This window comes from Streptomyces sp. NPDC004435, from assembly GCF_042873895.1.
In the GTDB taxonomy this organism is placed as follows: domain Bacteria; phylum Actinomycetota; class Actinomycetes; order Streptomycetales; family Streptomycetaceae; genus Streptomyces.
Window position 1 is genome coordinate 1 of record NZ_JBIAMB010000012.1, and the last position, 55,310, is coordinate 55,310.

The following is a 55,310-nucleotide window of genomic DNA, read 5'->3' on the forward strand; positions in this document are numbered from 1 at the left end:
TGCAGGGGGGACCCTGTGGGAGAGTAGGACGCCGCCGAACAATTATTGGCCTCAACCCCCGGACTCTGTCCGGGGGTTGAGGCATTTTTGCGTTCTGGGGCAGCTCTAGGCTGGGCTCATGCGCTATGACCTCGTCATCTTCGACAACGACGGTGTGCTCGTCGACAGTGAGCCGCTGTCCAATCGCCTGCTCGCCGGCTACCTCACCGAGCTCGGGCACCCCACCACATACGAGGACTCCCTCCGCGACTACATGGGGGCCGCCCTCCACCGGGTGCACGACCTCGTGCGGGAACGGACCGGGGAACGGCTGCCCGAGGACTTCGACGACGCCTTCCACGCACGGGTCTTCGCCGCTTTCCGGGAGGAACTGGAGCCGGTTGAAGGGGCGGTGGAGGTGCTCAAGCGGCTGGTGGCCGACGGGGTGCCGTACTGTGTGGCGTCCTCCGGGAGCCACGAGCGGATCCGGGTCGGCCACCGGAAGACCGGGCTCGACGCCTGGTTCCCCGAGGAGGTCGTCTTCAGCGCGGAGGACGTGGGGCGGGGGAAGCCGGCGCCGGACCTCTTCCTGCACGCGGCCGCTCGGATGGGCGTCCCGCCCGAGCGGTGTGTCGTCGTCGAGGACAGCCGGCTAGGCGTCCAGGCGGCCGTCGCGGCCGGGATGGACGTCTACGGGTTCACGGCGATGACGCCCGAGGACCGGCTCGCCGGCGCCCGCGGGTTCTTCTCCGGGATGGACGAACTGCCCGGCATTTTGGGTCTGTGATCCATCTACCCATCGGTAGGTGACGGGCCTACGCTGTGCCGCCATGACCGATGCGCGGCTGCGGCGGGGGCGGTCCTCCCTGGCCTTCAGTTTTCTCGTCCAAGGCGTGGCCTTCGCCCTGCTCGTGACCCGGATCCCCGGGATCCAGGACCGGTACGGGATCTCCGACGGGCTGCTGCCGCTCTTCCTGGCGGCCGTGCCGGTCCTCGCCGGCGTGGCCAGCGTCGCGACGGAGAAGCTCGTCACGCGGGTGCCGCCCTCGGTGGTTCTCCGGTGGTCGCAGCCCGTCGTCCTCCTGGCGCTCCTGGCCGTGGGGGCGGGGGAGGAGCTGTGGACGGCGGCCGTCGCGCTCGGGGTGTTCGGCCTCGCGGTCGGCGCGCTCGACGCGTCCATGAACATGCTCGGGGTGAGCCTCCAGCGGGCGTACGGGCGGAGCATCATGCTCGGCTTCCACGCCGCGTACAGCCTCGGCGGGATCGCCGGGGCCTCGCTGGCCTGGGTGGGGGCGCACTGGCAGCTGTCGCTGCTCTGGTCGTATCTGCCGGTGGTCGTGGTGCTGGCGCCGGCGGCGTTCCTCGGCAGCCGGTGGTACGTGGACGGCGGCCCGACGGGGCCGGGCGGCGAGGCGGCCACGAAGGGCGGCGCGCCGGTGTTCCGGCTGCTGCTGCCGCTGTGCCTGGTGATGACGTTCGCTTACATCGGGGACTCGACGGTCTCCAACTGGTCGGCGAAGTACCTCCAGGACGTGCTCGGAGGGTCGGAGGCGGCGGCGACCGTGCCGTACAACGCGTACATGGTGACGACGCTGCTCGGGCGGGCCGTCGGTGACCTCGGGGTGCGGCGCTTCGGGGCGGCGACGGTCGTGCGGGCCGGGGCGGTGCTCGCGGCCTGCGGGTTCGCGCTGGTGGCCGTGGCGCAGTCGGTGTGGGTGGGGGTCGCGGCCTTCACGGTGCTGGGGCTCGGGCTGAGCGTGATCGTGCCGCAGACCTTCGCGGCGGCCGGGCGGCTCTTCCCCGGGAACAGCGACGCCGCCGTCGCACGGCTCAACGTCTTCAACTACGTCGGCTTCCTCGTCGGCTCGCCGCTCGTGGGGGCGCTCGGGGACGCGTGGAGCTACCGCGGGGCCATGCTCGTGCCGATGGCGCTCGTGCTGGTGACGGTGGTGTACGCCACGTCGTTCGGTTCGCGCGAGGCCCGATACGGTGGCGGGCATGAGCGGCCGCGCACTGTTGATGTGGGATGAAGCTGTCACGGGGTACGACTTCGGGCCCCAGCACCCGATGGACCCGGTGCGGCTCGCGCTGACCATGGGGCTGGTCCGGGCCTTCGGGCTCGACCGGGCGGTGGACGTGGTCGCCGCCAAGCCCGCCGGGGAGTCGACGCTGCGGCTCGTGCACCGCGAGGACTACGTGGCCGCGGTGAAGGCGGCCTCGGCCGACCCGCGCCATGCCGACCAGGCGTACGGGCTCGGGACGGTCGACGACCCGGCGTTCGAGGGGATGCACGAGGCGTCCGCGCTGATCGCCGGGCAGTCGGTGGCGGCGGCGGAGGCCGTGTGGCGGGGCGAGGCCGAGCACGCCGTGAACTTCGCCGGCGGGCTGCACCACGCGATGCCGGGCGGCGCGGCCGGGTTCTGCATCTACAACGACGCCTCACTGGCGATCGCCCGGCTGCTCGAACTGGGCGTGGAGCGGATCGCGTACGTGGACGTCGACGTGCACCACGGCGACGGGGTGCAGGCGGCGTTCTGGGAGGACCCGCGGGTCCTGACCGTCTCGCTGCACGAGCACCCGCGGACGCTGTTCCCGCAGACCGGCTGGCCGGAGGAGACCGGGGCGTCCGGTCCCGGCGAGGGCGGCGCGGTGAACGTGGCACTGCCGGCCGGGACCGGCGACGAGGGCTGGCTGCGGGCCTTCCACGCCGTCGTGCCGGAGCTCCTCGCCGACTTCCGGCCGCAGGTGCTGGTGACCCAGCACGGGGCGGACACCCACTTCGACGACCCGCTGGCCCACCTGGCGGTGTCGCTGGACGCCCAGCGGGCCGTGCAGGAGGCGTGTCACGAGCTGGCGCACGCGTACGCGGACGGCCGCTGGGTGGCGCTGGGCGGCGGCGGATACGCCGTGGTGGACGTCGTACCGCGGTCCTGGACGCATCTGGTCGGGATCGCGGCGCACGCGCCCGTGGCGCCGGAGACGGTGATCCCGTCCTCGTGGCGGGACGAGGTGTACGCGCGGACGCGGCAGCTGGGGCCGGGGCGGATGACCGACGGGCGGTGGCCGGTGGACTTCCGTGAGTGGACCGCCGGTTACGACCCCGCCGACCGGCTCGACCAGGCCGTGCTCGCGACCCGGAAGGCGGCGTTCCCGCTGCGGGGCCTGCTCGCCTAGGTCGTCGGGTTACGCCAACTGTGCGGTAGGACAACGGTTCTGACGTTGCGGCAGCAGCGATCCGGCAGCATCGGGAGGGTGTTGAGTACCGGGGCGCTGCGGGCGCATCTGTTGGCGGCGGGGTTGGCGGGGACGGTGGCGACGTCGCGGGAGGAGAGCCTGCGGAGCTACCGGCTCTTCGCCGCGCGGGATCCGCGGGTGACACTGGGGCTCGTGCCGGCCGGAGGCTGGGACGAGGCCGAGCTGCTGCGCCTGATGGCCGAGAAGTGCGGGGTGTCGGGGGATCCGGCCCACCGCTCGGGGCCGGACGTGATCGATCCGGAGCGGACGCTGAGCGGGCTCGACGCCTTCGCCGGGCGGCTCGCCTCGGTGGCCGCGCGCCGGGCTCCGGTGCTGTTCGGAACGGGCCATCCGCATCGACTGCTCGGTTTCTACGCCGCTCTCGCAGACGCCTTGTCGGCGGCGGGATGTGATGTCCTCACCCCCGCGCTGGGGAGATGTGTCGACATAACGACCCGGTTCGGTCTACGCACGTACCTCCTCGACTACGTACACGGCGTCGCGTTCGTACGGGAGGCGGGACCGTCGGAGGGCGGGCGCGAGCCGGGGGCGCACTCGCACTCGGCGCTGCCCGTGCGGGCCGTGCTGGAGAGCGCGGCGGAGGCCGGCGGGCCGCTGCCCGAGCTGGTCGTGGGGGACCACGGCTGGGTCTGCGGTGCTGGTCAGCTGGGTATCGAGACGATCGGGGTGGCCGACACGGACGATCCGGCGCTGTTCGTGGGGGAGGCCGAGGGGCAGGTGGCGGTGGCCGTCCCGCTCGATGACGGGGTGCCCTCGGCGTACTACCGTCCCCTCACGCGCTATGTACTCAATCGAGCGTGTCTGTCACGGTAAACGGGCGATAGGGGCTCCTCTTCCCCACTCGTACCACCCGCCCCTAGTCTGATTCGTGAGCGTTCGACGACGAAGAGTCACCGGAGGGGAAGCCGGTGGGCGTCGCGGCGGAAGGTACAGGTGGGTCATGGCTGCTGGCGATCGGCCTCTCAACGAGGTCAAGTTCCTGACCGTGGCGGAAGTCGCCGCGGTGATGCGCGTTTCGAAGATGACCGTGTACCGCTTGGTGCACAGCGGTCATCTGCCGGCGATCCGGGTGGGCCGGTCCTTCCGGGTCCCGGAACAGGCGGTTCACGCGTACCTGAGGGAGTCGTACGTGGGGGTGGGGACCGCGTAGCGGGCGCGCGGTCGTCCTGCGGCCGAACGGCCGGTGAAGCCCGGTCCGGCCCTCGGATTACTCGTGCGGTGCCAGGGGCGGTAGGCTGACCCCTCGTAGGTCGTGTGGGCCCAGACGCCCCGCACCAGTGAGATGAAGTGAGCGAGGGTAGTCGTGGGCTCTGTTATCAAGAAGCGGCGCAAGCGGATGGCCAAGAAGAAGCACCGCAAGCTGCTCAAGCGCACGCGCGTTCAGCGTCGCAACAAGAAGTAAGAGCGGCGACCGCGCGAGCGGTCATCCGTGCGTGACCTGGCGTGGCCCCTCACCGGCATCGGTGAGGGGCCACGTCGTCATTGCGCCGCAATACGCAGGCGCTACGGTGGCGGCTACGGGAAGACGGACGGAAGTTCGGACGGAAGGCGCTGATCTTGGGCAAGGTCGTGCTCGTCACCGGTGCAGCCCGGCATCTGGGGGGCCGTTTCGTGCGGCGGATCCAGCGGGACCCGGAGGTGGAGCGGGTGGTGGCCGTGGACGTGGTCGAGCCCGGGCATCCCCTGGGGGCCGCCGAATTCGTCCGGGCGGACATCCGCAGACCGGCCATCGCCAAGGTGCTCGCGGAGCACGAGGTGGACACGGTGGTGCACCTCGACGTGACGGGGACGGCGCTGGGCGCGGGCGGCCGGACGGCGGTCAAGGAGACCAACGTCATCGGCACCATGCAGCTCCTCGGCGCCTGCCAGAAGTCGCCCCGGGTCGGCCGGCTGGTGGTGAAGTCCAGCACGACCGTGTACGGCTCCGCGCCGCGCGATCCGGCGGTCTTCACCGAGACGACCCCGGCGAAGTCGCTGCCGAGCGGCGGGTTCGCGAAGGACGCGGTCGAGGTCGAGGGGTACGTACGGGGCTTCGCCCGGCGGCGGCCGGACGTGGCGGTGTGCGTGCTGCGGTTCGCGAACATCCTGGGGCCCCGGGTGCAGTCCCCGCTGACCGAGTACCTGTCGCTGCCCGTGATGCCGACCGTCCTGGGGTACGACCCGCGGCTGCAGTTCGTCCACGAGGACGACGTGATCGACGTGCTGCGGCTGGTGGCGCACGAGCCGCGCCGGGCGTCGCTGAACAGCGGGACCTTCAACGTGGCGGGCGACGGGGTGCTGCTGCTGTCGCAGTGCGCGCGGCGGCTCGGGCGGCCCACGGTGCCGCTGCTGCTGCCCGCGGTGACCTGGGTGGGATCCGCGCTGCGGACGGTCGGGCTGACCGACTTCGCGCCCGAGCAGATCCGGCTCCTCACCCATGGGCGGGTCGTGTCGACCACGCAGCTGCGGGAGGTGCTGGGCTTCCGGCCGCGGTACACGACGGCGGAGGCGTTCGCGGACTTCGCGGCGAGCCGGGGGCCGGGGCTGCTGCCGCCGGCGGCGCTCGCGGGGGCGGTGGACCGGCTGGCAGGCCGGGTCGCCCCGGAGACGTATCCGATTCCTTCCCACGACGGATCCTGAGGAGCGGCGACAGCGATGGCGGACGCCAAGGTGATTCCCTTCGACGACGACCGGTCGCGGGCCCGGCGCAGGCCGGCCCGGGCCGAGGAGCCGTCCGAGGCCGGTACGGGTACGGCGGCGGTGCGGGCACTGCCGGGTGCGCGGGAGGTGCCGGACGAGGCCGCTGTCGCGCCTGAGACCCCTGAGGCCGCTGAGGCCGCCGCGGGCCCGGTGAGCGGGGGCGGGGGCGTGGCGTCGGGGCGGGCCGACTGGGAGCGGCGGCTCGCGGGCGGGCTGGCGTTCCTGCGGCGCCGGGTGACGGGCGAGTACGAGGTCGACGAGTTCGGCTACGACGCCGAGCTGACCGACCAGGTGCTGATGTCGCTGCTGCGCCCGCTGTACGAGAAGTACTTCCGGGTGGAGGTGAAGGGCGTCGAGAACATCCCGGAGAAGGGCGGGGCGCTGATCGTCGCGAACCACTCCGGGACGCTGCCGCTGGACGGGCTGATGATGCAGGTCGCGGTGCACGACCGGCATCCGGCGGGCCGGCATCTGCGGCTGCTCGCCGCGGATCTGGTCTTCGTGCTGCCGGTCGTCAACGAGCTGGCGCGGAAGGCGGGGCACACGCTGGCGTGCGCGGAGGACGCGGAGCGGCTGCTGCGGGCCGGCGAGGTCGTCGGGGTGATGCCGGAGGGCTTCAAGGGGATCGGGAAGCCGTTCTCGGAGCGGTACAAGCTTCAGCGGTTCGGGCGGGGCGGGTTCGTCTCGACGGCGCTGCGGGCGGGGGTGCCGATCGTGCCGTGCTCGATCGTGGGCGCCGAGGAGATCTACCCGATGATCGGGAACGCGAAGACGCTGGCGCGGTTGCTCGGGCTGCCGTACGTGCCGCTCACGCCGACCTTCCCGTGGCTGGGGCCGCTGGGGATGCTGCCGCTGCCGACGAAGTGGACGATCCAGTTCGGCGAGCCGATCCCGACGGACTCGTATCCGCCGGAGGCGGCGGAGGATCCGATGCTGATGTTCAACCTGACGGATCAGGTCAGGGAACAGATCCAGCACACGCTGTACAAGCTGCTGGTTCAGCGGAGGTCGGTCTTCTTCTAGGTGCCGGGTCTGCTCCGGGCTCCTGTGGTCGTCCGGGCATGGAAGAAGGGGCGCCCCCCGTCCGTGGGGGCGCCCCTTCTCCTTGTCAGCGAGCGTCCTCGCTGTCGATGCCGAGACCTGGAAGGAGGCCCGGCAGGAGTGGCGGGATGGTGACGTCGGGGGGTGTCGGGGTGGGGTGACTCTCCTCGGGAGTGGGTGCCGTGTCCGCGGGGGTGGTCGGGAGGAGGCCGCCGGTGTTGCCACCGAGGAGTCCGTCGTCCTCGGGGGAGGTGGTGCCCGTCTCGGCGCCCGGGCTCGGGGTGGTGCCGGTGCCGGTGGTGGGGTCGCCTCCCTGCCCGGTGCCCTGGGTGGTGCCGGAGGGCCGGGGGGTGGTGGTGGCCGGTTGGCCGCCCTGGGTGGGGGCGTCCTGGGTGGCCGGGGGCTGCTGGGTGTCGGTGCCCTGATGGCTCTGCCGGGCCGTGGGGCTGCTGCTGGAGCCGCCGGGGTCGACCGCGCCCGTCTGGGGGGTGCGGGGCAGCATCGACTGGAGCGGCTCGACCTCCTGGTCTATGGCGTCGAAGACGCCGCTGACCTCTTGGCCGACGTCGGTGAGCTGGACGGGGAGACGGTCGCGGAGGCCGTTCCAGGTGTCCCGGTGGCCCTGGGCGAAGGAGTTCAGCCGGGCCATCGGGGCGATCTCGCCGTCCCGGTCGTACGCCTGGCGGAGCAGCCGGTGCCCTTCCTCGGCGTCGTGCTTCATGCCGCCGAGGGCGCGCCGGATCTCGCTCAGGGACTCGTGGTCGAGGTCGCCGGCGCGGGCGCGCTCCATGAGCCGGCGGGCCTCGCTGAGCCGGGTGGACGCCTGGTCGAGGTAGATGCCCCCGCGGTCGGCGTCGTCGTCGGCCATGCCGAGCTTGAGGTCCTCCATGCCCCGCTTGAGTCCGTAGAGCGAGTCACCGGGGAGGGCGTCGGAGCTGGCGGCGGCGACGCCGCCGAAGGCTCCGGCCGCCACACCGACGGTGAGGCCGCCCGCCGCGAGCCCCTTGGTCCAGCGGGAGCGGGGGCGGAGCTTTCTCAGCGGGGAGGCCCGGTGGGCGCCCCTGGTGGTCCGCTGCTCCGGGACGGTGGGGCCCCCGGCGGCCGTCCCCTGGGCGAACATCGCCTCCATGGCGGCGACGAGCTGGGCTCGCTGCACCACCTTGACCTCGGGGTCGAGCTCTGGTTTCGGCAGTTCGCCGAGACCGCTCGCCAAGGCCAACAGCCGTCCCTGGTCGCCCGTGTCGGCCGGGGCGTCGGGCCGGTCGGCCGCCTCGCCCTCGGGCGCCCGGTCCTCCAGGGCCTGGGCGAAGGCGTTCGCCCGCCGGTGCACGTTCGCGATCACTGGCGGCACCTCCTCTCGTCATGACGGTCGACTCCCCAAGGGGTCCGGAAGGTTGCCCTCCTTGAGCAGATCCACACGAACGAGTGAGGATCTGCGGGCAGGGCGTGACCACAGGGAGCCTGCATTTCGCACAACGAGCGGCGCGGCACTTGGGTTACGCGCGAAGGATGATCGGACCAGTGCGTCATCGAAGCGTCACCGACTGTGATGTGGGACGGGCAGTGGTGGCGTGGGGGGATGTGTACGGGTGAGGGGGTCAAGAGGCTTCACGGGGTGGGGACGGGGACGGTGGGGACGGGGAGGGGTGGCGGCGGTCGGCGGCCCGGGTCAGCGGGCGTCTTCGGGCAGGAGTCGGGCCAGGGTGCGGACGGCCCGGTACTGGAGGGTCTTGATGGCGCCCTCGTTCTTCCCCATGACCCGCGCGGTCTCGGCGACCGAGAGGCCCTGGAGGAAGCGGAGGGTCACGCACTCCTGCTGCTGGGGGTTGAGACGGCGGACGGCGTCGAGGAGCGCGGCGTTGGAGAGGGACTCCAGGACGGAGTCCTCCGGGCTGCGCTCGACCTCGTTGGCGTCGAGCATCTCGCCGGTGGTGACCTCCAGCCGGAAGCGGCTGGACTTGAAGTGGTCGGCGACCAGGTTGCGGGCGATGGTGACGAGCCAGGCGCCGAAGTCGCGGCCCTGCCAGGTGAACGTGGAGATCCGGCGCAGGGCGCGCAGGAACGTCTCGCTGGTGAGGTCCTCCGCCGTCGCCTTCCCGCCGACGCGGTAGTAGATGTAGCGGTAGACGGTGTCGCTGTACTGGTCGTACAGCCTGCCGAACGCGTCGGCCTCGCCGGCCTGGGCGCGTTCGACCAGATCCATCATGCGGGCGCTGTCGCTGTCCGCGGTGGGGCGTCGGGCGGTGGCCGGGCTTCCGGCCCCGCCGCGCGCGCTCCGTCTGCCGACGGCGGCACCGCCGTCGGCGAGGGCATAGCAAGGACCGGCCGGTGCCGGTGCGGCGAAGGCGAAGGCGGGCGCAGGACCGACGTACGCGGTGGGGACGAAGCCACGCAAGTGGTCGAGGACCGTTGCGCGCAGCGTAGCCAGGCCCGAGGCGTCAACCCCGACGTGTGGGTACACGGGACTCCCAGAGGCAGAGCTTCCATCACGTGCAGTGCGGAGCCGTTCACTCGTCGTGGCGACGGGAGGGTTCCGCTGTGCGTCTGAGGAGAATAACGCTTCGTACAGGCAGCGCTACACCCAGTTGCCTAAATCATCGATTACGTCGCTTCAGTTATAGGTTGCCGCCGCATCAAGTAGCACTTGGTGACCGGTTATTGATCGAGTGGCTTCCGAGTGTGACTGCGTCGGCGTTGCGTTGTGCTCATGTGCGGTAGGGGAGAGTGAGGCGGGCCGCTCGTGGGTAAGGGCGCGGGAATGCCCGGGAGTCGAGGGGTGTGCGGCTGTTCGAGCACGGACGGGTGAGCCCCTCTGGTCCGTGGTTGTCGCAGATGATCGCAGCCGAAACGTATCGGCACGGGCCTGGCGCACCGGAGGCGCAGGGGAGTTCGGTTCCGCGGGCGGGGTTCCGCGGGGCCGGGGGCCGGGGCGTGGCGCCTCGGGCCCGGGGTCAGCGGCGGCGGCGGTGGAGGGCGACCGCGGCGGCGGTGCCGCCGGCGACGGCGCCGAGTCCCGCGGCGGCCGGGATGCCGATCTTCGCCGCCTTGCGGCCGGTCCGGTAGTCGCGCAGCCGCCATTCGCGGTCCCTGGCGTGCTTGCGCAGCTTGGTGTCCGGGTTGACCGCGTACGGGTGCCCGACGAGCGAGAGCATCGGGATGTCGTTGTGCGAGTCGCTGTACGCGGCGCAGCGGGCGAGGTCCAGGCCCTCGGCGGCGGCCAGGGCCCGTACCGCCTCCGCCTTGGCCGGGCCGTGCAGGAGCTCGCCGACGAGCCGGCCCGTGTAGACGCCGTCCACCGACTCGGCGACCGTGCCGAGGGCGCCGGTGAGGCCGAGGCGGCGGGCGATGATCGTGGCCGTCTCGACCGGGGCGGCCGTCACCAGCCAGACCTTCTGGCCCGCGTCGAGGTGGGCCTGGGCCAGGGCGCGGGTGCCCGGCCAGATCCGGTCGGCCATGTACTCGTCGTAGATCTCCTCGCCGATCGACATCAGTTCGGAGACGCGGTGGCCCTTGACGATGGAGAGCGCGCTGTCGCGGGCCTCCTGCATGTGCTCGGGGTCCTCGACGCCGGCCAGCCGGAACCAGACCTGCGCCCAGGCAAAGCGGGCGAGTTCGCGGCGCTGGAAGAACTTCCGCTTGTACAGGCCGCGGCCGAAGTGGAAGATCGCGGCGCCCTGCATCACGGTGTTGTCGAGGTCGAAGAAGGCGGCGGCCCGTACATCGCCGACGACCGGGAACTCGGGCTCCTCCGGAGCGGTTTCCGAGGCCGCCTCGATGGCGGCGGCCTCCTCCTCCCGCTCCTGTTCCAGCTGGAGCGAGGTCTTGCGGGCCGCCTCCGCGGCGGCCTCGCCTGCCAGGACGCTGCGCGCGGTGGCGGAGCGCCTACGGGGGGTGAGCCATCCCAGAGCGGCCATGTCTGGAGCATAGCCAGTCTGTTCGGTACTTCCCGACTTGTGGGGATGCCGTCGTGTGAACAGTGCGGGTCACCGCCGTGACGGGGCGGGACAATGGACGGCATGTTCGGACGTGCCAAGAAGAAGGACGCGGCGAAGGACCCGGCCGCGCGGACCGTGACGCTGATCGGGAAGCCGGGGTGTCATCTCTGCGACGACGCCCGGGCGGTGATCGAGGCGGTGTGCGCCGAGACCGGGGCGCGCTGGGAGGAGCGGGACATCCTCCAGGACGAGGCGCTGTACAAGGAGTACTGGGAGCAGATTCCCGTCGTCCTGGTGGACGGGGAGCAGCACACCTTCTGGCGGGTGGACGCGGAGCGGCTCCGGCGCGAACTGGGTGTGTGACCGAAAGCCGGTTACCATCATGGACGTTTTGTTGGCATTCGGGGGCCACGTCGTGAGGAGTGTGTGCGGCTTTGCCCCCTTCGGCTTCTCCACGCGTCGCGGCGTGCGACGGTTCCACGGCGGCGAGAACCGGTCGCGTGACCCCGGTCACTTTGGCCGGACAAAACGGACACCATCTTTGTGCACGCGTTCACAAAGACATAGCCTGCATTCGACGGGGCGGTCTTGGGACATATGGCCGCCTGCAGCCCCGCTCATCCCGCAGGAGCACCGTGGCAACTGGCCGAACTCACCGACCGGCGACCCGTAGCCGAGGAATTCCCGAGGCCACCGTCGCCCGCCTTCCGCTGTATCTGCGCGCCCTGACCGCGCTGTCGGAGCGCTCCGTACCCACGGTCTCCTCCGAGGAGCTCGCGGCCGCGGCCGGAGTCAACTCCGCGAAGCTGCGCAAGGACTTCAGCTACCTCGGCTCGTACGGCACCCGCGGTGTCGGCTACGACGTCGAGTACCTCGTCTACCAGATCTCGCGCGAGCTCGGCCTGACCCAGGACTGGCCCGTCGTGATCGTCGGCATCGGTAACCTCGGAGCCGCGCTCGCCGGCTACGGCGGCTTCGCCTCCCGGGGCTTCCGCGTCGCCGCGCTGATCGACGCCGACCCCGCGATGACCGGCAAGCCGGTCGCCGGGATCCCCGTCCAGCACAGCGACGACCTGGAGAAGATCATCGCCGAGGACGGCGTCTCCATCGGCGTCATCGCGACCCCGGCGGGCGTCGCCCAGGCGGTCTGCGACCGCCTCGTCGCCGCCGGCGTCACCTCCATCCTCAACTTCGCCCCGACCGTGCTCTCCGTGCCCGACGGCGTCGACGTGCGCAAGGTGGACCTCTCCATCGAGCTGCAGATCCTCGCCTTCCACGAGCAGCGGAAGGCCGGCGAGGAGCCGGGCGAGGAGTCCGCCCCGCAGGCCGCCGCGCCCGCGGCGCCGCCGGCCGCGACCCGTACCACCGCCGCGAGCGGCCGCAAGGGACCCGACGGGGACGCCCCCGCGGTGATGCCGGCATGAGCCTCCTCGTCGTCGGCCTGAGCCACCGCAGCGCTCCCGTCTCCATCCTGGAGCGGGCCTCGCTGGCCCCGGACACCCAGGCCAAGCTGCTCCAGGACACCCTCGCCGCCGAGCCGGCCGCCGAGGCCACCGTCCTCGCCACCTGCAACCGCATCGAGCTGTACGCCGACGTGGACAAGTTCCACGCGGGCGTCGCCGAGCTCTCCACGCTCCTCGCCCAGCACAGCGGCGTCGGCCTGGAGGAGCTCACCCCGTACCTCTACGTCCACTACGAGGACCGGGCCGTCCACCACCTCTTCTCGGTGGCCTGCGGCCTCGACTCCATGGTCGTCGGCGAGGGCCAGATCCTCGGCCAGATCAAGGACGCCCTCGCCCTCGGCCAGGAGCTGCACACCGCGGGACGGCTCCTCAACGACCTCTTCCAGCAGGCCCTGCGGGTCGGCAAGCGCGCCCACAGCGAGACCGGCATCGACCGGGCCGGGCAGTCGCTCGTCACCTTCGGCCTGGAGCAGCTGGCCCAGGGCGCCGACGTCGAGAACTGGGCGCGGGGCAAGCGCGCCCTCGTCATCGGCGCCGGCTCCATGTCCTCGCTGGCCGCCGCGACGCTCGCCCGCGCCGGCGTCGCCGAGATCGTCATCGCCAACCGCACCCTCGCCCGCGCCGAGCGGCTCGCCGAGATCCTCGCCGAGCCCGGAGGTACGGGCGTGACCGCGCGCGCGGCCGAGATGGTTGCCGTCGGCGACGAACTGGACCGGGCGGACGTCGTCGTCTCCTGCACCGGCGCCACCGGCATCGTCCTCTCCGGCGACGCGGTCGAGGCCGCCGCCGGCGGCCGCGACGAGACCCTCCACCTGCTCGACCTCGCCATGCCCCGCGACATCGACGCCGCCGCCCACCGGATCCCCGGTGTCCGGCTCGTCGACATCGAGTCCCTGGCCGACGCCTCCGCCGACGCCCCCATGGCCTCCGACGTCGACCAGGTCCGCTCCATCGTCGCCGACGAGGTCGCCGCCTTCGGCGCCGCCCAGCGCGCCGCCCACATCACCCCGACCGTGGTCGCCCTGCGCACCATGGCCGCCGACGTGGTGGCCAGCGAGGTCGCCCGCCTGGAAGGCCGCCTCCCCGGCCTCGACGACAAGCAGCGCGCCGAGATCACCCAGACCGTGCGCCGCGTCGTCGACAAGCTCCTGCACGCGCCGACCGTGCGGGTCAAGCAGCTCGCCAGCGAGCCCGGCGGCGCCGGGTACGCGGACGCGCTGCGGACACTCTTCGACCTCGACCCGGAGACGGTCGCTTCCGTCTCCCGGGCCGACCTGAATGACGCCGACGTCAAGAACCGAGGGCGAGTATGACCGAGAGGGCACTGAGGCTCGGGACCAGGCGCAGCAAGCTCGCCATGGCCCAGTCCGGGCACGTGGCCGACGCGGTCCGGCAGCTGACCGGCCGGCCCGTCGAGCTCGTGGAGATCACCACGTACGGGGACACCTCCCGCGAGCACCTCGCGCAGATCGGCGGCACCGGCGTCTTCGTCGCCGCCCTGCGCGACGCGCTGCTCGACGGCGAGGTCGACTTCGCCGTCCACTCCCTGAAGGACCTGCCGACCGCCCAGCACCCCGAGCTGGTGCTGGCCGCGATCCCGCGGCGCGAGGACCCGCGCGACGTCCTCATCGCGGGCGACGGCCTCTCGCTCGACCGGCTGCCCGCGGGCGCCCGCGTCGGGACCGGCTCGCCGCGCCGCATGGCCCAGCTGCACGCGTACGCCCGCAGCCACGGCCTCGACCTCACCTGCGTCCCGATCCGCGGCAACGTCGACACTCGCGTCGGCTACGTCCGCAAGGGCGAGCTGGACGCCGTCGTCCTCGCCGCGGCCGGACTCAACCGCATCGGCGGCACCGAGGAACTCCTCGGCGGCCTGTCGGCCCAGCACCTCTCGGTCGACTCCGTGCTGCCCGCCCCCGGCCAGGGAGCCCTGGCCGTCGAATGCCCGGCGTCGAACTCCGACCTCGTCGCCGCGCTCTCCGCCCTCGACGACCCGCTCACGCGGGCCGCCGTGACCGCAGAGCGATCCCTGCTCGCCGCCCTGGAGGCCGGCTGCAGCGCACCCGTGGGAGCGCTGGCCGACATCCTCGCCGACGGCCCCGGTCACGGGCAGGTTGTCACCGAAATGCGCCTGCGCGGCGTCGTCGGCACCACCGACGGCTCGACGCTGGTGCAGCTGTCCACCACCGGTCCCGTCCCCACCTCGCACGACGAGGCGGCGGCGCTCGGACGCGAACTCGCGGCCGAGATGCTCGCCAAGGGTGCGGCCGGTCTTATGGGGGAGCGAGCACTTTGAGCCCCACCAGCCCGACCACCAGTCCCGTGTCCCCCGTCTTCGCGGGCCACGGCCACGTCACCTTCCTCGGCGCAGGCCCAGGCGACCCCGGACTCCTGACCCTCCGGGCCGTCGAGGCCCTGGCAGGAGCGGACGTCCTGATCGCCGAGCCGGAGGTCCTCGAAGTCGTCCGCGGCCATGCGCGCGCGGGCGTGAGCACGCCTGAGCTGACGGTTGTTGACGAGGCGTCAACAGCCGCCGGTGTCCCCGTGTTGAGGGATGCGGCCAATCTTGTCATGGAGGCCGCGCGCGGCGGCAGGCGGGTCGTCCGTGCGGTGACCGGCGACCCCGGTCTCGACGGGAACGCGGGCGCCGAGATGCTCGCCTGCGCCGCCGAGGGCATCCCCTTCGAGGTCGTCCCCGGCGTCGCGACCGCGGTCGGCGTCCCCGCGTACGCCGGTGTGCCGCTGCGCGACGCGCAGGGCACCGACGTCCGCTTCGTCGACGCCCGGACCGCCGACGACCGCTGCTGGGCCGAGGTCGGCGCCTCCGACGGCACCGTCGTCGTCTCCACCTCCCTCGACGCGGTCGCCGCGGCCGCCGGTGAGCTGGTGGCCGCGGGCCGCAAGCCGGACACCCCGCTCACCGTCACCATCGCCGGTACGACGACCCGCCAGCGGACCTGGAGCGCGACCCTCGGGACGATCGCCCAGGTCTTCAAGCAGGGCAAGGTGCTCCCCTCGCCCGAGGGCCACCGGCCGGTGATAGCCGTGGTCGGCGAGCGCAGCGCCCCGGCACAGCGCGATCAGCTCTCGTGGTTCGAGTCCAAGCCGCTCTTCGGCTGGCGGGTGCTCGTGCCGCGCACCAAGGAGCAGGCCGCGTCGCTCTCCGACCAGCTGCGCTCGTACGGCGCCGTGCCGCACGAGGTGCCGACCATCGCGGTCGAGCCGCCGCGCACCCCGCAGCAGATGGAGCGGGCCGTGAAGGGGCTCGTCACCGGACGGTACGAGTGGATCGCCTTCACCTCGGTTAACGCGGTGAAGGCCGTGCGGGAGAAGTTCGAGGAGTACGGGCTCGACGCCCGCGCCTTCGCCGGCATCAAGGTCGCGGCGGTGGGCGAGCAGACGGCCGCCGCGCTCGTCGACTTCGGTGTGAAGCCGGACCTCGTGCCGAGCGGCGAGCAGTCCGCGGCGGGTCTCCTGGAGGACTGGCCGCCGTACGACCCCGTCTTCGACCCGATCGACCGCGTCTTCCTGCCGCGCGCCGACATCGCGACCGAGACGCTGGTCGCCGGGCTGATCGAGCTCGGCTGGGAGGTCGACGACGTCACGGCCTACCGGACCGTGCGCGCGTCGCCGCCGCCGGCGGACACGCGCGAGGCGATCAAGGGCGGCGGTTTCGACGCGGTGCTCTTCACCTCGTCGTCGACCGTGCGGAACCTGGTCGGCATCGCCGGCAAGCCGCACAACGTGACCGTCATCGCCTGTATCGGCCCCGCCACCGCCAAGACGGCGGAGGAGCACGGTCTGCGGGTCGACGTGCTGTCGCCCGAGCCGTCCGTGCACAAGCTGGCCGAGGCGCTGGCGGAGTTCGGCCTGCGGCGCCGGGCAGCGGCCCTGGAGGCGGGCGACCCGGTCACGCGGCCGAGCGAGCGGCGTCCGGGGGCGCGGAGGCGGCGGACCACGTAGGGCGTGGGCCCCGTGGGGTCGGAATTGTGGCGCGGGTCCTCTTCGGAGGGCCCGCGCCTTCGCGTTGCGGGCGAGGGGGCGGGTGGCCGGCGGGGACGGGGTGTGGGTTTGGGGGGGGCGAGGGGGCGGGTGGCCGGCGGGAACGGGGGGTCGGTATGGGGGGCACGGGGCCGGTGGTCGGCGGGGACGAGGTGTCGGTATGGGGGGCGCGGGGGCGGGCGGCGGCAACAGGGTGTCGGTAAGTGGGGCGCGGGGGCGGGCGTAGATTCGGGGGATGAACTCGTATGGAAGCTTTCCCGGGGCCCGGCCGCGCCGGCTGCGGACGACGCCCGCCATGCGGCGGATGGTGGCCGAGACCCGCCTCGACCCGGCCGATCTGATCCTGCCCGCGTTCGTGCGCGAGGGCGTCAGCGAGCCCGTGCCGATCGGCGCGATGCCCGGCGTCGTCCAGCACACCCGGGACAGCCTGCGGAAGGCCGCGGTGGAGGCCCTGGAGGCGGGCGTCTCCGGGATCATGCTCTTCGGCGTGCCGGAGGACGCCAAGAAGGACGCGCTCGGTACGGCGGGCACGGATCCGGACGGGATCCTCCAGGTCGCCATCAGGGACGTGCGGGCCGAGGTCGGCGACGAGCTCGTGATCATGTCGGACCTCTGCCTCGACGAGTACACCGACCACGGCCACTGCGGCGTCCTCGCCGAGGACGGCCGGGTCGACAACGACGCCACCCTGGAGCGGTACGCGGAGATGGCGCAGGTCCAGGCCGACGCCGGCGTCCACGTCGTCGGACCCTCCGGGATGATGGACGGCCAGGTCGGGGTGGTCCGCGACGCGCTGGACACCATCGGCAAGGAGGACGTGTCGATCCTCGCGTACACCGCGAAGTACTCCTCCGCCTTCTACGGCCCGTTCCGCGAGGCCGTCGGCTCGTCCCTCACCGGCGACCGCAAGACCTACCAGCAGGACCCCGCCAACCTCCGCGAGTCGATGCGCGAGCTGGCGCTGGACCTGGAGGAGGGCGCGGACATGGTGATGGTGAAGCCGGCCGGCCCCTACCTGGACGTGCTCGCGAAGGTCGCCGAGTCCGTGGACGTGCCCGTCGCCGCGTACCAGATCAGCGGCGAGTACGCGATGGTCGAGGCCGCGGCCGAGAAGGGCTGGATCGACCGCGACAAGGCGATCCTGGAGACCCTCACCGGCATCCGCCGCGCCGGCGCCCAGATGATCCTCACCTACTGGGCCACCGAGGTGGCGCAGAAGCTCGGGTCGGCTCGCCGCTGACCGGCGGGCGGCGCACCCTGGAGAGGTACCCGACAGGTACCTCCCGGAGGTGGTCCTCATGATGAACACGCTCGTCGGCTGGCATGTCGACATGGAGTTCAAGGAGGAGGGGGACCGGACGCGGGCGGCGGCCATGGTCCGGCTCTCGGACGGCTCCGAGTTCCGGGCCCACGGCACCGCCCACCGCCACCCCTCCGATCCGGAACAGCTGCGGGTCGGCGAGGAGATCGCCGGGGCCCGCGCCCTGATGGACCTGGCCTCGCAGCTGCTCCAGAAGGCGCACGCGGAGATCGACGAGGCGTCCGGGCGGACGTCGTACCCGATCAACCGGTAGCGCGTGGCGGGTCCGGGCCTCAGTACTGGAGGGCGTCCTCCAGCTCCCGCTGCCAGTACGAGACGGCGGCGCCGTCATCCACGTACGTGCCCTTCGGCGCCGTCACCGTCTCCATGCTGTCCGCGGTCAGGTTCACCTTGATCGTGCGGACGGTCATGCCGTGGGTGTCCCCGCCCGGCTCCCCGGTGAGGATCAGGGACGCGTAGGCCGACTCCCCGGGCAGCAGGGTCACCACGGCCTGCGGCTTGCTCTCCTCCACGATCCTGATCGGCGCCTGGCTCCCGTCGAAACCGACCAGGGGCGCGCCCATCGCGTCGCAGCGCCCGCCGCCGGTGTTCGTGATCGTCAGCGCCAGGTGGTTGATCGGGCGGGTGACCTTGCTCGCCACGACCTTCACGTCCGAGGCGGTGCAGGGGCGGCTGGCCGGGGCGTCGTCGCCGTCGGCCGGGGGGCGGGGCTTCGCCGTGGTGGTGGGTGTGGAGGGGGCGGGCTTCCCGGGGGTCGTGGTCCGGGTCGGCTCGGGGGTCGGGGTGGGCGTCTGGGAGGGGGCTCCGGTGGGGTTTCCGCCGGTCGGGGGCGGGGTCGGCTCGGCGGTCGTCGGCGTCGCCGCCGGCGCCGTGGTGCTGTGCTGCGGCTTCTCCGGGGACTTGGCCGTCGGTTCCTGGTCGGTGGACTGGCAGGCGGTGAGGGCGAGCGCCGCGGCCAGTGCGGCGGCGGGCAGGGCGAGGCGGCGGACGGACGTGCGCATGGTGGTTCCCCCGTGAGCGAGTCGGATGGGTCGGATGGGTCGGGCGGGCGGGCCGGGCGGGCCGGTCAGCGGCCGTCGAGCAGGGTGATCACGATCGCGGTGCAGACGATCAGCACCGTCAGTGCCAGGGCGTCGGTGACGCGGCTGTTCGGCATGGCTCCATGCTGCGAGCCGGTGTGACCCGGTGTCGACCGGCGCGGGACAATGAGGAACGCTGGAACGCTTCCACCCCCGGTGACCTGGGGAGACGTACCTCGCCCGGAACGCGTTCCTGGGACGCCGACAGTGACGGGGGAGCGACGGATGGACACCGGGGACCGGCTCGCGGGGCTGCTCAAGGAGCTCAAGGAGCGGTCGGGGCTGAGCTACGGCGCCCTCGCCAAACGCCTCCACGTCAGCACCTCCACCCTCCACCGGTACTGCAACGGCGACGCCGTCCCGACCGACTTCGCGCCCGTGGAACGGCTCGGCCGGCTCTGCGGAGCCTCACGGGAGGAACTCGTCGCCCTCCACCGCGCCTGGATCGTCGCGGACGAGACCCGGGGGCGGAGCGGTGAGCCGGCGGAGCGGGGTGGGGGAGAGCACGTCCCCGGCGAGGCTGTGGGGGGAGGTGAGGCTGCCGTGGTGGGTGAAGTCCCTGCGGCCGCCGTGGTGGATGAAGCCCCTGCGGTCGCCGCGGTCGGTGAGCCCGCTGAGGCCGTAGAGGCAGGTGAAGCCGCTGGGGCCGTCGAGGTCGACGCGCACGCCGAGCACGTCGTCGTGGTGACGGCGGGGACTTCGAGGACTTCGAGGGAGCTCGCGCCGCGCTCCCGCGTGCGGCTGAAGAGCGCCCTCGCGGCCGTGGCCGTCGTCGCCCTCGCCGTACCGGCGGCCTTCCTCGTGTCGCGGGACGGGGAGAAGGAGCCGCGCGCGGGCTCCGCCGCGCCCTCCGCGCCCGCTCCGCTGAACGCCGGCATCAGCTCGTACAACTGGGCCGAGCCCTGCGGCCAGTACTACGTCCTCGACCAGAAGCCGGAGCACGTGCCTCCGCCGCCTCCGCCGCAGGACACCCGCGGATGGGCCCGCGCGCTCGGCGGGACCGACGGCGGGCACATGCAGCTCCAGGTCACCGTCACCGGACGCACCCGGGAACCGGTCGTCCTGTCACGGCTCCACGTCCGGGTCGTCGACCGCGACGAGCCGGCCGAGCAGGCCGTGTACTCCATGGGCGACGGCTGCGGCAGCGGGATCACCCCGCAGACCTTCGCCGTCGACCTGGACACGCCCCGGCCGTACGTGAAGCCGATCGCCGGACAGGACGGGGACCTGGTGGTGCCCGCGAAGGACTTCCCCTACCAGGTCGCCACCGGGAACGCGCAGGTCCTCAACCTGGACGTGCACACCGAGGAGCACGCCGTCGCCTGGTACCTGGAGCTGGACTGGAGCACCGGTGACAGGAAGGGGACGGTACGGATCGACGACGGCGGACAGCCCTTCCGCACCACCGCGATCGAGGGCCGTACGGTCTACGGCTACTGGCCCGACAAGGGCGAGTGGGTCGCACAGCGGTGACCCACCCGCCCCGGCGGCGTCAGAGGCGCTCGGGCGTCCGGATGCCGAGCAGCGCCATGCCCTGGCGGAGCGTGCGGGCCGTCAGGTCGCAGAGGAAGAGGCGGTTCTCCACCTGCGCCGGGGTGTCCGCCTTGAGCACGGGGCACTCCGAGTAGAACGTCGTGTACAGCGAGGCCAGCTGGTACAGGTAAGAGGCCAGCTTGTGCGGGGCGTACTCCGCGGCGGTCTCCTCGATCGCCTCGCCGAAGCCGTCGACGTGCAGACCGAGGGCCCGCTCCGACGCGGCCAGCTCCAGCTCCGGGTGGGCCACCGGCTTCGCGTCCCCGGCCTTCCGCAGGATCGACTGGATACGGGCGTACGCGTACTGGAGGTATACCGACGTGTCGCCGTTGAGCGACACCATCTGGTCCAGGTCGAACTTGTAGTCACGGGCCGCCGAGGTCGACAGGTCCGCGTACTTCACCGCGCCGATGCCCACCTGGGCACCCCGCTCGGTGATCTCGTCCTCGGTGAGGTCCTGGGCCTTCTCGCGGACCACGGCCGAGGCCCGGTCGATCGCCTCGTCCAGCAGGTCCACCAGCCGGACCGTCTCGCCCTCACGGGTCTTGAACGGCTTGCCGTCCTTGCCGAGGACCGTGCCGAAGGCCAGCTGGACGGCCTTCACGTCGTCGTTCAGCCAGCCGGCCCGCCGGGCCGTCTCGAAGATCATCTTGAAGTGCAGCGACTGGCGGGCGTCCACCACGTACAGCAGCGTCGTCGCCTTCAGGCCCTGCACCCGGTCGCGGATCGCGGACAGGTCCGTCGCCGCGTAGCCGAAACCGCCGTCGGACTTCTGGACGATCAGCGGGACCGGGTTGCCGTCCGGGCCCTTGATGTCGTCGAAGAACACGCACAGCGCACCCTCGGAGCGGACCGCGACGCCCGACTCCTCCAGCAGCCGGCAGGTCTCCTGCAGCATGGCGTTGTAGCCGGACTCACCGACGATGTCGGGGTCGCGGACGTCCATGCCGAGCTTGTCGAAGACCGAGTAGAAGTAGATCTTCGACTCGTCGACGAACCGCTGCCACAGGGCGAGCGTCTCCTCCTCGCCGGCCTGGAGGTTCACCACGCGGGCGCGTGCCCGGGTCTTGAACTCCTCGTCGGCGTCGAACAGCGCGCGGGACGCCTTGTACAGCCGGTTCAGGTTCGACATGGCCTCCTCGCCGGAGACCTCCGCGTCCTCGCTCTTGTGGTCCAGCTCGTGCGGGTGCTCGATCAGGTACTGGATGAGCATGCCGAACTGGGTGCCCCAGTCGCCGATGTGGTGGCGCCGGATCACGGTCTCTCCCGTGAACTCCAGGATCTCCACCATCGCCGCGCCGATCACCGCCGAGCGGAGGTGGCCGACGTGCATCTCCTTCGCCACGTTCGGCTGCGCGTAGTCGACGACCGTCGTGCCCGCCGCCTCGTTCAGCGGCACGCCCAGGCGCGCGTCGGCGGCGCGAGCCGCCAGCGTCTCGACGATCGCCGCGTCCGACACGGTGATGTTCAGGAAGCCGGGGCCCGAGACCTCGATCTCCTTCAGCACGTCGTTCGCCGGGATCGACTCGACGACCTTCGTCGCCAGCTCACGCGGATTGCCCTTGAGCCGCTTGGCCAGGGCCAGGATGCCGTTGGCCTGGAAGTCGGCCCGGTCGCTTCGTCGCAGCAGCGGGTCGGCGGAACCGGCCTCCGGCAGGGCTGCCGAGAGACCTTCCGCGAGGCGCTGCTGCACGGTCGAAGCGAGGGAAGGGACCGAGGCCATGAGCTTCCGTTCCTGTTGTGTGGTGTCCGGGTTTCCCGGTGGTCTATATCGCTGGTCAAGTGTCCCATGGGCGGGCAAGGTGTTTTCCCCGCCCGTCCACGACTGTGGACAACCCCGACGAGCGGAATCACGCCTGTGGACAACCCCCGAGCCCCCGGTTCCGTCTGGGACAATGACTGACGTAGGGCCTTGAAGGCTCCGAGGGACTTCCCGCAAGGATCTGGAAAGAAGGACGTACCGACCGTGGCTCAGAGCAGCACCGAGACCGACTGGGTCTCCCGTTTCGCGGACGAGGTCATCACCGAGTCGGAGCGACGTGCGCCTGGCAAACCGGTCGTCGTCGCCTCCGGCCTGTCCCCCTCCGGCCCCATCCACCTCGGCAACCTCCGCGAGGTCATGACCCCGCACCTGGTCGCCGACGAGATCCGCCGCCGCGGGTACACCGTCCGCCACCTCATCTCGTGGGACGACTACGACCGCTACCGCAAGGTGCCGGGCGGCATCGAGGGCATCGACGAGTCCTGGGCCGAGCACATCGGCAAGCCCCTGACCTCCGTCCCCGCCCCCGCCGGCTCGCCCCACGCCAACTGGGCCGAGCACTTCAAGGCCGCCATGGTCGAGGCACTGGCGGAGCTCGGCGTCGAGTACGACCCGATCAGCCAGACCGAGCAGTACACCTCCGGCGTCTACCGCGAGCAGATCCTGCACGCCATGCGCCGCCGAGGCGACATCGACGCCATCCTCGACCAGTACCGGACGAAGAAGGCCCCCAAGAAGCAGTCCCAGAAGCCGGTCGACGAGGCCGAGCTGGAGGCCGCCGAGGGCTCCGGCGCGGCCGCCGAGGACGACGGCTCCGGCGGCGGCGCCGGCTACTTCCCGTACAAGCCCTACTGCGGGCAGTGCGAGAAGGACCTCACCACCGTCACCGCCTACGACGACGACACCACCGAGCTCGCCTACACCTGCACCTCCTGCGGCTTCGCCGAGACCGTGAAGCTCAGCGAGTTCAACCGCGGCAAGCTCGTGTGGAAGGTCGACTGGCCCATGCGCTGGGCCTACGAGGGCGTCATCTTCGAGCCCTCCGGCGTCGACCACTCCTCGCCCGGCTCCTCCTTCCAGGTCGGCGGCCAGATCGTCACCCTCTTCGACGGTGTCCAGCCCATCGGCCCCATGTACGCCTTCGTCGGCATCAGCGGCATGGCCAAGATGTCCTCCTCCAAGGGCGGCGTGCCCACCGCCGCCGACGCCCTGGAGATCATGGAGCCGCAGCTGCTCCGCTGGCTCTACGCCCGCCGCAAGCCCAACCAGTCCTTCAAGATCGCCTTCGACCAGGAGATCCAGCGGCTCTACGACGAGTGGGACAAGCTGGAGGCCAAGGTCGCCGACGGCACCGTGCTGCCCGCCGACGCCGCCGCCCACACGCGTGCCGCCCGCACCGCGGCCGGCGAGCTGCCGCGCACCCCGCGCCCGCTCCCGTACCGCACGCTCGCCTCGGTCGCCGACATCACGGCCGGCCACGACGAGCAGACCCTCCGGATCCTCACCGACCTCGACCCGGAGTCCCCGGTCACCTCGCTCGACGAGGTCCGGCCGCGCCTCGACCGCGCCGAGAACTGGATCACCACCCAGGTCCCGGCCGACCAGCGCACCATCGTCCGCGAGGAGCCCGACACCGAGCTCCTCGGCTCCCTGGACGACGAGGGCCGCGAGTCCCTGCGCCTCCTCCTGGAGGGCCTGGACAGCCACTGGTCCCTCGACGGCCTGACCACGCTCGTCTACGGCGTCCCGAAGGTCATGGCCGGCCTCACCCCCGAGGCCAAGCCCACCCCGGAGCTGAAGGTCGCCCAGCGCGCCTTCTTCGCCCTCCTCTACAAGCTCCTCGTGAGCCGCGAGACCGGCCCCCGCCTCCCCACCCTCCTCCTCGCCGTCGGCGCGGACCGGGTGCGGAAGCTGCTCGGCGCCTGACCCGGCGAAGCCGAAGGGCCGCCCCCGTGATCGGGGGCGGCCCTTCGGCTTCGCACGTGCGGTGCGTGTGATGCGTGCGGTGCGTGTGATGCGCGGGTCGTGCGGGTCGTACGGGTGGTGCGGGTGGTGCGGGTGGGTCAGGAGGGGTCGTACTCCTGCATCTCCTCGCGGACGCGCTCCTGCACCTCAGGGGTGACCAGCTGGAGCAGGTCCGACTGGGGCTCCGGGAGCTGCTGGAAGCCGTACGCCTCCGCCACCATCTGATCCAGCTCGAACGGGGTCGGGAAGCGCTCGTACTCCTGCACGAAGCCGTACGTCACCTTGTAGGCGATCTCCCGGAACTCCTCCATCTGCGGGTCGGGCGGCTGGAGCGGATCGGGCTGCTGGAGCACCCCGTACAGCTCCGGACGCGTCGCCGTCTCGGGCTCCGGCTGCTGCCCTTCGGCTCCGGGGACGTCCTCGGGAGCGTCGGCGGGGAGCTGCTCCTGAGCCTGGGTCGGCACCTGTGCCTGTACCTGGCCCGGCACTTGCGCCTGGCCCGGCACCTGCGCCTGAGCCTGGTCCAGGGCCTGTTCCTGTGCCTGCTCCGCCGTCTGCGCGGTGTACGAGCCCCCGTACCCCTCCGGGGTGACCTGAGGGGCGTCGAACCACGGGCTCTCGTGGTTCGGGTGCGGAGGCTCCTGTGCCCGCTGGGCCTGCGGCTGCGGCTGCGGCTGCGGCTGCTGTTGCGGTTCGGGCTGGGGCTGCGGCTGCTGGACGGGGGTCGCCTGCGGCTGGGGGTGTGGCTGCGGCCCCTGGGCGGGCTGGGCCGCCGGGAGCTCCTGGAGGACCTGCGACGGCGCCTGGACCGCCTGGACCATGGTCAGCGGCTGCGGCTGCGCGTGCGGCTGCTGCGCGGCCTGCGCCGTGATCTGCGCCTGGTTCGGATGCGGCGGGATCAGGACCGGCTCCACCCCCGCGGCCGCCAGCCCCGCCGGAGCCGTCTCCGCGAGCGGGACGCCGTACCGGGCGAGCCGCAGCGGCATCAGCGCCTCCACCGGCGCCTTGCGCCGCCAGCCGCGGCCGAAACGTGCCTGCAGCCGGGCCTGGTAGATCAGCCGCTCCTGCTCCAGCTTGATCACCTGGTCGTACGAGCGCAGCTCCCACAGCTTCATCCGCCGCCACAGCCGGAACGTCGGCACCGGCGACAGCAGCCAGCGGGTCAGACGCACGCCCTCCATGTGCTTGTCGGCGGTGATGTCCGCGATCCGGCCCACCGCGTGCCGCGCCGCCTCGACCGCGACCACGAACAGCACCGGGATGACCGCGTGCATGCCCACGCCCAGCGGGTCGGGCCACGCCGCCGCGCCGTTGAACGCGATCGTCGCCGCCGTCAGGATCCACGCCGTCTGCCGCAGCAGCGGGAACGGGATCCGCAGCCACGTCAGCAACAGGTCCAGGGCGAGCAGCACACAGATGCCCGCGTCGATGCCGATCGGGAAGAAGTACGAGAACGTACCGAAGCCCTTGTGCACGGCAAGCTCGCGCACGGCCGCGTACGAACCCGCGAAACCGATCCCCGCGATGATCACCGCGCCGCCGATGACGAGCCCGATGAGTATGCGGTGTGTGCGTGTCAGCTCCATCGCGGCCACCCGCGATCCCCTCCCGTGATTCGACGTTCGCGGGCCCCAGAGTGGCACACGTGAGCGAAGCCCGACCCTCTGGGGAGGGACGGGCTCCGCTCGGACACACCTGTCTGTGCTGATTTGTGGCACTACCCGTGCGGCCGACCGAGGTTGGTGGCCGCGTACGACGGGAACGATTACCTGTTGGCCGCGTACGACGGGGTACGGCTGATTGTCGGCCGCGTACGACAGGTGCGACTACCTGTCGGCCGCGTACGACGGGGTACGGCTACTTGTTGGCCGCGGCCACCGCGGCGACCGCTTCCTTCGCCGCCTTCGTCGCACCTTCGACGATCTTCTTCGTCTCCGGCGTCGGCGCGCCCGCGTACCCGGCGCCGTTGTACGACAGCAGGACCAGCACGTTCCCGGTCCGGGCCACGACCGAGGCGTACACGAAGTCCTCGTCGGTCTTCTTCACCGTGTACGTGACCGTCTTCGCCTCGTCGCCGATGCCCTTCGCCGTCACGGTGCTCACCTTCTTCGCACCCGTGGTGGCCTGGATCTTGCCGAGCTCCTTGGTGAAGTTCTCCTGCGCGCGGGCCTGGCCGCTGCCCAGCGACACCTCGGAGTCGTACCGGTAGAACGACACGTCCAGCCAGCGGTACTGCGAGCCCTTGACGCCCTTGTCCTCCAGGCCGTTCCAGGAGCAGCCGCCGCGCTGCGACAGGTCGGAGGAGGCGGCCGCCGTCCCCTTCGCGGCCTTGGCCTTCGGCACCAGCGAGGCCGTCGTCTTCGCCACGATCGCCTTGCACGCCGACGGCAGCTTCGAGAACTTCGCCGGCTCGACCGTCGGGGTCGGCGAGGGGGTCGCCGACGCGGTCGCCGTCGCCTTCCCCTGGCCCGCACCGGCGTCACCGGCCCCGTTCCCGCCGCCGCTTCCCGAGTCCGAGGAGCAGCCGGCGACGACGAGCATCACCGGGACGGCTGCGGCGGCGAGAATGCGGGTGAGTCGCGGAGCTGATCGCTGCATGGTTCCTTCAGTCGCTTGTCGTACGGCCGGTGCCGGCCGGCGGCCCTGGCGGCCCTGGGTACGCCGACACGTTACGTGGTCCCCCGCCGCCCGGGGGGTCGCGCGGGACGCGCGGGCAGCCGGCTACTCCTCCAGCCGGTCGGCCAGCAGCCGGGCCAGATTCTGCGCCCTGTCCTGCAGTTCCTTGCTGTCCGGGGCGGCCGCCGCCCCGGTCGTACGCTGCCGGTACTCGACCGTCACGATCACGTTCGATGTGCGGAACACCACGCTCACGACCCGCTGCTGGCCGTCCCCGCCGGGCTTCCCGAGCGTGTCGTCGACGAACGCGATCTCGCCGAGCCCGCCCAGCGTCCGCGGTTCGAGACCGGTGGTCGCCGGGGCGGAGGGGGTGCCCGTGGCGCCGGTGCCGGGGGCCCCGGTGGGCGACGCAGTTCCCGTCCCCGCCGCGCCTGTTCCCGTCGTCCCCGCCGTCGCCGCGCCCGTGGTGGGTGTGGCGGGATCGGCGGAAGTGGACGGTGAGGTGGGAGGGGACGTGGAGGGCGGGGCGGAAGGCGAGGTGGGGGTGGCGGGCGGTGTCTCCGGTACGGCGATCCCGGCCGCGAGCTGCTTGCGCGTGTAGACCTCCTGCGCCCGTGCGGCGTCGCTGACCGTCGGGTCGTACGAGACCACCCGCTCCACGTCGAGCACCAGCCGGTGCGCGCCGTTCTCGGCGTCCGCGTTCCAGGTGCAGCCGACGCGCCGGTCGGTGTCGTACGTGACGGCGGGCGTGCCGCGGAAGACCTTGGCGCGGTCGGCGTCGGTCATCGCGGTGGTGCCGGGCAGCAGTTCGCGCAGCGTGGCGTGCGGAACGGCGCGGCAGGGCTCGAAGAGCGTGCGGTAGCGGCCGGGCGGCGCGACGGGCGCGGCGGCGACGCCCGCCTTCGCGTCGAGGGCGACGTCCTCGGTGGGGTCGGCGGCCGAGCAGCCGGTCAGGGCGCCGAGCGTGACGGCGAGACCGGCGCCGAGGCCGAGGAGGGTGCCGGGAGCGCTGCCGGGTGAGTACCTCTTTCGCTGCACCGTCCCAGGCTCCCTTCTCCCGAGGTCATTCCCGAAAACCCTTTGCCGCCCCCTGAAGGCGGATGGACACAATGTCTATCGCACGCGCAGCCGTTGATGCCGGTCCGCCGTCACCTGTACGGGCTTTGGCTCCGGTTTTTGCGTTATCAGACTTTTCGGGGGAATCGAGGAAGTATGTCGTATGTAGAGGTACCGGGTGCGCAGGTGCCCATCCGGATGTGGGCCGATCCTTCCACGGTGGAGGGCGGCGCGATGCAGCAGCTCCGGAACGTGGCGACGCTGCCGTGGATCAAGGGCCTGGCGGTCATGCCGGACGTGCACTTCGGCAAGGGCGCGACGGTCGGCTCGGTCATCGCCATGAAGGACGCGGTCTGTCCCGCGGCGGTGGGCGTGGACATCGGCTGCGGGATGTCGGCCGTCAAGACCTCCCTGACGGCGAACGACCTCCCGGGTGACCTCTCCCGCCTCCGTTCGAAGATCGAGCAGGCCATCCCGGTCGGCCGCGGCATGCACCGCGACGAGGTCGACCCGAAGCGCCTCTACCAGTTCCCGAACTCCGGCTGGGACGACTTCTGGTCGCGCTTCGACAGCGTGGCGGACGCGGTGAAGTTCCGGCGCGAGCGGGCGGCTCTGCAGATGGGAACGCTCGGATCCGGCAACCACTTTGTGGAGCTTTGTGTCGACACATCCGGTTCGGTGTGGCTCATGCTGCACTCGGGCTCCCGGAACATCGGCAAGGAACTCGCCGAGCACCACATCGGTGTGGCGCAGAAGCTGCCGCACAACCAGGGGCTCGTCGACCGCGACCTCGCGGTCTTCGTGTCCGAGACCCCGCAGATGGCGGCCTATCGGCACGATCTCTTCTGGGCGCAGGAGTACGCGAAGTACAACCGCGCCATCATGATGGCGCTCTTCCAGGAGGTCGTCCGCAGGGAGTTCCGGAAGGCGAAGGTGTCCTTCGAGCCGGTGATCTCCTGCCACCACAACTACGTGGCGGAGGAGCGGTACGACGGGATGGACCTGCTCGTGACCCGTAAGGGCGCGATCCGGGCCGGCTCCGGGGAGTTCGGGATCATCCCCGGCTCGATGGGCACCGGCTCGTACATCGTGAAGGGTCTCGGGAACGCGGCCTCGTTCAACTCGGCCTCGCACGGTGCCGGCCGGAAGATGAGCCGGAGCGCGGCGAAGCGGCGGTTCTCGACGCGTGACCTGGAGGAGCAGACGCGGGGCGTGGAGTGCCGCAAGGACTCCGGCGTCGTGGACGAGATCCCGGGGGCGTACAAGCCGATCGAGAAGGTCATCGAGCGGCAGACCGACCTCGTCGAGGTCGTCGCCAAGCTCAAGCAGGTCATCTGCGTGAAGGGCTGAACGACTGAACGACTGAACGACTGAAGGGCTGAAGGGCCGAGGGGTTGAAGGGTGCGGGGCGCGGTCGTGGCGGCGCCCCGCACCCTCGCGTTCGGTCGGCGGGCATTCCCGACGGTCGGCCGGGTGTGAGGGTGCGCGGGTGCGCGGGTGCCGTGTGGGTGATCGGGTGGGATCACCCGTTCGTCTCTACGGCTCGCGGTGGAGCTTGGTGTTGGAGGCCTGGGCTCGGGGGCGGACGACCAGGAGGTCGATGTTGACGTGCGGGGGGCGGGTGCAGGCCCAGGTGATGGTGTCGGCGACGTCGTCGGCGGTGAGGGGTTCGGCGACGCCGTCGTAGACCTTGGCGGCGCGGTCGGTGTCGCCGCGGAAGCGGGTGGTGGCGAACTCCTCGGTTTTGACCAGGCCGGGGGCGATCTCGATGACGCGGACCGGGGTGCCGACGATCTCCAGGCGGAGGGTCTCGGCGATGACACGGGCGCCGTTCTTGGCGGCCACGTAGCCGGCGCCGCCCTCGTAGGTGGCGTGGCCCGCGGTGGAGGAGAGGACGACGACGGTGCCGTCGCCGCTCGCGGTGAGCGCGGGCAGGAGGGCCTGGGTCATGTGGAGGGTGCCGAGGACGTTGACGTCGTACATCCGGCGCCAGTCCTCGGGGTCGCCGGTGGCGACGGGGTCGAGGCCGAGGGCGCCGCCGGCGTTGTTGACGAGCACGGCGAGGGTGCGGAAGGCGGTGGCAAACTCGTCGACGGCGGCGCGGTCGGTGACGTCGAGGGCGTAGGCGGTGGCCTGGTGGCCGGCCTCGGTGATCTCGGCGGCGAGGGCCTCGATGCGGTCCTTGCGCCGGGCGGTGAGGACCACGCGGTAGCCGGCGGCGGCCAGCTGCCGGGCCGTGGCGGCGCCGATGCCGCTGCTCGCTCCGGTGATGACGGCGATGGGGGCGGACATGGCGGAGGCTCCTCGCACAGGTGGTCGGGCGGTGTGGTGGCCAGGATAGGCGGCGTCGCGGCGGACACGCGGGCTGAAGGATTGTCAGTGAATGGGATGATGTGTGGGTATTTTCTGCCTATGCGTGCGATCTCTGAGGGTGTGCTCGGTGCCGTGCTCGCGGCGCTGGTGGTGCTGGGTACCGGGACAGCCGCCGGAGCGGCCGGCGAAGCGGCCGGCGGCCCGGGTGGCCGGACGGTCGGGGTCGCGGCGGCCGGGGGTGAGGCGGACATGGGGGAGGCGGACAAGGGCCAGGCGGATCTCGCCCATCACGGTCACGTGTCCCTGTGGGGCGGGCGGGTCGGGGTGTGGCTGGTGACGGAGAACCACGGGCCGTCCGACGTCGCGGACGCCACCGTGCGGCTGGCCTTCTCCGTGCCCATGGCGGGGGGCCAGGTGCTGCCCCCGGGCTGTCTGTGGAGCGGCGCCCGGGTGGTGTCCTGCCGGACGGGTGCCCTCCCGGACGGGGGTGCGGCCGGTGAGCTGGCGCTGGATCTGCGGGCGGCGGGGCTGCCGCAGGAGCTGACGGTGGAGGTGAGCACGGCCTGGCGCGCCGGCGGGCCCGACGGGAACCCGGTCAACGATCGGCACCGGGTGCTGGTGCTCGCCACCGGGGATCCGTACGTCTTCTGATCCTGGGAGCGGTGGGGTGGTCACCGGCTGCTCCAGAGGACGTAGCCGTCGGGGCGGACGAGGGTCGTGGTGCGGCGGTCGGGGTCCGTCCAGGTGGCCCGGACGGTGCGGGCGGCGGTGGTCGGTGCGAGGGGCGGCAGGGCCGGGGTGGTGCCCTCGGGGGCGATGAGGACGAACTCGCCCGTGCGCAGCAGCTCGTGCAGGCGGCCCTCGCGAAGCGTCACGTCGGGGGCGCGGCGACCGGAGGTGCGGCCGCCGCCGGGCACGGGGGCGTAGGTGATGCCGAGGCCGCTGATCATGCCGAGGGCCTTGGCGGAGGCCGGGCGGAGGGTGTTGAGGGCGGTGGTGGCCAGGGCTCGCAGGGCGCGGGTGACGGGGGTGTGGGCCATGGCGAGGCGGATGAGGGCGCCGCTGCTGCGCAGGACCATGGCGCCGACGGGGTGGCGCTCGGTCTGGTAGCTGTCGAGGAGGGCTTCGGGGTCGGGGGCGTCGCCGCGGTGGACGGCGATGAGCTTCCAGGAGAGGTTGGCTGCGTCCTGGAGGCCGGTGTTCATACCCTGGCCGCCGGCGGGGGAGTGGACGTGGGCGGCGTCGCCGGCGAGGAACACGCGGCCGACGCGGTAGGCGGGGACCTGGCGCTCGTCGCTGTGGAAGCGGGAGATCCAGCGGGCGTCATGCATGCCGTGGTCGGTGCCGAGGGCGCGCTGGGCGAGGGAGCGGACCTCTTCGAGGTCGACGGGCTCGCTGTCGGGGACCTGGCGGGTGCGGTCCCAGCCCATGACGCGGTACCAGCCGTCCCCGAAGGGGGCGATGAAGGCGAAGGCGCCGCCGGAGCCGTTGACGGTGAGGGATCCGGCGGGTTCGTCGGTGAGCCGGACGTCGGCGAGGACGATCGAGCGGATGACGCTGTCGCCGGGGAAGGGGAGGCCGAGGCTGGTGCGGACGGTGCTGCGGTGGCCGTCGGTGCCGACGAGGTGGCGGGCGCGGAGGGTGAGGGGGGTGCCTTCGGGGCCGGTGAGTTCGGCGGTGACGCCGTCCTCGTCCTGGTGGAGGGCGTGCACGGCGGTGTCGTGGCGGAAGGTGACGCCGGAGTCGATCGCGCGCTGTTCCAGGAGGCGCTCGACCTCGTACTGGGGAGTGATGAGGAGGTGGTCGAAGCGGGAGGGGAGGCGGCGGAGGTCGAGGGAGAGGTTGCCGAAGAGCCGCATCCGGGTGAGGGGGGTGCCGGTGGTCTCCAGGGCGTCGGCGAGGCCGCGGGTGTCGAGGAGTTCGAGGGTGCGGGCGTGGACGCCGAAGGCGCGGGTGAGGTTGGAGCGGCCGGCGGGGCGGCGCTCGACGAGGGTGACGTCGAGGCCGGCGGCGGCGAGGTCGCCGGCGAGGAGGAGTCCGGTGGGGCCGGCGCCGACGACGATGACGTCGGTGTCGGTGGGGGTGGTGCCGTCGGTGGTGCGGTGGGCGGTGGTGCTCATGGCTGGCCTCCGATCGGTCAACGCTTGTTTGCCTACGCTTGTTGGCAACGGTAGGGCGCCCCGCCGCGACGTGTCAACACCTGTTGGCCTACACTTGTGGGCATGACGACCGCACGCCGCTCCGACGCCACCCGGGCCGCGATCCTGGAGGCCGCCCGCGAGCGCTTCGCCGCCGACGGGTACGAGCGCGCCACGATCCGGGCCATCGCCCGCGACGCCGGGATCGACCCCTCGATGGTCATGCGCTACTACGGCAACAAGGAAGGGCTCTTCGCCGCCGCCTCCGAGTTCGACCTGGCCCTGCCCGCCCTGGGCGCGCTGCCCTCCAAGCACATCGGCGCGGTGCTCGTGAACCACTTCCTCGACCGCTGGGAGCGCGACGACGTGCTCACCGGGCTGCTCAGGGTCGGCGTCACCAACGACGCGGGCGCCGACCGCATGCGGGCGATCTTCGAGGCGCAGCTCGGGCCCGTCACCCTCGGCGTCTGCCCCAGGCCCGAGGAGGCCCCGGTGCGGGCCGCGCTCGTCGCCTCCCAGATCCTCGGCATGGCGCTCGCCCGCTACGTGCTCCGCCTGCCGCCGGCCGCCGAGATGAGCCGGGACGAGCTGGTGGCCTGGCTCGCGCCGACCGTCCAGCGGTACCTCACCGCCGAGACCCCCTGAGTCCGGGGGCCGGGCGTCAGGAGGTGGCGGCGCCGAACTCGCGTACCGCCTCGTCGACGATCGCCTCCAGGCGGGCGTGGTGCGCGCCCCGCCAGTAGACCCGCTCGCACTCCTCGCACCGGGCGAACACGTCGTACGTCTTCTCGGTGCCCCGCTCAAGGCGCTCGCGCACCTCGTCCTTGCCGGTGTCCGTCAGGAGGCCGTTGCAGGCGGTGCAGCGGGTCCAGGGCGCCAGCCGCGGCGCGAACCGCTCCAGGACGTCACGGAGCTGGTCGTCCGGCCGGTCGCTGTACACGTACGCTCCCGCCCACAGCTCGCGGCGGCGCAGCAGCCCCCGGTCACGGGAGAGCATGACCCGCCGCTCCCGGGCGGAGAGCGCGGCGAGCGCCGGGTCGCCGATGTCCTCGTTCTCGTAGGCGGCGTCCACCCCGAGCAGCCGCAGCCGCCGGGCCAGGGTGCCCAGGTGCACGTCGAGAAGGAACCGGAGGGGCGCGCCGGGCACCGGCTGCGGGCGGGCGACGTCCTCGACCTCGACGCGCTCGCCGGCCGACGGCACGTGCGCGTGCGCCACGGGGCGGCCGTCGACCAGGAGCCGACCGGCCTCCGTGAGCGGGACGCCGAGGGACTCGACGACATGGCCCAGCGAGGAGACCCCGTCGGTGGTCAGCGCCGTGCGCCCCGAGCGCCGCTCGGCGGCGACGAAGACGGCCAGGCCGGGGGCGAAGCTGATCTGGATCTCCGGTCCGTTCACGGGGACAGGATCGCACCGGGCCCCGGCGGCGGGCCACGCATTTCCCGGCCTGGCTCGGCCGTGCCGCAGGACCGCCCGGCGGCCTGAGCCGCGTGGCGCCGATAGCGGGAGACGCCCGGGCGCGGCTGGGCTACCGTCCCCGCATGAAGATCATCGACCTCGAACCCGGCGACCCCCGGCTGGAGAGCGACCTCCTGCCGGTCCTCGTCGAACTGCGACCGCACCTCACGCCCGCCCTCTTCCAGGAGGTGTACGCGCGCGGCCACGCGCAGGGCCTGCGCTTCTCCGCCGCCTACGCCGACGACCGGTGCGTCGGCGCGGCCGGCTGGCGGCTCGTCTTCAACACCAGCTCGCTCGGCAACCTGTACGTCGACGATCTGGTGACCGCCTCCGACGCCCGCTCCACCGGCGTCGGCCACGCGCTCATCGCCCACCTGGAGGATCACGCCCGCGCGGCCGGCTGCCACGAGCTGAACCTCGACTCCGGCACCCACCGCACCGGCGCCCACCGCTTCTACCTGCGCGAGCGCTTCGACATCGCGGCCTTCCACTTCGTGCGGCCGCTCACCGATCCTCGGTAGCGCCGAGGTCGAGCCTCCAGTCGTTGCAGCGCATCGGGCGGCCCGGCGGGTACTCGAAGTCCTGCTCCCCGAGCAGATCGAACCCCGCCTTGCGGCACACCGCGTTCGAGGCGGCGTTCCCCACCGAGGGGAAGGCGTGCAGATGGCGGTGGAGGCCGGCGGCCCGGGCCTGCTCCGCCACCGCGCGCGTGGCCAGGGTCGCGACGCCACGCCCCTGGAAGCCGGGCAGGACCGCCCAGCCCGTCTCGTACACCGGCTCGCCGTTCCAGGTGGTCGCCCAGAAGCCGATGCTGCCCGCGACGCGCTCGTCAGGCACCAGCACGACCCGGAACATCCGGCCCTTGCCCGAGGTGTCGGCGCTCAGGTCGACGTACCGTCGGTGGCGCCGCTCCAGCTGCTCCTCGGTCTCCGGACCGCCCAGGTGCTCCATCAGCTCGGGCGCGTTCAGCGCGCGCAGCAGTCCGGAGTCCTCCTCGGACCAGGCTTCGAGACGTACGGACGGGGTGGCGGCGGACTTCCCGGGCTGCTCGGTCATGCGCGCACGCTACGTCACGGCACCGACAGCCCCCGGGCGTACGCGGTCGGGGAGAGGCCCACGGTGGCGGTGAAGTCCCGGACGAGATGGGCCTGGTCGCTGTAGCCGAGTTCGGCCGCGAGGTCCGCCCAGTCCGGCGCCGCGTCCCCCTCGGCCCGCTCCAGCGCCTCGTGCAGGCGATAACGCAGGATCACCCACTTCGGGCCGACCCCGACGTGGGAGGCGAAGAGCCGCTGGAGGGAACGGGGCGAGAGCCCCGAGAGCCGTGCGAGCCTGCCCACACGCAGGACCGTGCGGTCGGTGCGGACCAGCTCCACCAGCTCCATCGCCTGGCCGGCGGCGGGGTCCGGGGCGGGCCCGTGGGCGAGGAGGAAGGCGTCGAGCGCCGCCACACGCGCGTGGTCGTCGTCCGGCGAGAGGACGGGGGAGAGTACGGCGTCGAGCACGGTCCCGCCCCCGGCGCCGTCGCCCGCGGGGGCGCGGGTGTCCGGGAACGCCTCGTGCAGGGGGACCCTTCGCCCCGTCCAGGCCGAGACCGGCCGCGCCGGGGCGAAGGGGCGGAAGCCGCCGGGCCGGAACTGCACCCCGCAGACCCGCCCCTCCCCTTCGAGCCTCTTCGTGAACAGCCCCAGCCCGATCCCCGAGACCTCGGCCGACGCGAGGGCGGCCCGCGGACCGGCACCCAGCGGGCCGTAACGCTGGAAGACCACGTTCATCGACGGGTGCGGGACGACATGGGTGGTGTACGGCTCCGGCAGCGCCCAGTCGATCAGCCAGTAGTGCTCCAGGTACGGGCGCAGTTCCGGCGCAGGGAGGTGCCGGCGGAAGCGGACCCGGGAGAACAGCTCGCCGGGGGCGACGATGCCCCGGGCGTCCCGGCGCGGTGCGGGGTCGGGCATGGTTTCGATCTTAGAGGTGCGCGGGCGGCCGGACGTCTGGCGAGCGGGCCGGACGACCTTTGGCCTGTGCTGTCCCTAGGGGCCGGAGATCCGGGCCGGGCCGGGGTTCGTGGCGCGTTTCTTCAAGACCAGGCCGGGGAGTTCTCATAGCGTCGGGGCCATGACGTACGACGACAATCACCCGGGCTCCGACGACACGACCGCTCGCACCGACGAGTCGCACCTTGCCTTCGAGAAGAGAGATGCCTCCCTCGGCGTTCTGCTCCGCGCCGCGTCCGACCGGGCCGTCCCCCTGGTCGCGGGCACGGACGACGCCTCGCTCGGCGCGCCTACGCCCTGCGCCGAGTACGACGTCCGCGCCCTGCTGAACCATCTGTTCGCGGTGGTGGTCAACTTCCAGGCGCTCGCGGCCAAGGAGGCGGCCGACTTCTCCGCGACCCCGGACCGGCTCGCGGAGCCGGAGTGGCGGGAGCGCTTCGCGGCGGAGACCGGGAAGCTGGTGGAGGCGTGGGCGGCGCCGGGTGCGGAGGAGGGGACCTCGGGGGCGATGGGGCTGCCGGCCAGGACGGTCGGGTCGATGGTGCTGCTCGACCTCACCGTGCACGCGTGGGACCTGGCGAGGGCGACCGGGAGGGAGTTCGAGCCTGCCCCGGAGGTGGTGGCCGGGTTGGTGGACGAGGTGGAGGGGATGGCGCCGATGGCCCGGAAGATGAACGTGTTCGGTGACGCCGTCGAGCTCCCGCCCGGCGCGAGCACCTTCGAGCGGCTGCTCGCGACGACGGGCCGCGACCCCCGCGTCGGCCCGACGGCCTGACGTCTCCCCGGGCGGCGGGGCGGGGGAGGACTCACCGGGCGGCCCGGGGGTCTCTGGCGGGGCGGGACACGCTACGGATTCCTCTGGCGGGAGACGGGCGCGAAGCCTTCCGAGCGGGTGAGACGGGCTGTGGGGCCTTGGCCGGAGAGGGCGAAGGCTCTCCCGGGCGGGCGGAACAGGCTACGGGCCCCTTGGCCGGCGGGGGCGGAGTGTGTCTGGCCCGGCGGGGTGGGCGAAGGTGTTTCCGGGGCGGCTGGGCGGGCTGAGGCCGTCCCGTGCGGGCGGGAGGTGGTGGGGGCCGGCCGGGCGTCAGCGCAGGCGGCCGGTGGAGGTCAGGGAGAGGCGGGAGACGACCTGGCCGAAGGCGAGCTCCTCGGCCGGGGTCAGCGGCACCGACTCCTGCGGGTGCCAGACGCGGTCCATCGGCGTCAGCGCGCGGTTCCGGCGGGCGCGGGCGCGCAGACCCGTCACCAGCCACACGCCCGTCGCGACCGCGAGCACGGCGAAGAGGGTGAGGACACGAGGGTCGGAGAACTGGCCGGGCACGGACATGACGTTCACTCCAGGGCGAAAGGGCCCGCGCGCGCGGCGCACGCACCGGCAGGCGGCGTGCGGGCACGGCGGAACAGGTGATTCCTACTGCTTCCTCCCGACCTGCTCAGTTAACACCACCCTGGGGGACTTTCGGCAGGGGGGTACGGGACCAAAGTCCCGGACGGCGAGGTGCGGGCGGGGAGGTCGGGCAGGCCCTCTTGTGCCGGGAGGGGAACCGTTCGAAGGTGGCGGCGGAGGCATATGTCCGGCCGGGGAGGGAGCAGCCACATGTCCGGAACGGGTGCGCGCGGATGGGGTTTCGTGGACGACAGAGGGGTGGAGGTGGGGGCGCCGGAGAGGCCGGCGCGGGTGGTGGCCTATGTGCGGGCCGGGGCCGCCCTGCTCGACATGGGGGTGACACCGGTCGCGGTGTACGGCTCGGGGCACGACGGGGTCGAGGCGGACCCGGCGAAGGACGGCGGGCTGGCGGCGGCCGGGGTGCCGTACCTGGGGCCCGGGCGGGCGCTGGACGAGGAGCGGCTGCGGGAGCTGCGCCCGGAGCTGGTGGTGGACGTCACGTACGACGGGAAGAGCCCGTACGCCCTGGACGAGGGGCTCGCCGACCGGGTGGGAATGCCGCTGGCGGCGCTGTCCGTCGGCAACGACCTGAGCCTGTCGGCGATCATCGGCCGCTTCGGGGAGCTCGGGGCGGCGCTCGGTGCCGCGGACGCCGGGCCTGGCGGCGGGGGACTGGTGGAGGCGGAGGCGGCGGTGCGGGCGGCCGCAGCGGCGGCCGGGGCCGGGTTCGGGGTGCTGGCGCTCTCCGGGGGTGATGCCGAGCAGGTGTACCTCGCGCGTCCGGGGGCCTGGCCGGAGCTGGCGCGGCTCGCCGGGCTCGGCGTCCGGCTGCTCGACCCGGGACCGGGGCCCGGGGCGAACTGGCTGACCGTGGGGTGGGAGCGGGCCCTCGAACTCGCCCCCGCGCTGGTCCTCTACGACAGCCGCGCCCACGCGATGCGGCCCGAGGGGCCGGAGCGTCTGCCGGCCGGCGCGCGGGTGGTGCCGTGGAACCCGGAGATCCCGCCCAGCCCCGCGGCCTACGCCCGCTTCTTCCGGGCCCTGGCCGAGGCCCTCACCGTCTGACGGCCCTCCCGTGAGGCCGGGCCCTCCCGTGCGGCCGACCACACGCGGCTGGGCCCTCCTGCACGGCCCGGACCCACGCTGACTGCTGGGCTCCATCGTGCGGCGGGGCTCAGCCGGACGCCCCACACTGCCCGCCCCACACCGCACGCCGCAGGGTTCGGTCGCATGGGCTTGCTCCGCCCCGAGAAGGCCCGTGGGTGCCCGGTACAGGTACAGGCGGCAGCCCGGGTGGGGGTGGTGGGTCAGGTGGTGAGGCAGGAGCGGAGGGAGGTGGCGAACTCCTCGGCTCGGGCCAGTTGGGCGCGGAGGTCGGCGACGCGGGCGGCGGCGGCGTCCTCGTAGCGGCGGACGCGGGTGACGAGGGCGTCGCGGTCGGCCGGTTCGAGTTCGCCGTCCGTGCCGGGGAGGTCGGCGGCGAGGCGGTCGACCGAGGTGAGGAGCTCGCGGGTCTCGGCCAGGCCGAAGCCGAGCGGCTGCATGCGGCGGATCACCATCAGCCGGGCCACGTCGGCCTCCGTGTAGAGCGGGAAGCCGCCCTCCGAGGCTGCCGAGGGGACGACGAGTCCGCAGTCCTCGTACTGGCGGATGGTGCGCAGGGGGAGTTCGGTGCGGGCGGCGACCTCGGCGATCTGCATGGGCTCGCCGGTCGCGGCGCGGACCCCGGGCCTGCGGGCCGCGGACGCCCGCACTCCTCCAGCCGGGCCGGCGAATCCGGTCACTCCGCTCGTTCCGGCGACTCCGGTCACTCCGCTCACGACAGCGTCCTCCTCGTGCGGTGCCTCTGTGAACCAACCTCCATGCATTAGATCCGATTCGTCCTAATTTCAGGCGCTATGACGGTCGGAAACGCGGAGAGAGGCAGCCGTCAGGGCCAGACCAGGCAGTACGGCTGGTGCCCGGCCTCGTGGAGGCGGACGGAGAAGTCCTGCCACTCGTGGAGCAGCTGGTAGACGTCGAAGGCGTCGCGCGGGCCGCCGCGGTCGGGGACGGTGGACCAGATGAAGGCGGCGGCGCCGACCGACTCCTCGCCGATCGCGCGCAGTGGGTCGACGACGGTCGTGGGGAGCTTCACCACGGCGTAGTCGGGGTGCAAGACGACCAGTTCCAGCGGGGGGACCTTGTTCAGCGGCAGCCCCTGGATGCCGGTGAGGACCATCGCGGCTATCGTCTCGGGCTTGATCTTGGAGAACATGCCGCCCATGCCCAGCTCGTCGCCGCCGAGCTCCTCCGGGCGCATCGAGATCGGGACGCGGGCCGCCGTGGCGCCGTCGGGCGCGCCGAAGTACTTGTACGTCACCGCCAAGCTGCGGCCTCCGAGGGGCGGATCCGCCGGCTGCTGCTCGGGGGACGCGCGATTGTCCGGCGAGGTCGGGTCCTCGGCCCGCCGCCGCCGGTGCCTCCCCCGCCGGACAGGCTCCGGACCCAGGTCGTCCGTCCCCTCGCCCGGCCCGCCACCGCGATGCATATCTCCACCCGACTGCTGTTTCTCGGCAACACGACCCCGCCGCGCAACCCGATCATCGTGTCAGTGACCTCCCCCGCGTTCCTGCGGTGAAACACCTGTCCGCAAGAATCGCCGCGGCCTCTGACACCATGGAACGCGTGAGCCAACCCCATGAGGTCCCTGCCGCCACAGTTTCGCAGACGCGGAGGCAGGCCGCCCCGGCGTGATGCACAGGGTGCCCACACCGTCCCTCCGTACCAGACGTCGTACTCGCAGGTCAGGATCACTGTGTCGTATTCATACGAAGCCCCAGTCTCACAGACGCTTTTCGACCGCGCTTCCCTTGTGACGCCCGGCGGCGTGAACTCACCGGTGCGGGCCTTCCGGGCCGTGGGCGGTACGCCCCGGTTCATGGTGTCCGGCACCGGTCCGTACCTCACGGATGCGGACGGTCGCGAGTATGTCGACCTCGTCTGCTCCTGGGGGCCGATGATTCTCGGCCACGCCCACCCCGAGGTGACCGCCGCCGTGCAGGACGCGGTGGCCCGCGGTACCTCCTTCGGCACGCCCGGTGAGGGCGAGGTGGCGCTCGCCGAGGAGATCGTGGCCCGGATCGAGCCGGTCGAGCAGGTCCGGCTCGTCTCCTCGGGCACCGAGGCGACGATGTCGGCGATCCGGCTCGCCCGCGGGTTCACCGGTCGCGCGAAGGTCGTCAAGTTCGCCGGCTGCTACCACGGGCACGTGGACGCGCTGCTCGCCGCCGCCGGCTCCGGCGTCGCCACCCTCGGTCTGCCCGACACGCCCGGTGTGACCGGCGCGCAGGCCGGCGACACCATCGTGCTGCCGTACAACGACCTGGAGGCCGTGCGGGCGGCGTTCGCCGCGCACCCGGGCGAGATCGCCTGTGTGATCACCGAGGCGTCGCCCGGCAACATGGGCGTCGTCCCGCCGCTGCCCGGCTTCAACCAGGGGCTCGCGGACCTGTGCCGGGAGAACGGCGCGCTGTACATCTCCGACGAGGTCATGACCGGTTTTCGGACGAGCCGCGCCGGCTGGTACGGCGTGGACGGTGTGAAGCCCGACCTGATGACCTTCGGCAAGGTCATGGGCGGCGGCTTCCCGGCCGCGGCCTTCGGCGGCCGTGCCGACGTCATGGGCCACCTCGCCCCGGCCGGCCCGGTCTACCAGGCCGGCACGCTCTCCGGTAACCCGATCGCCACCGCCGCCGGGCTCGCGCAGCTGCGGCTGCTCGACGACGCCGCGTACGAGAAGGTGAACGCGGTCTCGAAGGAGATCCAGGGCCTGGTGACCGACGCGCTCCGCAAGGAGGGCGTGGCGCACCGGCTGCAGACCGCGTCCAACATGTTCTCGGTCTTCTTCACCGCCGACGAGGTCCGGAACTACGACGACGCGAAGAAGCAGGAGGCCTTCCGCTTCAACGCCTTCTTCCACTCGATGCTCGCGGACGGCGTCTACCTGCCGCCGTCGGCCTTCGAGTCGTGGTTCGTCTCGGCCGCGCACGACGAGCGCGCGATCGAGCGCGTCGCCGCCGCGCTGCCGGCCGCCGCGCGTGCCGCCGCGGAGGCCGGCGCATGAGCGAGCACGTGAAGAGCGACCAGGACATCACCGTCGTCCACCTGGTGCGCCACGGAGAGGTGCACAACCCGGACGGTGTGCTGTACGGGCGCCGGGCCGGCTACCACCTCTCCGAGCTGGGCCGGAAGATGGCGGACCGGGTGGCGGAGTCGCTGGCCGAGCGGGACGTGACGTACGTCGTCGCCTCCCCGCTGGAGCGGGCGCAGGAGACGGCCCTGCCGGTCGCCAAGTCGCACGGCCTGGACCTGGCCACCGACGCGCGGCTGATCGAGGCGGCGAACGTGTTCGAGGGCAAGACCTTCGGCGTCGGCGACGGCGCGCTGCGCCGGCCGGCGAACTGGAGGCACCTCACCAACCCGTTCCAGCCGTCCTGGGGCGAGCCGTACATCGAGCAGGTCGTGCGGATGATGGGCGCGCTGGACGCGGCGAAGGACGCGGCGCGCGGTCACGAGGCGGTGCTGGTCAGCCACCAGCTGCCGATCTGGATCGTGCGGTCGTTCGTCGAGCGGCGCCGGCTGTGGCACGACCCGCGGCGCCGGCAGTGCACGCTCGCCTCGCTCACCTCGTTCACGTACAAGGGCGACAAGATCGTCTCGGTCGGGTACAGCGAGCCGGCGATCGACCTCGTGCCGGTGCACCTGCGGGCCGGCGCCAAGCCGGTGAAGGGCAAGCAGAAGGCCTTCGGGGCGTAGCCCCGGATCCCGGGCGCGGGTCCGCCCTCGGATCCCGCCCCACCCCCGGATCCCGGGCGCGGGTCCGCCCCCGCCCCGGATCCCGCCCCACCCCCGGATCCCGCGCGCTCCCGTTCCCCGGGGCCGGGCCCGTCAGGCTTGACGGGGCATCGTCAGAGCGACATCGTCAACATGGCTGAAGAGTGGTCACTCTTCAGCCATGTTGAAATTTTTGTGCGATTTGCCGGAACCTCCGCGTTCCTCCCCGCATCTCACTCATTGTCGGTTTAGATGATGTTTCGTGCGTCACAGCGTGAATGGGGATGCCATGCGCGGGTTCAGTCGAAGGAGCCTTCTCGGGGCGGGAGTCGGGGCCGCGGCGGCCCTGGGGATCGCCGGGTGCAGCGACAAGGGTCAGGGCGGTACGGGCGGTTCCGGCCCGGACAAGGGCGGCGCGCCATCCACCGGCGGACCGTCCACCACGCCCGCCCCGACCAAGGACGACGTCCGCCTCATCGGGGACGGTTCCACCGCGGACACCGGCAAGCAGCCGCACCAGCCCGACGCCCCCGTCCCGCTCGAACCGGGCCAGACCCCGCCGCAGTTCGTGGTCTTCTCCTGGGACGGCGCCGGCGAGGTCGGCAACGGCCTCTTCCCCCGCTTCCTCGAACTGGCCCGCAACCACGACGCGGCCATGACCTTCTTCCTCTCCGGCATCTACCTGCTGCCCGAGTCGAAGAAGAACCTCTACCGCCCGCCGAACAACCGCGTCGGCGCCTCCGACATCGGCTACCTCACCGACGACCACATCAAGGACACCCTCAAGTACGTCCGTCAGGCATGGCTCGACGGGCACGAGATCGGCACCCACTTCAACGGGCACTTCTGCGGCGGCTCCGGCTCCGTCGGCAACTGGACCCCGGCACAGTGGCAGAGCGAGATCGACCAGGCGGTGAAGTTCGTCACCGAGTGGAAGACGAACAGCGGCTGGACCGACCTCGACCCGCTGCCCTTCGACTACTCCAAGGAGCTCGTCGGCGGCCGCACCCCCTGCCTCCTCGGCCAGGACAACCTGCTGCCCACCGCCAAGCGCCTCGGCTGGCGCTACGATGCCAGCTCGCCCGGCGGCCGCCAGACCTGGCCCGTCAAGCGCAAGGGCGTCTGGGACTTCCCGCTCCAGGCCGTGCCCTTCCCCGGGCACTCCTTCGAAGTCCTCTCCATGGACTACAACATGCTCGCCAACCAGTCGAAGAACTCGACCAAGGGCATGCCCTCCCGCTATCCCGGCTGGCGCAAGCAGGCCACCGACGCGCTGATCGGCGGCTTCACGCGCGCGTACGACTCGAACCGCGCGCCCTTCTTCGTCGGCAACCACTTCGAGCAGTGGAACGGCGGCATCTACATGGACGCCGTCGAGGACGCGCTCAAGGCGATGGCCGGGAAGAAGGACGTCCGGCTGGTGTCGTTCCGCCAGTTCACGGACTGGATGGACGTCCAGGACCCGCGTATCCTCGACCGTCTCCGCGGCCTCGACGTCGGCCAGAAGCCGGCCGGCGGCTGGCGCACCTATCTCAAAGCCGTTTAGGCGATCTTGACAAGGGGCGTTCCGGGCACGTAGGGGGGCGCCCAAGATCCCCCAAACGCCCATGCGAAACTTTTCACATGAGCCTTAGCCGTGGCCTCCGCCGTGCCCCCCGACGTGCCCTCGCCGCCGTCGGCGTGCTGTCCGCCGCCCTCGCGCTCTCCGCCTGCGGCGGCGAGGACAACGGCACCACCGGCGGCAACGACACCAACTTCGTCACCAGCAAGGGCGGCATCTCCACCGTCCCCAAGGGCGACCGCGCCGACATCAACCAGATCGCCGGCGAGACGCTGGAGGGCGAGAAGCTCGACGTCGCCGACCTCAAGGGCAAGGTCGTCGTCCTCAACGTCTGGGGATCCTGGTGCGGCCCATGCCGCGCCGAGGCCCCCCACTTCACCAAGGTGGCGAACGAGCTCAAGGGCGAGGACGTGGCCTTCGTCGGCCTCAACACCCGCGACGCCAACAAGCAGCAGGCGCTCACCTTCGAGGCCGACTACAAGGTGCCGTACCCGAGCATCTACGACCGGGACGGCAAGCTGATCCTCTTCGGCTTCCCCAAGGGCACCCTCAGCCCCCAGGGCATCCCCTCCACCGTCATCCTCGACAAGGAGGGCAAGATCGCCGCCCGCGCGGTCATGGCCATCGACGACACCAAGCTGCGGTCCATGATCGACCCGCTGCTCAAGGAGAAGTGAGGGCCGGTGAACGAGACCGTCACCAGCGGAGCCCTCCTGCTCGCCGTCCCCATCGCCCTCCTGGCCGGCCTGGTCTCCTTCTTCTCGCCCTGCGTGCTCCCGCTCGTCCCCGGCTACCTCAGCTACGTCACCGGCGTCTCCGGCACCGACCTCGCCGACCAGCGCCGCGGCCGGATGACCGCGGGAGCGGTCCTCTTCGTCGCCGGCTTCACCGCCGTCTTCGTCTCCGGCGGCGCCCTCTTCGGCTACTTCGGCTCCACGCTCCAGGAGTACAGCTCCACGCTGAGCACCGTCCTCGGCGTCTTCATGATCCTCATGGGGCTCTTCTTCGCCGGTCTGATGCCCTGGTTCACCCAGCGCGAGTTCCGCTTCCACCGGAAGCCCGTCACCGGCCTCCTCGGCGCGCCCGTCCTCGGCGCGCTCTTCGGCATCGGCTGGACCCCCTGCATCGGCCCGACGCTCGGCTCGGTCAACGCGCTCGCCCTCGACCAGGCCAGCGCCGGACGCGGAGCCCTCCTCGCCCTCGCGTACTGCCTCGGCCTCGGCGTCCCCTTCGTCCTCGCCGCCATCGCCTTCCGCAAGGCCCTCGGCGCGTTCGGCTGGGTCAAGAAGCACTACGTGTGGGTCATGCGGATCGGTGGCGCCATGATGATCGTCACCGGTGTCCTCCTCCTCACAGGCGTCTGGGACAGCATGGTCTCCACGATGCAGAGCTGGTCCAGCGACTTCACGGTGGGAATCTGATCGATGAGCAAGACGGAATCGATGGGCAACACGGAAACGACCGACGCCGATCACACGGCCGACGCCGATCACGCGACCGGCGACGAGGCCGCGGGCGCGGCCCTGTCCACCGCGCCCCAGGAGGAGTCCGGCACCGGGAGCGTCGGCGGCCCCACCCTCGGGATCGTCGGCTGGATCCGCTGGTTCTGGCGCCAGCTCACCTCCATGCGGGTGGCGCTGATCCTGCTCTTCCTGCTCTCCGTGGGCGCCGTCCCCGGCTCCCTCATCCCGCAGTCGGACGCGGACGAGATGAAGGTCGCCGACTTCAAGGCGGCGCACGAGACCCTCACCCCGCTCTACGAGAAGCTCCAGCTCTTCGACGTCTACAGCTCGGTGTGGTTCTCCGCGATCTACATCCTGCTCTTCGTCTCCCTCATCGGCTGCATCGTCCCGCGCACCTGGCAGTTCGTCGGCCAGCTCCGCGGCCTGCCGCCGGGCGCCCCCAAGCGGCTCACCCGCCTGCCCGCGTACACGACCTGGCGCACCGAGGCCGACCCCGAGCAGGTCCGCGAGGCCGCACTCACCGTCCTCAAGGGCCGCCGCTTCCGCGCCCGCGCCGCGGACGACGCCGTCGCCGCAGAGAAGGGCTACCTCCGCGAGGCCGGCAACCTGCTCTTCCACATCGCGCTCATCGTGATGCTCGTCGCCTTCGCCTGGGGCCAGCTCTTCAAGTCCGAGGGCGGCAAGCTGATCGTCGAGGGCGACGGCTTCTCCAACACGCTCACCCAGTACGACGACTTCAGGTCCGGCTCCCAGTTCGGCATCGACGAGCTGGAACCGTTCAGCTTCACCTTGGACAGCTTCACCGGCACGTACGAGACGAGCGGCCCGCAGCTGGGCACCCCCCGTACCTTCGAGGCGGCCGTCACCTACGTCCAGTCCGACGGCAAGGACCGGAAGGCGATCGTCCGGGTCAACGAGCCGCTGAAGGTCGGCGACTCCAAGGTCTACCTGATCGCCCACGGCTACGCGCCCGTCGTCACCGTCAGGGACCGCGGCGGCAAGGTCGTCTTCAAGGGCGCCGTCCCGCTGCTGCCCATCGACAACAACATCACCTCCACCGGCGCGATCAAGGTGATGGACGGCTACCGGGACAAGGAGGGGGAGAAGAAGCAGCTCGGTTTCAAGGCCTTCTTCGTGCCCACCTTCGCCGGCGCCGGCGAAGGCACGATGTTCTCCCAGTTCCCGGCCCTCGTCGAGCCCGTGATGGCCCTCACCGGCTACCACGGCAGCCTGGGCGTCGACGCCGGCCTGCCGCAGAACGTGTACCAGCTCGACACCACCAAGATGGAGCAGTTCAAGGTCGAGGGAGGCACCGGCGTCGCCCAGCGGCTGACGCCCGGCCAGACCATGACGCTGCCCGACGGCGCCGGCTCGATCACCTTCGAGAAGGAGATCAAGGAATGGGCGAGCTTCCAGATCTCGCAGCAGCCGGGCAACGGCCTCGCCCTCGCCGGAGCGCTCGCCGCGATCGCCGGACTCACCGGCTCGCTCTTCATCCAGCGGCGCCGGATCTGGGTCCGCGCCGTCCGCGGTGAGGACGGCGTGACCGTCGTCGAGATGGCGGGCCTCGGCCGCAGCGAGTCCGCCAAGCTGCCAGAGGAGCTCGCCGATCTCGCGGTCGCGCTCACCGCCACGGCGCCCCCGGCGCCCGAACCCGCCGAAGCCGAAGCAGAAGCATCAGAAGGGGTCGAGAAGTGATCCTCGCCGCCGAGACCAACGAGGGCCTGGCGACGCTCAGCAACGAGCTCGTCTACGCCTCGATGGCCGTGTACACACTGGCCTTCCTGGCCCACATCGCCGAGTGGGTCTTCGGCAGCCGCAGCAAGGTCGGGCGCACCGCCGCCGCGCTGACCGGGACCGCCGCCGAGCCCGCGAAGGTGACCGTCCAGGTCAAGCAGGCCGGTGGCACCACCGTCCTGGACCGGCCCAAGGTCGTCACCCGCTCCGCCTCCGGCGCCCGTGACGTCCCCGACGGCCCCGGTGCCGCCGGCGGCACCGTCAAGGGCGACCTGTACGGCCGGATCGCCGTCTCGCTCACCGTCCTCGCCTTCGCCCTGGAGGCGGCCGGCGTGACCACCCGCGCGATCTCCGTGCAGCGCGCCCCCTGGGGCAACATGTACGAGTTCTCCACCACCTTCTCCACGGTGGCGGTCGGCGTGTACCTGGCGTTCCTGCTCGCCAAGAAGAACGTCCGCTGGATCGGCCTGCCGCTGGTGACGACGGTCCTGCTCGACCTGGGCCTCGCCACCACCTGGCTGTACACCGAGAGCGACCAGCTCGTCCCGGCGCTCGACTCGTACTGGCTGTGGATCCACGTCTCCACCGCGATCTTCTGCGGGGCCGTCTTCTACCTCGGAGCCGTCGCCACCCTGCTCTACCTCTTCCGCGACTCGTACGAGACCAAGCTGGCGAACGGCGGACAGCCCGGGGCCTTCGCCCGCTCCGTCCTGGAGCGGCTGCCCTCCGCGGCCTCCCTCGACAAGTTCTCCTACCGCGTCAACGCCGCCGTCTTCCCGCTGTGGACCTTCACGATCATCGCGGGCGCCATCTGGGCCGGCGACGCCTGGGGCCGCTACTGGGGCTGGGACGCCAAGGAGGTCTGGTCCTTCATCACGTGGGTCGGCTACGCCGCCTACCTGCACGCCCGGGCCACGGCCGGCTGGAAGGGCCGCAAGGCCGCGTACATCGCGCTCATCGCCTTCGGCTGCTTCCTCTTCAACTATTACGGCGTGAACATCTTCGTCAACAGCAAGCACTCCTACGCGGGCGTCTGAGCTGGCACGGCCCCCTTCGGGGGGCCACGCTGGAGGTATGAGCGAGATACCCCGGGGCAGGAGCGAGACCCACGACGGCGACACGCACCTGCTGCGGTACGAGGTCGGGCTGCCGCACCCGCAGGCCGTGGTGTGGGCCATGGTCGCCTCCCCCGAGGGGCTGCCGTCCTGGCTGTGCGCGGCGGACCCGCTGGAGCCGCGGCTCGGCGGAGAGGTCACGCTCCGCTGGCTGAACGGCGAGACCGAGCTCTCGGGACGGGTCACCGCCTGGGACCCGGACCACGTGGCCGAGTACACGGTCGGCGCCCCGCACGGACGGATCCGGTTCCACCTGGAGCCGGCCGGGGACGGGGCGTCGACCGTGCTCCGTTTCACCAACGAGATGCGCGGCGACCGGGAGCTGCTGCTCGACTGCCTGGCCGGCTGGCACGACCACTTCGAACGGCTGCGGGACGCGCTGGACGGCCGCCCGACCGACTGGCGGCAGTGGACGACAGGGCGCTGGAACGAGCTCCGGGAGCTGTACGAGCGGGACGCGGCGCCCTGGCCGAAATGGGTGCCCTAGGGCCCGTCTGACGATTCCCCCCGGACCACCGACAGCGGTTCGGCGATGTCCTCCAGCGAGCGGCGCTCCGCGTTCACCGCGAGGAAGGCCGCCACCAGGCCCGCCGCGCACATCAGTCCGGCCCCGATCTGGAAGGCGAGCACCGTGTCGCCGACCACGCCGGACTCGGTCAGCTCGGCGAAGATCAGCGGGCCGCTGATGCCGCCCGCCGCCGTGCCCAGCGCGTAGAAGAAGGCGATGGCCATGGCGCGGGTCTCCATGGGGAAGATCTCGGACACGGTCAGATAGGCGCTGGACGCCCCGGCCGAGGCGAAGAACAGCACCACGCACCAACAGGCCGTCAGGGTCGTCGCCGACAGCGAGCCCCGGTCGAAGAGCCACGCCGTCCCGAAGAGCAGCAGGCCCGAGAGCAGGTACGTGCCCGAGATCATGATCCGGCGGCCGACGGTGTCGAAGAGCTTGCCGAGCAGCAGCGGCCCCAGGAAGTTGCCCGCCGCGATCACCGCGAAGTAGTAGCCGGTGCTGCCGGTCGGCACGTCGAAGAAGGTGATCAGGATGGTGCCGAAGCCGAAGGTGATCGCGTTGTAGAGGAACGCCTGGCCGATGAAGAGCGACAGGCCGAGAACCGCGCGGCGCGGGTACCGGCCGAAGACGGTCTTCGCGATCGTGCCGAAGCCGATGCTCAGGCGCTGGTGGATGGTGATCTCGCCGGCCGGCGGCGGCAGCTTCGTCCCCTTCTCCGCCTCGATCTCCCGCTCGACCGAGGAGACCAGCTTCTCGGCCTCCTCGCCGTGGCCGTGGATGAACTGCCAGCGTGGGCTCTCCGGGACGTGCCGGCGCACCAGCAGGATGACCAGGCCCAGGACGACGCCGAGGGCGAAGCTGAGCCGCCAGCCGAGGTTCTGCGGGAAGATGTCGGTGTCCAGCATGACGACGGACAGCAGTGCGCCGCCGATGGCGCCCAGCCAGTAGCTGCCGTTGATGATGAGGTCGACGCGCCCCCGGTAGAGGGACGGGATCAGCTCGTCGATCGCGGAGTTGATGGCCGCGTACTCACCGCCGATGCCGAAGCCGGTCAGGAAGCGGAAGAGGAAGAACCACCAGGACTCGAAGGACAGCGCCGTCATCGCCGTGGCGCCGAGGTACACGGCCAGGGTGATCATGAAGAGCTTCTTGCGGCCGTATCTGTCGGTCAGCCACCCGAAGAACAGCGCGCCCGAACAGGCCCCCGCCACGTAGAGCGCGGCGGCCACGCCGGTGACCTGGGCGGCGGTGATGTCGAGGCCGCTGCCCTCTTCGGCCAGCCGGCCGGCGACGTTGCCGACGATGGTGACCTCGAGGCCGTCGAGGATCCAGACGGTGCCCAGGCCGATGACGATCATCCAGTGCCATCGGGACCAGGGAAGGCGGTCGAGCCGGGCCGGTACGGCGGTGGTGACCGTTCCCGTCCCGCGGCTCGCGGAAGACGACTGCGCGCTCATGGTTCTCCTCTCGTCGGTGGCGCGGATCCCTCCGGCGCGTCTGTGCGTTCCCCCCGGAGCGGTGTGCCTCTGCGCCCCCCTCGGTGTCCGTTCACCCCCCGGCGCGGGCCCTGCGGGGTCTCCAGCGGTCGCGGAGGGTGAGCCGGTCGCGGCGGTCGCGGCGTTCACGGACCTGCCGGTCCAGCTCCTCCATCAGCCGGCGGCCCCGGTGCTCCGGGTCGAGTTCGTCGAGGATCCGGTCGACCTCGGCGAGCAGCGCCCCGTACAGCTGCCAGCGGCCGGGTTCGGCGAGGGCGAGGGCGAGGAGCCGGTCGGCGGCGTCGTCCCGGCAGGCGCGGGCCGCCCGCAGTTCGCCCGCGAGCCGGGTCTCCGCCGCCTCGGCGTCCTCGCTGCCCGGGGACGTGACGAGGACGGCGAAGCTGACGAGGGCGTCGGCGGTGTACTGGGCGGTCTCCCGTACGGCGAGGGCGGCACGGTCGGGCAGGAGCTCGTCCCCGTCGCGGTGTTTCGCCAGGTCGGTGAGGGTGCGGGCGAGGACCCGGAGGACCACGGCGCAGATCTCCAGGGTGTCCAGGCCGGTGCGGAGCACCACCCGGTGGAGGAGGCCCTCCTTGACCCGGGGGTTGAGCCGCAGGCTGTCCTCGGCGGTGCGCAGGGCCCCGTCGACGTCGGCGACGTCGTTGTCGAGGCGGCGGGCCTCGTGGAGCCGGGCGGCGGCCCGCTCGACGGGCGGGGCGCCGGTGAACTCGTCCGCCACGTCGAGGAGGAGCAGGCGCATCCGCCGGGCGAGGTCCTCGATGGAGTCGCCGGCGGTGTCGACCCAGACGGGCGGGGCGAGGAACAGGTTGAAGAGCATGCCGACGACGGCGCCGATGAGGGTTTCGAGGACGCGGTCCCAGGCGGTGTCGGAGACCTGGGTGACGCCGAGGACGAGCATGGCGCTGATGGCGACCTCGGGGACGAACTCCTCGACCCGGACGACCCGTCCGACGAGCAGCGAGGCCAGGATCACCAGCGCGAGGCTCCACCAGGACAGGCCGACGACGGCGCTGAACGCGATGGCGATGAGGACGCCGACGACGACGGCGTTCACCCGCCGGAGGCTGGTGGTGAGGGTGGAGTAGAGCGTGACCTGGACGACGAGGAGGGCGGTGAGGGGCGCGGTGAGGGGGACCGGTTCGCTGCTGAGGCGGAGGGCGACGACGTAGCTGAGGGTGGCCGCCGCGGTGGACCGTACGGTCTGCACGGCGAAGGGGTCGCGGCGCAGGCGCGCGAGGCGCCCGTCCTTCCGGTCCCGCGCCGCCGCGTCCCGCCCCTCGCGCCCGCGCGCCGCGTCCCGCGCCGCCCCGTCGCGTGCCACGTCCCGCTCCGCGCGCCCGCGTGCCACGTCCCACCTCGTCCCGTCGTCCCGCCCGCCCCGCAGGGGCCGTCAGGACGACCGTCTGCCCGGACGACCGCGGACTCAAGCGCGGATACGTCCGGGCGGCCCCGGGATCAGCCCCGCTTCGGGGGGAGGCAGGTCTCGGCCGGGGGCCTGCCCTCGGGCCAGGCCGTCTGGACGAAGCGCTGGGTCCCGTCGGCGGCGAGCTCCACGATGGGGACCGCCTTGTTGTACGGGTTGCCGTGGTTGTCCAGGCAGATCCAGCCGCTCGCGCCCTTCACCCGCAGCGAGCCCTTGACCTGCGGCCACTGGGTGCCGACGTCGGCGAGCTCGGGGTAGGGGGCGTCGGCCGGGGTGGCCTGGCGGATCGCGTGGACGGCCGTGGCCATCGCGTCGTAGGCGACGATCGCCTGCCCGTCGCGGAGCGGCACCGGCTTCTGGTCGGCGCGGGTGATGTCGTGCAGGAAGGTCTCGAAGTCGGTGGTCGAGCCGCCGGTGGCCGGCACCGGCCGGCCCGGCGCGGACCGCCAGGCGTCGGGGTGGGCGAGCGCCGCGTAGCGGACGGTCAGCTTCTTGCCGAGGGCCGCCCGGTTCAGCTTCTCGTCGGCGCCGAGGTACGAGCCCTCGTCGCCGGTCAGGACGGTGAAGGCGCGGTCGGCGCAGCCGCGGGAGCCGAGCGCGTTGATGAACTGGCGCAGCTGGGTGTGGCGGCCGGCGAAGAAGACGGTCTCGGCGCGGGTGTCGCAGATCAGGTGGGTGATCTGGCGGAAGGTGTTGGCGGTGGTGCCCTCCTCGGTGTTGTCCTTCGGGGAGGTGTAGAGCTGCGGCTCGTAGGGGGCGCCCTTGAGGGAGGCGGCGAAGGCGGACCGCAGGGTGTCGATGTAGTGGTCGCCGGTACGGGAGTCCTGCACGAGGATCGCGCGGGCGGCGTCGACCTTCCCGAAGTGGGCGAGGGCCTTCGCCTCGTCGCTGTTGGTGGGGGAGACCCGGGCGAGGCCGGGGAAGCGGTCGCGGCCGGGGCCGTTGGCGAGGTCGTCGGCGGTGATGGTGGTGCCGACGACGGCGATCCCGGCGCCGGTGAGGGCGGTGACCGCGTCCCGTACCTCGGCGGAGGAGGTGGCGACGCCGGAGACGGCGCGGAGCCGGTCGGGGGCGCCGGTCATGGTGGTGAGCCGGTCGACGACGGTCCGCCAGTGGGCGTTCTTGTTGCCGGTGTTGGCGAGGACCAGCCGGATCTTGGGGGTCTCGCTGTTGGACTCGTGGTTGGCCCGGTACTGGTAGGCGTACGCGCCCTGGAGTTCGCGGAGGATCTTCTCGGCGGTGCCGGGGTCGGCGGCGGTGAGGGGCAGGAGGAGCGCGACGGTGGCGTATTCGCCCGCCTTGAGGCCGGCGTTCTCGCGGCCGATGGCGGCGGTGATCGCGGTGAGCGCGGGGACGCGGAAGTCGTGTCCGGTCCCGTTGACGCCGACGCATTCCCCGCTGCCCGCGGGCCGGGCGACCCCGGTCGCGCAGGAACGGTCCTCCGGCTTGACGATCAGATAGGCGCCCCAGCCGCCGAGGCCGAGGACGAGCATCGCGGCGACGAGGGCACTGAGGAGCTTCTGCCGGGGTGTCCAGAAGAAGCGGCGGCGCAGCCGGTCGAGCATGACGTCAGACTCCGTCCTCGCGCCCCGGCGGCAGCGACAGCTCCCGCCAGGCGCGGATGTCCCGCGGCCAGTGGCCGGCGGCGTCCCACAGTGGACCGCTGCCGGTGAGGTGGCGGCCGGAGAGCCGGCGCAGCTCGTGCGCCAGCCGGTCGGCGACCTCCTCGTCGGGCAGCGCGAGCGGATCGCTGAGCAGCCATACGGCGTGCAGCAGACGCCGTAGGGAGAGGTGCAGTTCGGCGGAGTCGGGGTCGAGTCCGTCGGGGAGCGCCCGGTCCGGGTCCTGGCCGAGGGCGACGGCCCGGCGCGGGTCGGGCCCGGTGCGGCCCCGCCGGCGCGGGTAGGGGGCGGAGCCGACGAACCGCAGCACGCCGAGCCAGCCGAGGATGTCGGGGCCGGGGAAGGTGAGCCGGAGGTGGGCGACGGCCTCGGCGGTGTCGCCGAGCGCCAGGTCGTGGTGGAGCCGGTACGGGCCGGGCTGCGGTCCGTAGTGGCGGCGCAGCGTCTCGTGGACGGCCCGCCAGGAGGAGTACGCGGGGTGGTCGTCGTCCTCGAAGCGGAGCCGGTGCAGCAGCAGGGCGCGCAGCAGCGGGTCGCCGACGAAGCGGCCGGGGTGCTCGGCCCAGTGCTCGGCGCGGAGCCGGTCGCGGACCCGGAGGGCGACGTCGCCGTCGAGGGACTCGGCGGGCAGCCGCGCCTGGGCGAGGCGGCGGGCGGACTCCTCGTCGTGGGCGGCGGCCAGGACGGCGTACGGGCCGGGTCTGGGGACCGGGAGGAGGACGGCGAGGAGGGCGGGGGCGACCGGCACGGGGGCGCTGTCCTCGCGGAGCTCGACGGTGAGGTCGAGGAGGCCGCCGGGGGTGAGGGCGGCGCGGACGGCGGGCGGGGCCTCGCCGGCGGCGCGGGCGAGGAGGTCGACGCCGAGGGGGCGGCCGCCGGTGAGCCGGTGGACGGCGCGGGAGAGGTCGGCGGGGGTGCGGCCGGACGGGTCGTGGTGGTCGAAGGCGGCGCGGGTCTGGGTCGGGGTGAGCGGGGTGAGCTCCACGGCGAGGAGGCCGGAGCCGACCCGGCTGGTGCGCGGGCAGGGCGCCTGGTGAGCCGTCTCGGGCAGCCGGACGCGGCCGGCGTGGCGGAGGGCCTGGTGGTCGTGGAGCCGGGAGGCGGCGAGGACGACGGTGTGGTCGCGGCGGCCGTCGGAGCGGGCGCGCAGAATCGGTTCGACGAGGGCGCGGCCGACCGGCTCGTGCGCGTTGTCGAGGAGCAGCAGGGGTCTGCCCACGCGGCTGCCGCGGTGCAGCAGCCCGGTGTAGGCGCGGTGCAGGTCCTCGGTGAGGGTGACGGCGAGGAACGCCTCGGCCTCCTCGCGGCGCGGCCCGCCCTGGGCGAAGTCGACGGCGAGCTGCTGGAGTCCGGCGCGCCCGCGTCCGCCGGCGTTGCGGTAGCCGCCGTACCAGTCGTCGGGGGCCTGCCGGAAGCGGTTGAAGAACTCGTCGACGACGGTCTCGACGGTCGCCTCGGCGACCAGCCCGGCGAAGGGGGCGCCGGTCTCGGCGACGGTGCCGGCGAGCTTGGCGAGGACCCTGCCGACCCAGGCGGCGGCGGCCGCCCGGCCGGCGTCCACGGTGGCGAGCAGCGGGCCGAGCCGCAGCAGGTCGCGGCGGGCCCGCTCGTCGTCCTCGCGGGTCCAGCCGACCGAGGTGACGGCGACGAGTCCGAGCGAGAGCCGGGGGAAGGGCACCGGCTTGACGGTGTCGCCGCGCTTGCCGAGCTGGACGGCGAGTTCGGCGAGGGCGCCGGTGACCGGGGACCAGCCGGCCCCGTGGTCGGCGGGCTCCTCGATCGCCGCGCAGTCGAGCAGGGCGAGCGGGGTGAAGCCGAGGTAGCGGTTGCGCACCTCCTTGAGCAGCACCGTCTTTCCCATGCCGCGGCCGCCGGTGAAGACGGTGACGGGCGGGTCCTCGCCGTGCTCGAAGGGCACCCGCCCCTGGCCGTGCGGTCCGAGCCCGACGAGCCGCGCGGCGAGTCCGCGTGGATCGAGGACCGCCTCGCGGCCGTACAGCATTCTCCGCACCCGCCACCCCCGTCGCAGTCAACTCAAGGATATCGACGGCATGTTGGGAACTGGAGAGGGAAATCGAGTCTGTTGTCGACCTGTTGCGGAGAGTGGCGGAGCGGTCGTGGGGGTGCGTCAGTCCGCGGCGATGGCGTCGAGCCGGTCCCGCAGATAGGCGTGGGACTCGATGCCGTTGATCGTCGTCCCGGGCGCGCACTCGTAGAAGTACACGAGCGACATCAGCTCCTCGGCGGGCGCGTCGGCCGGCGGCGGCAGCACCCGGTGCCGGCCGGACCGCCACCGCCCTCCGGTCCAACCCGCCATCAGATCGCCGATGTTGACGGTGAAGGCGTCGGGGTCGTACGGCGCGTCCTGCCAGCCGCCGGCCTCCGAGAAGACCTGGAGTCCGCCCTTGCCGGCCTGCCGGTCCAGGACGGTCACCGTCCCGAAGTCCGTGTGCGGACCGATCCGGAACTGTCCCGGCTCCGGGACCCCCGTCCGCTCCCGCCCCGGGTACCAGTTGATGTTGAAGCCGTACGTGGGGTGCCCGGTGTGCCGGGTGAAGAAGTCGCGCTCCTCGCCGAGCGCCGTCCCGAGCAG

At 72.4% G+C, this 55,310-nt stretch carries 52 protein-coding genes (1 of these 52 running past the window's edge); 31 read left to right on the forward strand and 21 right to left on the reverse strand.

What is annotated here, in order from left to right:
* The first annotated feature begins 118 nt into the window (after positions 1-118).
* From ACFYT9_RS21970 to ACFYT9_RS22005, 8 genes are all read left to right on the forward strand, one after another.
* A complete protein-coding gene (locus ACFYT9_RS21970; RefSeq protein ID WP_389166345.1) occupies positions 119-766 on the forward strand; it encodes an HAD family hydrolase in 648 nt (215 codons plus the stop codon).
* A 43-nt stretch (positions 767-809) separates the two neighbouring features.
* On the forward strand, positions 810-2,009 hold the full coding sequence (locus ACFYT9_RS21975) for an MFS transporter (RefSeq protein ID WP_389166347.1): 1,200 nt from the start codon (positions 810-812) through the stop codon (positions 2,007-2,009).
* Entirely contained in the window at positions 1,978-3,153 is a 1,176-nt protein-coding gene (locus ACFYT9_RS21980) for an acetoin utilization protein AcuC (protein ID WP_376604576.1), read from the forward strand. Before ACFYT9_RS21975 ends, ACFYT9_RS21980 begins: the two co-directional genes overlap by 32 nt.
* A gap of 78 nt (positions 3,154-3,231) precedes the next feature.
* Positions 3,232-4,047 carry a phosphatase gene (locus ACFYT9_RS21985; protein WP_389166744.1) on the forward strand — a complete coding sequence of 272 codons (816 nt, stop codon included), beginning with the start codon at positions 3,232-3,234 and terminating at the stop codon, positions 4,045-4,047.
* Between the two features lie 127 nt (positions 4,048-4,174).
* Positions 4,175-4,384 (forward strand): helix-turn-helix domain-containing protein, encoded by a 210-nt coding sequence (locus ACFYT9_RS21990; RefSeq protein WP_030495139.1) that lies wholly within the window; start codon positions 4,175-4,177, stop codon positions 4,382-4,384.
* A 153-nt stretch (positions 4,385-4,537) separates the two neighbouring features.
* Positions 4,538-4,636, forward strand: a complete 99-nt coding sequence (locus ACFYT9_RS21995) for a 30S ribosomal protein bS22 (protein ID WP_003948845.1) — start codon at positions 4,538-4,540, stop codon at positions 4,634-4,636.
* A 155-nt stretch (positions 4,637-4,791) separates the two neighbouring features.
* Positions 4,792-5,853 carry an NAD-dependent epimerase/dehydratase family protein gene (locus ACFYT9_RS22000; RefSeq protein ID WP_387273331.1) on the forward strand — a complete coding sequence of 354 codons (1,062 nt, stop codon included), beginning with the start codon at positions 4,792-4,794 and terminating at the stop codon, positions 5,851-5,853.
* Between the two features lie 15 nt (positions 5,854-5,868).
* Positions 5,869-6,936 carry a lysophospholipid acyltransferase family protein gene (locus ACFYT9_RS22005; RefSeq protein ID WP_389166351.1) on the forward strand — a complete coding sequence of 356 codons (1,068 nt, stop codon included), beginning with the start codon at positions 5,869-5,871 and terminating at the stop codon, positions 6,934-6,936.
* Positions 6,937-7,021: 85 nt separating this feature from the next.
* On the opposite strand, the gene ACFYT9_RS22010 is transcribed toward ACFYT9_RS22005, so the two are convergent.
* The 3 genes from ACFYT9_RS22010 to ACFYT9_RS22020 all read right to left on the reverse strand — a co-directional run bounded on the left by ACFYT9_RS22010 (position 7,022) and on the right by ACFYT9_RS22020 (position 10,868).
* Complete coding sequence (locus ACFYT9_RS22010; protein WP_389166354.1) at positions 7,022-8,296, reverse strand: DUF5667 domain-containing protein; 1,275 nt, start codon at positions 8,294-8,296, stop codon at positions 7,022-7,024.
* A gap of 327 nt (positions 8,297-8,623) precedes the next feature.
* Complete coding sequence (locus ACFYT9_RS22015) at positions 8,624-9,415, reverse strand: ECF subfamily RNA polymerase sigma factor, BldN family (protein WP_360312957.1); 792 nt, start codon at positions 9,413-9,415, stop codon at positions 8,624-8,626.
* Between the two features lie 490 nt (positions 9,416-9,905).
* Positions 9,906-10,868: an HAD family hydrolase gene (locus tag ACFYT9_RS22020; protein WP_376602434.1), complete on the reverse strand. Its 963-nt coding sequence runs from the start codon at positions 10,866-10,868 to the stop codon at positions 9,906-9,908.
* 93 nt (positions 10,869-10,961) lie between these two features.
* On the opposite strand from ACFYT9_RS22020, the gene ACFYT9_RS22025 reads away from it, so the two are divergent.
* From ACFYT9_RS22025 to ACFYT9_RS22055, 7 genes are all read left to right on the forward strand, one after another.
* The gene (locus tag ACFYT9_RS22025) at positions 10,962-11,252 is read left to right on the forward strand and encodes a glutaredoxin family protein (protein ID WP_250730475.1); all 291 of its coding nucleotides are present in this window, start codon (positions 10,962-10,964) and stop codon (positions 11,250-11,252) included.
* A gap of 272 nt (positions 11,253-11,524) precedes the next feature.
* Positions 11,525-12,313, forward strand: a complete 789-nt coding sequence (locus ACFYT9_RS22030) for a redox-sensing transcriptional repressor Rex (protein WP_376602433.1) — start codon at positions 11,525-11,527, stop codon at positions 12,311-12,313.
* Complete coding sequence (locus ACFYT9_RS22035) at positions 12,310-13,665, forward strand: glutamyl-tRNA reductase (RefSeq protein ID WP_389166359.1); 1,356 nt, start codon at positions 12,310-12,312, stop codon at positions 13,663-13,665. Before ACFYT9_RS22030 ends, ACFYT9_RS22035 begins: the two co-directional genes overlap by 4 nt.
* Complete coding sequence (gene hemC, locus ACFYT9_RS22040; protein WP_389166362.1) at positions 13,662-14,648, forward strand: hydroxymethylbilane synthase; 987 nt, start codon at positions 13,662-13,664, stop codon at positions 14,646-14,648. Before ACFYT9_RS22035 ends, hemC begins: the two co-directional genes overlap by 4 nt.
* Positions 14,645-16,315 (forward strand): uroporphyrinogen-III synthase, encoded by a 1,671-nt coding sequence (locus ACFYT9_RS22045; protein WP_376602430.1) that lies wholly within the window; start codon positions 14,645-14,647, stop codon positions 16,313-16,315. The genes hemC and ACFYT9_RS22045 overlap by 4 nt, the downstream gene beginning before the upstream one ends.
* A 274-nt stretch (positions 16,316-16,589) precedes the next feature.
* Complete coding sequence (gene hemB, locus ACFYT9_RS22050; protein WP_387273339.1) at positions 16,590-17,594, forward strand: porphobilinogen synthase; 1,005 nt, start codon at positions 16,590-16,592, stop codon at positions 17,592-17,594.
* Positions 17,595-17,655: 61 nt separating this feature from the next.
* On the forward strand, positions 17,656-17,928 hold the full coding sequence (locus ACFYT9_RS22055; protein ID WP_376601965.1) for a DUF1876 domain-containing protein: 273 nt from the start codon (positions 17,656-17,658) through the stop codon (positions 17,926-17,928).
* Between the two features lie 19 nt (positions 17,929-17,947).
* Here the strand turns inward: ACFYT9_RS22055 and ACFYT9_RS22060 are convergent, their stop codons facing one another.
* A complete protein-coding gene (locus ACFYT9_RS22060; RefSeq protein ID WP_389166365.1) occupies positions 17,948-18,676 on the reverse strand; it encodes a DUF4232 domain-containing protein in 729 nt (242 codons plus the stop codon).
* Positions 18,677-18,979: 303 nt separating this feature from the next.
* Here ACFYT9_RS22060 and ACFYT9_RS22065 point away from each other — a divergent pair, with 303 nt between their 5' ends.
* Positions 18,980-20,227 (forward strand): helix-turn-helix domain-containing protein, encoded by a 1,248-nt coding sequence (locus tag ACFYT9_RS22065; RefSeq protein ID WP_389166368.1) that lies wholly within the window; start codon positions 18,980-18,982, stop codon positions 20,225-20,227.
* A gap of 19 nt (positions 20,228-20,246) precedes the next feature.
* On the opposite strand, the gene argS is transcribed toward ACFYT9_RS22065, so the two are convergent.
* Entirely contained in the window at positions 20,247-22,010 is a 1,764-nt protein-coding gene (argS, locus tag ACFYT9_RS22070) for an arginine--tRNA ligase (RefSeq protein ID WP_387273343.1), read from the reverse strand.
* Positions 22,011-22,253: 243 nt separating this feature from the next.
* Here argS and lysS point away from each other — a divergent pair, with 243 nt between their 5' ends.
* Positions 22,254-23,975, forward strand: a complete 1,722-nt coding sequence (gene lysS, locus ACFYT9_RS22075) for a lysine--tRNA ligase (RefSeq protein WP_387273345.1) — start codon at positions 22,254-22,256, stop codon at positions 23,973-23,975.
* 137 nt (positions 23,976-24,112) lie between these two features.
* Here the strand turns inward: lysS and ACFYT9_RS22080 are convergent, their stop codons facing one another.
* The 3 genes from ACFYT9_RS22080 to ACFYT9_RS22090 all read right to left on the reverse strand — a co-directional run bounded on the left by ACFYT9_RS22080 (position 24,113) and on the right by ACFYT9_RS22090 (position 27,668).
* On the reverse strand, positions 24,113-25,609 hold the full coding sequence (locus ACFYT9_RS22080) for a DUF2637 domain-containing protein (protein WP_389166372.1): 1,497 nt from the start codon (positions 25,607-25,609) through the stop codon (positions 24,113-24,115).
* 262 nt (positions 25,610-25,871) lie between these two features.
* Positions 25,872-26,612, reverse strand: coding sequence for a DUF3558 domain-containing protein (locus ACFYT9_RS22085; protein ID WP_389166375.1), 741 nt, complete (start codon positions 26,610-26,612; stop codon positions 25,872-25,874).
* A gap of 123 nt (positions 26,613-26,735) precedes the next feature.
* Positions 26,736-27,668, reverse strand: coding sequence for a DUF3558 domain-containing protein (locus ACFYT9_RS22090; RefSeq protein ID WP_389166378.1), 933 nt, complete (start codon positions 27,666-27,668; stop codon positions 26,736-26,738).
* Positions 27,669-27,842: 174 nt separating this feature from the next.
* Between ACFYT9_RS22090 and ACFYT9_RS22095 the strand changes: the two genes are divergently transcribed.
* Positions 27,843-29,036 (forward strand): RtcB family protein, encoded by a 1,194-nt coding sequence (locus tag ACFYT9_RS22095; RefSeq protein ID WP_389166381.1) that lies wholly within the window; start codon positions 27,843-27,845, stop codon positions 29,034-29,036.
* A gap of 186 nt (positions 29,037-29,222) precedes the next feature.
* Here ACFYT9_RS22095 and ACFYT9_RS22100 read toward each other — a convergent pair whose 3' ends face one another.
* The gene (locus ACFYT9_RS22100; protein WP_376596051.1) at positions 29,223-29,978 is read right to left on the reverse strand and encodes an SDR family NAD(P)-dependent oxidoreductase; all 756 of its coding nucleotides are present in this window, start codon (positions 29,976-29,978) and stop codon (positions 29,223-29,225) included.
* Between the two features lie 120 nt (positions 29,979-30,098).
* Between ACFYT9_RS22100 and ACFYT9_RS22105 the strand changes: the two genes are divergently transcribed.
* The gene (locus ACFYT9_RS22105) at positions 30,099-30,650 is read left to right on the forward strand and encodes a hypothetical protein (RefSeq protein ID WP_389166383.1); all 552 of its coding nucleotides are present in this window, start codon (positions 30,099-30,101) and stop codon (positions 30,648-30,650) included.
* A 20-nt stretch (positions 30,651-30,670) separates the two neighbouring features.
* Here the strand turns inward: ACFYT9_RS22105 and ACFYT9_RS22110 are convergent, their stop codons facing one another.
* On the reverse strand, positions 30,671-32,119 hold the full coding sequence (locus ACFYT9_RS22110; RefSeq protein ID WP_389166386.1) for an FAD-dependent oxidoreductase: 1,449 nt from the start codon (positions 32,117-32,119) through the stop codon (positions 30,671-30,673).
* A gap of 102 nt (positions 32,120-32,221) precedes the next feature.
* Here ACFYT9_RS22110 and ACFYT9_RS22115 point away from each other — a divergent pair, with 102 nt between their 5' ends.
* Positions 32,222-32,782 carry a TetR family transcriptional regulator gene (locus ACFYT9_RS22115; protein ID WP_389166388.1) on the forward strand — a complete coding sequence of 187 codons (561 nt, stop codon included), beginning with the start codon at positions 32,222-32,224 and terminating at the stop codon, positions 32,780-32,782.
* 16 nt (positions 32,783-32,798) lie between these two features.
* On the opposite strand, the gene ACFYT9_RS22120 is transcribed toward ACFYT9_RS22115, so the two are convergent.
* Complete coding sequence (locus tag ACFYT9_RS22120) at positions 32,799-33,533, reverse strand: Mut7-C RNAse domain-containing protein (protein WP_389166391.1); 735 nt, start codon at positions 33,531-33,533, stop codon at positions 32,799-32,801.
* A 143-nt stretch (positions 33,534-33,676) separates the two neighbouring features.
* Here ACFYT9_RS22120 and ACFYT9_RS22125 point away from each other — a divergent pair, with 143 nt between their 5' ends.
* A complete protein-coding gene (locus tag ACFYT9_RS22125; protein WP_376596056.1) occupies positions 33,677-34,114 on the forward strand; it encodes a GNAT family N-acetyltransferase in 438 nt (145 codons plus the stop codon).
* On the opposite strand, the gene ACFYT9_RS22130 is transcribed toward ACFYT9_RS22125, so the two are convergent.
* Both ACFYT9_RS22130 and ACFYT9_RS22135 read right to left on the reverse strand, forming a co-directional pair.
* Positions 34,098-34,649, reverse strand: a complete 552-nt coding sequence (locus ACFYT9_RS22130; RefSeq protein ID WP_389166394.1) for a GNAT family N-acetyltransferase — start codon at positions 34,647-34,649, stop codon at positions 34,098-34,100. The genes ACFYT9_RS22125 and ACFYT9_RS22130 overlap by 17 nt on opposite strands.
* Before the next feature lie 14 nt (positions 34,650-34,663).
* Entirely contained in the window at positions 34,664-35,548 is an 885-nt protein-coding gene (locus ACFYT9_RS22135) for a DUF6597 domain-containing transcriptional factor (protein WP_389166396.1), read from the reverse strand.
* Between the two features lie 160 nt (positions 35,549-35,708).
* Between ACFYT9_RS22135 and ACFYT9_RS22140 the strand changes: the two genes are divergently transcribed.
* A complete protein-coding gene (locus ACFYT9_RS22140; RefSeq protein WP_389166398.1) occupies positions 35,709-36,362 on the forward strand; it encodes a TIGR03086 family metal-binding protein in 654 nt (217 codons plus the stop codon).
* A gap of 309 nt (positions 36,363-36,671) precedes the next feature.
* Here the strand turns inward: ACFYT9_RS22140 and ACFYT9_RS22145 are convergent, their stop codons facing one another.
* Positions 36,672-36,914: a hypothetical protein gene (locus tag ACFYT9_RS22145; protein WP_387273370.1), complete on the reverse strand. Its 243-nt coding sequence runs from the start codon at positions 36,912-36,914 to the stop codon at positions 36,672-36,674.
* A gap of 351 nt (positions 36,915-37,265) precedes the next feature.
* On the opposite strand from ACFYT9_RS22145, the gene ACFYT9_RS22150 reads away from it, so the two are divergent.
* Positions 37,266-38,039, forward strand: coding sequence for an ABC transporter substrate-binding protein (locus ACFYT9_RS22150; protein ID WP_389166746.1), 774 nt, complete (start codon positions 37,266-37,268; stop codon positions 38,037-38,039).
* Positions 38,040-38,281: 242 nt separating this feature from the next.
* Here the strand turns inward: ACFYT9_RS22150 and ACFYT9_RS22155 are convergent, their stop codons facing one another.
* Both ACFYT9_RS22155 and ACFYT9_RS22160 read right to left on the reverse strand, forming a co-directional pair.
* On the reverse strand, positions 38,282-38,674 hold the full coding sequence (locus ACFYT9_RS22155; RefSeq protein WP_389166749.1) for a MerR family transcriptional regulator: 393 nt from the start codon (positions 38,672-38,674) through the stop codon (positions 38,282-38,284).
* Positions 38,675-38,904: 230 nt separating this feature from the next.
* Positions 38,905-39,504 (reverse strand): hypothetical protein, encoded by a 600-nt coding sequence (locus ACFYT9_RS22160; protein ID WP_376596062.1) that lies wholly within the window; start codon positions 39,502-39,504, stop codon positions 38,905-38,907.
* Between the two features lie 267 nt (positions 39,505-39,771).
* Between ACFYT9_RS22160 and hemL the strand changes: the two genes are divergently transcribed.
* The 8 genes from hemL (at position 39,772) to ACFYT9_RS22200 (ending at position 48,152) form a co-directional block, all read left to right on the forward strand.
* The gene (gene hemL, locus ACFYT9_RS22165) at positions 39,772-41,079 is read left to right on the forward strand and encodes a glutamate-1-semialdehyde 2,1-aminomutase (RefSeq protein ID WP_376596063.1); all 1,308 of its coding nucleotides are present in this window, start codon (positions 39,772-39,774) and stop codon (positions 41,077-41,079) included.
* Complete coding sequence (locus ACFYT9_RS22170; RefSeq protein ID WP_376596064.1) at positions 41,076-41,771, forward strand: histidine phosphatase family protein; 696 nt, start codon at positions 41,076-41,078, stop codon at positions 41,769-41,771. Before hemL ends, ACFYT9_RS22170 begins: the two co-directional genes overlap by 4 nt.
* Positions 41,772-42,078: 307 nt before the next feature.
* Positions 42,079-43,335, forward strand: coding sequence for a hypothetical protein (locus ACFYT9_RS22175; protein WP_387273372.1), 1,257 nt, complete (start codon positions 42,079-42,081; stop codon positions 43,333-43,335).
* 77 nt (positions 43,336-43,412) lie between these two features.
* Positions 43,413-44,027, forward strand: a complete 615-nt coding sequence (locus ACFYT9_RS22180) for a TlpA family protein disulfide reductase (RefSeq protein ID WP_389166400.1) — start codon at positions 43,413-43,415, stop codon at positions 44,025-44,027.
* Between the two features lie 6 nt (positions 44,028-44,033).
* Positions 44,034-44,771 (forward strand): cytochrome c biogenesis CcdA family protein, encoded by a 738-nt coding sequence (locus ACFYT9_RS22185; protein WP_376596067.1) that lies wholly within the window; start codon positions 44,034-44,036, stop codon positions 44,769-44,771.
* A gap of 3 nt (positions 44,772-44,774) precedes the next feature.
* Positions 44,775-46,511: a cytochrome c biogenesis protein ResB gene (locus ACFYT9_RS22190; RefSeq protein WP_389166402.1), complete on the forward strand. Its 1,737-nt coding sequence runs from the start codon at positions 44,775-44,777 to the stop codon at positions 46,509-46,511.
* On the forward strand, positions 46,508-47,587 hold the full coding sequence (ccsB, locus tag ACFYT9_RS22195; protein ID WP_376596069.1) for a c-type cytochrome biogenesis protein CcsB: 1,080 nt from the start codon (positions 46,508-46,510) through the stop codon (positions 47,585-47,587). The genes ACFYT9_RS22190 and ccsB overlap by 4 nt, the downstream gene beginning before the upstream one ends.
* Positions 47,588-47,624: 37 nt before the next feature.
* Positions 47,625-48,152, forward strand: a complete 528-nt coding sequence (locus ACFYT9_RS22200) for an SRPBCC domain-containing protein (protein WP_387273378.1) — start codon at positions 47,625-47,627, stop codon at positions 48,150-48,152.
* On the opposite strand, the gene ACFYT9_RS22205 is transcribed toward ACFYT9_RS22200, so the two are convergent.
* The 5 genes from ACFYT9_RS22205 to ACFYT9_RS22225 form a co-directional block, all read right to left on the reverse strand.
* Positions 48,149-49,633, reverse strand: a complete 1,485-nt coding sequence (locus ACFYT9_RS22205) for an MFS transporter (protein ID WP_389166404.1) — start codon at positions 49,631-49,633, stop codon at positions 48,149-48,151. The two genes, ACFYT9_RS22200 and ACFYT9_RS22205, sit on opposite strands and share 4 nt — an antisense overlap.
* Positions 49,634-49,724: 91 nt before the next feature.
* A complete protein-coding gene (locus tag ACFYT9_RS22210) occupies positions 49,725-50,900 on the reverse strand; it encodes an aromatic acid exporter family protein (protein WP_376596084.1) in 1,176 nt (391 codons plus the stop codon).
* 227 nt (positions 50,901-51,127) lie between these two features.
* Complete coding sequence (locus ACFYT9_RS22215) at positions 51,128-52,660, reverse strand: ABC transporter substrate-binding protein (protein WP_389166406.1); 1,533 nt, start codon at positions 52,658-52,660, stop codon at positions 51,128-51,130.
* Between the two features lie 4 nt (positions 52,661-52,664).
* Positions 52,665-54,719 (reverse strand): hypothetical protein, encoded by a 2,055-nt coding sequence (locus ACFYT9_RS22220; RefSeq protein WP_387273383.1) that lies wholly within the window; start codon positions 54,717-54,719, stop codon positions 52,665-52,667.
* Between the two features lie 126 nt (positions 54,720-54,845).
* Positions 54,846-55,310: the 3' portion of an isopenicillin N synthase family dioxygenase gene (locus ACFYT9_RS22225; RefSeq protein ID WP_389166408.1), read on the reverse strand. It continues 444 nt past the right edge of the window; the window shows 465 of its 909 coding nt (coding positions 445-909); the start codon falls outside the window, past its right edge; the stop codon is at positions 54,846-54,848.

Bases quoted from the DNA above. Each gene is read 5' to 3' on its own strand.
- ACFYT9_RS21970 (WP_389166345.1), top strand. From the start codon at position 119: ATGCGCTATGACCTCGTCATCTTCGACAACGACGGTGTGCTCGTCGAC.
- ACFYT9_RS21975 (WP_389166347.1), top strand. From the start codon at position 810: ATGACCGATGCGCGGCTGCGGCGGGGGCGGTCCTCCCTGGCCTTCAGT.
- ACFYT9_RS21980 (WP_376604576.1), top strand. From the start codon at position 1,978: ATGAGCGGCCGCGCACTGTTGATGTGGGATGAAGCTGTCACGGGGTAC.
- ACFYT9_RS21990 (WP_030495139.1), top strand. From the start codon at position 4,175: ATGGCTGCTGGCGATCGGCCTCTCAACGAGGTCAAGTTCCTGACCGTG.
- ACFYT9_RS22005 (WP_389166351.1), top strand. From the start codon at position 5,869: ATGGCGGACGCCAAGGTGATTCCCTTCGACGACGACCGGTCGCGGGCC.
- ACFYT9_RS22020 (WP_376602434.1), bottom strand. From the start codon at position 10,868: ATGGCCGCTCTGGGATGGCTCACCCCCCGTAGGCGCTCCGCCACCGCG.
- ACFYT9_RS22025 (WP_250730475.1), top strand. From the start codon at position 10,962: ATGGACGGCATGTTCGGACGTGCCAAGAAGAAGGACGCGGCGAAGGAC.
- ACFYT9_RS22035 (WP_389166359.1), top strand. From the start codon at position 12,310: ATGAGCCTCCTCGTCGTCGGCCTGAGCCACCGCAGCGCTCCCGTCTCC.
- hemC (WP_389166362.1), top strand. From the start codon at position 13,662: ATGACCGAGAGGGCACTGAGGCTCGGGACCAGGCGCAGCAAGCTCGCC.
- hemB (WP_387273339.1), top strand. From the start codon at position 16,590: ATGAACTCGTATGGAAGCTTTCCCGGGGCCCGGCCGCGCCGGCTGCGG.
- ACFYT9_RS22055 (WP_376601965.1), top strand. From the start codon at position 17,656: ATGAACACGCTCGTCGGCTGGCATGTCGACATGGAGTTCAAGGAGGAG.
- ACFYT9_RS22060 (WP_389166365.1), bottom strand. From the start codon at position 18,676: ATGCGCACGTCCGTCCGCCGCCTCGCCCTGCCCGCCGCCGCACTGGCC.
- ACFYT9_RS22065 (WP_389166368.1), top strand. From the start codon at position 18,980: ATGGACACCGGGGACCGGCTCGCGGGGCTGCTCAAGGAGCTCAAGGAG.
- argS (WP_387273343.1), bottom strand. From the start codon at position 22,010: ATGGCCTCGGTCCCTTCCCTCGCTTCGACCGTGCAGCAGCGCCTCGCG.
- ACFYT9_RS22085 (WP_389166375.1), bottom strand. From the start codon at position 26,612: ATGCAGCGATCAGCTCCGCGACTCACCCGCATTCTCGCCGCCGCAGCC.
- ACFYT9_RS22095 (WP_389166381.1), top strand. From the start codon at position 27,843: ATGTCGTATGTAGAGGTACCGGGTGCGCAGGTGCCCATCCGGATGTGG.
- ACFYT9_RS22100 (WP_376596051.1), bottom strand. From the start codon at position 29,978: ATGTCCGCCCCCATCGCCGTCATCACCGGAGCGAGCAGCGGCATCGGC.
- ACFYT9_RS22105 (WP_389166383.1), top strand. From the start codon at position 30,099: ATGCGTGCGATCTCTGAGGGTGTGCTCGGTGCCGTGCTCGCGGCGCTG.
- ACFYT9_RS22110 (WP_389166386.1), bottom strand. From the start codon at position 32,119: ATGAGCACCACCGCCCACCGCACCACCGACGGCACCACCCCCACCGAC.
- ACFYT9_RS22115 (WP_389166388.1), top strand. From the start codon at position 32,222: ATGACGACCGCACGCCGCTCCGACGCCACCCGGGCCGCGATCCTGGAG.
- ACFYT9_RS22125 (WP_376596056.1), top strand. From the start codon at position 33,677: ATGAAGATCATCGACCTCGAACCCGGCGACCCCCGGCTGGAGAGCGAC.
- ACFYT9_RS22130 (WP_389166394.1), bottom strand. From the start codon at position 34,649: ATGACCGAGCAGCCCGGGAAGTCCGCCGCCACCCCGTCCGTACGTCTC.
- ACFYT9_RS22135 (WP_389166396.1), bottom strand. From the start codon at position 35,548: ATGCCCGACCCCGCACCGCGCCGGGACGCCCGGGGCATCGTCGCCCCC.
- ACFYT9_RS22140 (WP_389166398.1), top strand. From the start codon at position 35,709: ATGACGTACGACGACAATCACCCGGGCTCCGACGACACGACCGCTCGC.
- ACFYT9_RS22145 (WP_387273370.1), bottom strand. From the start codon at position 36,914: ATGTCCGTGCCCGGCCAGTTCTCCGACCCTCGTGTCCTCACCCTCTTC.
- ACFYT9_RS22155 (WP_389166749.1), bottom strand. From the start codon at position 38,674: ATGCAGATCGCCGAGGTCGCCGCCCGCACCGAACTCCCCCTGCGCACC.
- ACFYT9_RS22160 (WP_376596062.1), bottom strand. From the start codon at position 39,504: ATGCATCGCGGTGGCGGGCCGGGCGAGGGGACGGACGACCTGGGTCCG.
- ACFYT9_RS22170 (WP_376596064.1), top strand. From the start codon at position 41,076: ATGAGCGAGCACGTGAAGAGCGACCAGGACATCACCGTCGTCCACCTG.
- ACFYT9_RS22175 (WP_387273372.1), top strand. From the start codon at position 42,079: ATGCGCGGGTTCAGTCGAAGGAGCCTTCTCGGGGCGGGAGTCGGGGCC.
- ACFYT9_RS22180 (WP_389166400.1), top strand. From the start codon at position 43,413: ATGAGCCTTAGCCGTGGCCTCCGCCGTGCCCCCCGACGTGCCCTCGCC.
- ACFYT9_RS22190 (WP_389166402.1), top strand. From the start codon at position 44,775: ATGAGCAAGACGGAATCGATGGGCAACACGGAAACGACCGACGCCGAT.
- ACFYT9_RS22200 (WP_387273378.1), top strand. From the start codon at position 47,625: ATGAGCGAGATACCCCGGGGCAGGAGCGAGACCCACGACGGCGACACG.
- ACFYT9_RS22205 (WP_389166404.1), bottom strand. From the start codon at position 49,633: ATGAGCGCGCAGTCGTCTTCCGCGAGCCGCGGGACGGGAACGGTCACC.
- ACFYT9_RS22215 (WP_389166406.1), bottom strand. From the start codon at position 52,660: ATGCTCGACCGGCTGCGCCGCCGCTTCTTCTGGACACCCCGGCAGAAG.
- ACFYT9_RS22220 (WP_387273383.1), bottom strand. From the start codon at position 54,719: ATGCTGTACGGCCGCGAGGCGGTCCTCGATCCACGCGGACTCGCCGCG.